Raw genomic sequence first — 54,685 nt, forward strand, 5'->3', positions numbered from 1 at the left:
ACAGCCCGGCAGCAGCAGGGGTTCTGTCCGCGGCCGAAGGGGGACATGTCCGGTGATCACGGTGAAGGGGCCCGTCGACCATGTGGTGGTGGTCGGTGCCGGTCTGGCGGGGCTCGCCGCGACGCTCCACCTCCTCGGCGCGGGCCGCCGGGTCACGGTGGTCGAGCGGGACTCCGGGCCCGGCGGCCGGGCCGGGCTGCTGGAGTCGGGCGGATTCCGCATCGACACCGGCCCCACGGTCCTTACCATGCCGGACCTGGTGGAGGAGGCCTTCGCCGCGGTCGGGGACAAGCTGGCCGAACGGCTGGAGCTGATCCGGCTGGACCCCGCCTACCGGGCCAGGTTCGCCGACGGCTCCCAGCTCGACGTGCACACCGACGGGGCCGCGATGGAGGCCGCGGTCGAGCAGTTCGCGGGGGCCCGGCAGGCGGTCGGCTACCGGCGGCTGCGGAGGTGGCTGGAGCGCCTCTACCGGGTGCAGATGCGCCGTTTCATCGACGCCAACTTCGACTCACCGCTCCAGCTCGCCCACCCCGACCTGGCCCGCCTCGCCGCCCTCGGCGGCTTCGGCCGGCTCGACGCGCGGATCGGACACTTCGTCTCGGACGAACGGCTGCGCAGGGTCTTCTCGTTCCAGGCGCTGTACGCGGGTGTCCCGCCGGCCCGGGCGCTCGCCGCGTACGCCGTCATCGCCTACATGGACACGATCGCCGGGGTGTACTTCCCCAAGGGCGGGATGCACGCGTTGCCCCGGGCGATGGCGGACTCGGCCGCCGAGGCGGGGGCCGCCTTCCGGTACGGGCAGACCGTGACCCGGCTGGAGCGTTCGGGTGAACGGGTCACCGCCGTCGTCACCGACCGGGAGCGCATCCCCTGCGACGCGGTGGTCCTCACCCCCGACCTCCCCGTCACCTACCGGCTGCTCGGCCGCAGCCCCCACCGGCCGCTGCGCCTGCGCCATTCGCCGTCCGCGGTGATCCTGCACGCGGGCACGGACCGCACCTGGCCGGATCTGGCGCACCACACCATCTCGTTCGGCGCGGCCTGGAAGAGCACCTTCCGCGAACTCACCCGCACCGGGGAGCTGATGTCGGACCCCTCCCTCCTCATCACCCGGCCCACCGCCACCGATCCCTCCCTCGCCCCGCCCGGCAAGCACCTCCACTACGTGCTGGCGCCCTGCCCGAACACCGAGGTCGGGCCCGGCGTACGGGAGTGGCGGGAGCTGGGGCCCCGCTACCGGGACGAGCTGCTGGCCGAGCTGGAGCGCCGCGAGATGCCCGGGCTCGGCGCGGCGATCGAGGAGGAGGGGCTGGTCACGCCGGTCGACTGGACCGCTCAGGGGCATGCGGCGGGCACCCCGTTCTCCGTGGCCCACACGTTCCCGCAGACCGGCCCGTTCCGCCCGCGCAACCTGGTGCGGGGCACGGTCAACGCCGTCCTCGCGGGATGCGGCACCACGCCCGGCGTCGGCGTGCCGACCGTCCTGATCTCCGGAAAACTGGCCGCTCAGAGGATCACCGGCCCCCGTAACGACTGGAGAGGCACCGCTGCATGACCGTCCGTGAACTCGACGCCGCCGGCATCCACGAGCCCGCCCTCCGCACGGCGTACACCCACTGCCGGGGGCTCAACGCCCGCCACGGCAAGACGTACTTCCTGGCGACGCGGCTGCTGCCCGTCGACCGGCGCCCGGCCGTCCACGCCCTGTACGGCTTCGCCCGCTGGGCCGACGACATCGTGGACGACCTCGACTCCTCGGCCACCCCCGGGGAGCGCGGCCGCGCCCTGGTCGCCCTGGAGACCCAGTTGGAGGCAGGGCTGGAGGCAGGGCTGCGGCGGGACCGGGCCAGGGCCACCGAACCGGTGATCCGCGCGCTCGCCGACACCGCGCGGCGGTACGGCATCGACCGCGTCCACTTCACCGACTTCCTGGCCTCCATGCGCAGCGATCTGACGGTCGGCGGGTACGCCTCGTACGAGGAGCTCGGCCGGTACATGCACGGCTCCGCCGCCGTGATCGGCCTCCAGATGCTGCCGGTGCTCGGGACGGTGGCGCCGCGCGAGGAGGCCGCTCCCCACGCGGCCGCGCTCGGGGTCGCCTTCCAGCTCACCAACTTCCTGCGGGACGTGGGCGAGGACCTGGACCGGGGCCGGCTCTATCTGCCGGCCGAGCTGCTGGCCGCGCACGGGGTGGACCGGGAGCGTTTCGAGTGGAGCCGGCGGACGGGGGCCCGGGACGCGCGGATCACCGACGTCCTGCGGGCCGCCGCCGCCCACAACCGGGCGGTGTACCGGGACGCCCTGCCGGGGATCGCGATGCTCGCCCCGGTGTCACGGCCCTGCATCCGTACGGCGTTCGTGCTGTACAGCGGCATCCTCGACGCGATCGAGGCCGACGGGTACGCGGTCCTGCACCGCCGGTCGGTCGTCCCGCGCCGCCGACGGGCGGTGGTGGCGTTGGACGGGCTGGTACGGGCGGTCGCCGCCCGCGCGGGGGGCCGCCGTGGCAAGGAAGCAGCGGTCGCGGGCCCCTCCTGCGCCTCCCCGTCGCCCCGGCCGCGCGTGGCCCCCGTACGCGAGGAGGCGCTGTGAGCCCCGCGGCAGGGCGCCCCGGCCGTATTCCGTTGCGGCTGCGGCGCACGCCCGTCCCGTGGGACCGGCAGGCACCCACCTGGCGGGAGGCGAAGCCGGGGCTGATCGCGGACGCCCTGAAGCGGGCGCAGAGCAGGCCGTCCGGCAACTGGTACGTCATCGGCGCCTCTCGCGACCTTCCTCCGGGCCGGACCCTCGGCGTCACGGTCGGCTCCACCGAGGTGGTCGCGTGGCGGGACGCCGAGGGGAAGCTCCGTACCGGACCGGGGGCGTGCCCGCACCTCGGGGCGCCGCTGCGCGACAGCCCGGTCCGCTGCGGCACGCTGGTCTGCCACTGGCACGGACTGGCCCTGGACGGCGGGCCGTTCGCCGGGTGGGAGCCCTTCCCGGCCTTCGACGACGGAGTCCTGCTCTGGGTGCGGCTGGACCGGGTGGGCGGCGAGACGCCTTCGGAGCGGCCGTACGTTCCGGTCCGGCCGAGGGTCCGGGAAGCGGTGGAGGCGGTCTACGCGGGCGTGGGCCGCTGCGAGCCGGAGGACGTGGTCGCCAACCGGCTCGACCCGTGGCACGGGGCGTGGTTCCACCCGTACTCGTTCGTGGATCTGACGGTCACCGGAACGCCCGCCGACTCCCCGGCCGATGCCCCGGCCGGCTCCCCGGATGACGACGAGGGGTTCATGGTCGACGTGTCCTTCAAGGTCGCCGGGCGGCTGGTGGTCCCGGTGCGGGCCCGGTTCACGGCGCCCGAACCCCGTACGGTCGTCATGCACATCGTCGAGGGCGAGGGCGCGGGGTCCGTGGTGGAGACGCACGCCACTCCCCTGGCCCCGGACGAGCGGGGGCAACCCCGTACGGCCGTGACGGAGGCACTGGTCGCGGCCTCGGACCGCCGCGGTTTCGCGGTGGCCCGGGCGGCCGCGCCGCTGCTGCGCCCGCTGATGCGCGCCTCGGCCGGCCGGTTGTGGCGGGACGACCTGGCGTACGCGGAGCGGCGTTGGGAGCTCCGCGACAGCGGGCGGTTCCCGGGCTGAGTCCCCCGACGCCCCGTCCCGCGACGCCCCCGCCCCTCAGTCGGCCCCCAGCGCCGCGAGCCGGCGCAGAGCCGCCGAGCGCCCCGAGCGCGGGACGGTCCAGAGCGCCTGCCCGCGTACGCCCCACCGCTCCAACAGGGCGTTCGCGGCGAGGAATCCGCTGGTGGCCGCGCGTTCCATCAGCGCCACCGGCAGCCCGGTGCGGACCATGTCCCCGGCCACCATGACGGCCGGGTCGGGGCTGCGCACGCCGGGCCGGTCCCGGTAGCCGCCGACGGGGAACATCGGGCAGTCCGCCCGCCATTCGTGCCGTTCGTCGACGATGCGGGCGCTCTGCGTCTCCGGGTAGACGCGGTGGAGTTGCCGCAGCGCCTCCGCCTGCACGGCTCCCCGGTCGGCGTCCGGTGCGACGGCGTACGCGTGCAGCTCGACGACCGACCCCTTGGTGCGCCGGGCCCAGCGCGCGGCCTCACCCTCCCAGCGGTCCAGGACGCTCACGTTGTCCAGGGGCCCGTAGCCGCTGGTGCCGAGGAAGCCCGGCCGGTCGTACGCCACAGGCCGGTCGAGCCAGAGCCGGGAGACCAGGAACGGCGGGGCGGTGCGCAGCCGTTCGATCCGGTCCCGCCACCTGGCGTCACCCAGCTCCGGGGAGGCGCCGACGACACGGCGCAGCCCGCCGCTGTCCAGGGCGAGGACGAGGGCGTCGTACCGCGTGGTGCGCTCGTCCGTGGTGACGTCGAGCCCGCCGTCGGGCAGCGGCCGCACCTGCCGGACCGGTGTCCGGGTCCGTACGTCGACGCCGTGGCCGGTCAGATAGCGGTGGAGGGGGTCCCACAGGGCGGTGGGGAACGGCTCGTCGGGGACGTCGAAGAGCAGGCCCTCGCTGGAGCCGAGGAAGTAGATGTGGAACATCAGCACCAGTTCCGCCGCCGACAGTTCGCGCGGGTCGGCGAAGAAGCTGCGGGAGAACACCTCGAAGGCCAGGTGGTGGGCGGCTTCGGGGAAGCGGATGCGGGAGAGGAAGTCGTGGGCGCTGACCCCGTCGAGCCGGTCGTAGACCTCGGGGACGCGGACGTCCAGCAGCGGCAGGGCGGCGCGCGGGTTCATCCGGGCCAGGTCGCGCACGCCGAAGGTGGGGCTGAGGGCGACGAAGCCCAGGGCGCTGAGGGGAGGCGTGCGCGGCACCCGGGCGAAGCTGTCGTGGAGGCCGGAGCTGTGCCGCAGCGGGTAGTCCGGCAGCCGGGTCAGCGAGTCGAGGCCCGGGTCGACCCGGCGCAGCAGGCCGCGCAGGTTGTAGTACTGCCGGAAGAAGGCGTGGAAGCCCCGGCTCATGGTGACGTCCGTGCCGTCGGCGAGCTCGGTGGGCCAGCCGGACAGCCGCCCGCCGAGGGCCGGTTCGCGCTCGTGGAGGGTGACGCGTACGCCGCGCTCCGCAAGGAGGGTGGCCGCAGCGAGCCCGGCGATGCCGCCGCCGACGACCGCCGCGGTGGGGGCGTCCTGAAGGGTGAAACGGGCCCGGCCGTCGGGGGCGGGCACCACGGCCGCCCGGCGGTCCCGGCCGCGCCGGTGGCCTGTGCCCCTGCCCCTGTCGCTGTGGCTGTGGTTGTCGCGCAGGAACATCACGCCCCCTCTCCCGCGCGGCCGACGAAGGTGTGGGTGATGCCGGTCTGCCAGCCGGGCAGCGGGAGGATGCGTACGCCGGTGAACCCGGCACGGCGCAGCCGCCCGGCGAACGCGGGCGCGGTGTCGAACTCGTCGACACTGCGCCGGAGATGGCGGTAGAGCTCGGCGTCCCCGGCGAGGCGCCCGGCGGGCTGGATGACGGCGGCGCAGACCGTGTTCCACACGACGCGGTGGACCGGCGATCCCCCGAGCGTGTACTCGTGCACGGCGAGGCGGCCGTGCGGGGCGAGCAGAGCGCGTACGAGGTCGAGGGCCTTGTCGGGGTCGGCGAGGTTGCGGAAGAGGTAGCCGGCGAACACCGCGTCGAAGGAGGCGGGCCGCAGCCTGCCCGCCAGCTCCTCGACCGGGGCGTGCACGAAGTCGACACCCTCCGGCCAGCTCTTCGCCGCCGCCCGGTCCAGCATGCCGGCGGAGGCGTCGACGCCGGTGATCCGGGCGTACGGGGCGGCGGCGAGGAGCGCGGCCGTCGAGGCACCCGTACCGCACCCCAGGTCCAGCACGCGCAGCCCGTGTCCGCCGCCGGGCAGCCCCAACCGGCGGGCGGAGCGACGCAGATGGGCGTGGTAGCCGGGGCTGGCCGCGACGAGCCGATCGTAGGCGGCGGAGCCGTGGTCGAAGGCCGCGGACAGTTCGTCGTCGCGCAACAGGGTCATGGGGTGCTCTTCTCGTGGCCGGTCGGTGGAGGCAGGGGGTGGGGTGGTTCGCGTCTGGTCAGGAAGGGGAGTTCGAGGACGGTCCGCAGCATGGGGGCGACCGGGGTCCGCAGGCCGATCAGCAGGTCCTCGTGGAGGTGCGAGCCGCCGTCCAGGAAGCGGAGCAGCCGGGCGGCCGGGACACCGCGGAAGAGGCGGGTGAAGAAGTCGGAGCCGTCCACCCGGCCGCTGTCCAGCGCCCGCAGCATGACCGCGTCCATCGCGCGGGGCCGGGCCCCGTACGGCGCGGGCATCCGCAGCTCCCGGCCGGCGCGGAGGCGGTCGGCGACGGACCGGCTCTGCCGCTGCACGGCCGCGAAGGTGTACCCGGTGGAGGGGCGGGTCGCGCCTCCGGCGGTGCCGATGCGGTGCACGGAGCGCCCGTCGCGGCGCGGGAAGTGACCGTCCGTCATGGGGATGACCCCGCGCTCCTGTGCGGTGACCCGGAACTCCCCCAGTTTCAGGACCTCCTGGGTGTAGTGGCGCAGGGCACGCCGGTACCCCTCGGTGGACAGCGGGGCGGGCGAGAACTCGGTGTACTCGACCAGGGCGGTCTGCGGGTCGAGCGGCAGGACGTAGCCGAAGGAGAGTCCTCGCGCGGGCTGCGGCGTACGGAAGTCCATCAGGTCGGCGGTCGCCGGGTCGAAGGCGGGGCGCTCGGTGCGGACGAACCAGCCCGTGAAGTGCTGGAGCAGGGTGGTGCGGGCGGGCGGCAGGCGGCGGGGCGGGCGGGAGTCGAAGACCCGGCGGCCGCGGACGAGAACCCGTCCGCCGTGGCCCAGGACTTCGCCGCCGCCGTCGGGTGCGTCGCGTACGGCGGTGACCGTGGCCTCGATCCGGCGGAAGGCCGGCGCGTCGGACAGCCGCCGGGCGACCAGGGCCTCGAAGGCGTCGGACCGCAGCATCTTGTAGCGGTAGGGGGACGGGTCGGTGACCGTGTCCGTCCCGTCGGCCGCCCGTACCCGCAGCCGGGGCCAGGAGGTGGCGAGCGCGGAGTCGTAGGCGCCGCCGGGCGGTTCCCAGTAGCACCAGGTGCGCGGCGGCGGCCTCAAGGGGCCGGGCGGGGCGTCGACGAGGACGACCGACAGAGGCACGGCGCCGCCCGGCGCGCACAGGTGGTACGCCAGGCTCAGCCCGGCCGCTCCGGCGCCCACGATGACGACGTCGGGGTCAGGCACGGCTCCGCTCCCCTCTCGGTCGGACGGTCCTCGGTTGTACGGTTACGGATCCCAGCGGCTGGACAGGTACGGAATCCTTCCGCACCGGAGGGCCGGACGGATGCGTGCGACGCGCCGCGAAACGGACTGCCGCGACACGGATTCAGGTGGCGCTGTGGTCCGGGTGCCCCCGCGTGCGGCGGGCTTCCTTCATCTCGGCCTCGTACAGATGGTCGCGGCCCTCGGCGAGTTCGCCCCGGATCTCCTGCTCGACCGTCCGGAACACGTCGTAGTAGGTGGCGTTGTACTCCTCGACGATCTGGAAGGTCCAGTGTCCGGGGATGACGTTGCGGCCGAGGATCTCCCGCTGGACCCGGTCGGCCTGCTCCCCGTGCCCCGCCTCGCGGAGCAGCCGTACCGCTTCGTCCAGGCCGAGGTCGGCGCCGCCGGTGAGCTGGTGGAACGCGTAGAGGGCGCCGCGGGCCCGTTCGGTGGTCTCCAGCGCCTTCGAGAGGGCGCCGAGCGCCTCGACGGTCGTGTCGGTGACTCCGTCGGGGCGCTGGTGCGACGGGTCGAGGGGCCGGGGCTGCGCGTTCATGGATCTCCTCGTCGACGTCGACGCGTCCGAGCGGCGGTTCACACCCTCCACCTTCCTCGTCAGCGGGCCGGCACACCTGCTGTGACCTCCACCCGGAGCAAGGGGTTCTCATTTTTCCCTACCGCTCCCTATCCTCCCTTCAAGAGGGAATTTTTGAGTAATATCCATCCCCATGGAGAGTGGTGAACATGAGCTGTACTCGATCGGCGAGGTGGCCGAGCGGCTGGGTCTGCATGTGCGGACCGTCCGGAACTATGTGCGTGACGGGCGGCTCAAAGCCGTCCGGATCGGCAAGCAGTACCGGATCAGCCGGGCGGACTTCGAGGCGCTGACCGGCAGTCCGAGCGCCGCGCCGGCCGACGCGGGACGGGCGCACCTGGAGGTGTCGAGCATCGTGCAGATCGACGCGATCGGCCCCGAGGCCGCGCACCGGCTGAGCACCTTCGTCACCGCGAGCGCCCGATCCCCCCGGGACGCGCCGGATCCCCTGCGCGTCCAGACCGTCCACGACAGGGAACGAGCCCGGATGAAGATCGTCATTCTCGGCGGAGCCGCGGCCACCGCCGAGCTGCTGCACCTGATCGACGGCGTACTCGGCCCGGAGAACGGGCTGCTCGACGACGGACCGGAGGCCCACCATGTCTGACCTCCTGGTGGACCACCACGGCACACCGGTGCTGGCCTGCGCTGCCGACGGCCCCTCGATCGCCACCGTGCAGGACGCGCTCGACCAACTGATCGGGCCCGCCTTTCAGGGCGCCGAGGTGGTCGCGGTCCCGGCGGAGCGGCTGGACGACCGGTTCTTCGACCTGAGCACCGGGGTGGCCGGCGCGATTCTGCAGAAGTTCGCCAACTACCGGCTCCGGCTGGTCGTCGTCGGGGACATCACCCGTCATCTGGCCGCGAGCGCCGCCCTACCCGACCTGGTGCGCGAGGCAAACCAGGGGCGGGACATCTGGTTCGTGGCCGACCTGGACGCCCTGGCAGCCCGTCTGGCCGGGTAGCGCGCCCTGCCGGTGCGGCGGCCCCGCGCGGACGGAGACCCCGGTGCGGCCGTCGGCGCGGGGCCGCACCCATGAACTACTCCTCCTCGCCGCCCTCCCCCTCGTCGTCGTCCTCGAAGGCGTCGCCGATCTCGTCGATCACCTCGGCGGCGACCATTCCGCCGACGACCCCGACGGCGGCGCCCGCCGCGACTCCGGCCGCCACCGCCCCGGTGCCGGGGCCGGAGCGGTGGTGGTCGTCGTGGTGGTTGTGGCCGCCGCCCTGCGCGTACGGGTACGGCGCCGCGTGGGCGCCGATCACCTGTTGCAGCCAGGCGTCGACCTCGGCGTTGCGGTCGGCCTGCTCCACGGCGTGGTGCGAGGTCGTGAAGCGGTGCACCGTGTCGTGGCCCTCGGAGAAGAGCCCGGCCCGCTTGTCCGCCTCGATCACGACCTCCAGGCCGTCCGGCGCGGCGAGGAACGTCACCTCGATCTCGTTCACCGCGTGGGCCTGGCCTGCGGGCGGCACGATCTCGATCTCCTGGTAGCAGGGCAGCCGCTGCCCGGTCCCCCGGATGTGGCCGAGCTCCAGATCGGCCGACTTGAAGCCGTATCCGAGCTGCCCGAAGGCTTCCAGGATCGCCTCCTGGGCGGGCAGCGGGTCCACCGCGAGCGCGTCGAGGTCGCCTTTGTCCCGCGCTCCGGCGACTTCCAGTTCCGTACGGATCCCGAGGACGGGGCCCAGCGGCTGGCCATGGAGCTGTGTGACCGGGGTCTCCCAGGGCAGGGTGACGGTGAACGGCACGGTGTGTTCGGCGTCCTCCGCGAGCCGGAATCCGCCGCCGACGGTGAACCGTTCGAGGACGACCGTGGAGTCGTGCTCCTCGTCATGGCCCTCGACCTCGACCCGGGCGACCAGGAGGAGGGAAATCTGTTCGACCGTCACATCCGTCCCGCCGCCGCGCAGCCGGACCTCTCCGGAGAGCGGTCCGCCGGGGAGGGCGGGGGCGGGCTGCAGGACGGTGTCGACCGAGGGACCGCCGACCCCGAGGGCTCCGAGCAACTTCTTGAACACCATGTCCGGCGTCCACTCCTTCTTCGTGTGACTTCCTGTGGTGAAAACACCTGCCTACCCATCCGACCACACCTGTGACGCGCGCCACTCCCCTTTGCTTTGCGCCCCCTTTACTATCTACAAGGCGGGTTTCCACCCGCCGCCAGACGTCGAACCCGACGACCGAACAGAGAAGGAGCTGCGGTACCGCAATGGGTGAGCCTCCCAGTACGAACCGTGTCATCCCCACCCCTGCTCACCAGGGGACGGAGGTGACACGGTGAGCGAAGTACTCCTGCTCCTTCTCGCCCTCGGTCTGACTCTGGCGTGCGCGGTGTTCGTCGCGGCCGAGTTCTCGTTGACCACCATCGAGCGCGGTGAGCTCGAACGAGCCGCGCAGGCCGGTGAACGCGGGGCCGAAAGCGCGCTCAAGGCCGCCAAGCGGCTGACGTTCCAGCTGTCCGGCGCCCAGCTCGGCATCACCGTGACCTCGCTGGTCATCGGCATGCTGGCCGAGCCGTCGCTGGCCGTGCTCCTGCGCTCGCCGCTGGAGTCCGTCGGCCTCCCGGCCGGCGCGGTCTCCACGGTCGCGACCCTGCTCGGCGTGGCGCTGTCCACCGTCGTCCTCATGGTCGTCGGTGAGCTCGTCCCGAAGAACTGGGCGATCTCCAGCCCGCTCGCCGTCGCCAAGGTCGTCTCCGGCCCGCAGCGCGCGTTCACGGCCTGCTTCGCCCCGCTGATCCGCCACCTCAACAACACGGCGAACCGCGCCCTGCGCCGGTTCGGCCTGGAGCCGGCCGAGGAGCTGGCCTCGGCCCGTACCCCGCAGGAGCTCATCGCGCTCGCCGAGCACTCGGCCCGCCAGGGCGCCATCGAGCAGGACTCGGCGGAGCTCTTCGTCCGCACCCTGAACCTGGCGGAGCTGTCCGCCGAGAACGTGATGACCCCCCGCGTGGACGTGCGGGCCCTGGAGGCCCACGCCACCGCGGCCGACGCCGCCAACCTCACGCTGGCCACCGGCCTGTCCCGCTTCCCGGTCTACCGCGACAGCCTGGACCACGTCATCGGTACGGTCCACATCCGTGACGTGCTGGCCCTGGAGGAGTCCGAGCGCGCCCGGACCCCGGTCACCGCCCTGGCCACCGAGCCCCTCCTCGTACCGGACTCGCTGCCCGTGGACCGGCTGCTGGCGCAGATGCGCCGCCACCGGACCATGGCCGTGGTCATCGACGAGTACGGCGGTACGGCGGGGGTCGCCACCGTCGAGGACATCGTCGAGGAGGTCGTCGGAGAGGTCCGCGACGAGCACGACCCGCACGAGCGCCCCGACCTGGCACCGGCCGAGCCGCTCGGCGACGGCCGCCAGGTCTGGGAGGCCGAGGGCAGCATCCGGCTGGACCAGCTCGACCGGATCGGCTTCCCCGCGCCGGACGGCCCGTACGAGACGCTCGCCGGGCTGCTGGCCAACCACCTCGCCCGCATCCCCGTCCGCACGGACCGGGTGGAGGTCGAGGGCTGGCAGTTCGACGTCCTCGACATCGAACACCACCGGGCCGACCGGGTGCGGATCACCGCCCCCGCCCCGGCCCTGACCCTCGTGGAGGAGGACGCCCGATGACCACCGTCCAGCTTCTCATCGGCGCGTTCACGCTCCTCACGAACGCGTTCTTCGTCGGCGCGGAGTTCGCCCTGATCTCCGTGCGCCGCAGCCAGATCGAGCCGGAGGCCCTGCGCGGCAGCCGGCGGGCGAAGAGCACCCTGTGGGGCATCGAGCACCTGTCGGCCGCCATGGCCACGGCCCAGCTCGGCATCACGATCTCCTCGCTGGTGCTGGGCGCCGTCGCCGAACCGGCCATCGCCCATCTGCTGGAGCCCCCGTTCGACGCGATCGGCGTCCCGGACGCGCTGGTCCACCCGATCGCCTTCGTCATCGCGCTGACCCTGGCGACCTATCTCCACATGCTCATCGGCGAGATGATCCCGAAGAACATCGCGCTCGCCGCGCCCGTCGCGACGGCCCTGGCGCTGGGCCCGTCCCTGGTGGCACTGACCAGGGCGCTGCGCCCGGTCATCTTCGGTATCAACGCGTTCGCCAACATGCTGCTGCGGCTGCTGAAGGTGGAGCCGAAGGACGAGGTCGCCTCGGTCTTCACCGACGACGAACTGGTCCGCCTGGTGAAGGACTCCAGCGACGCCGGTCTCCTCGCCCAGGCCGACGGCGAGCGGCTGCGGGACGCCTTGGAGCTGGGCACCCGGCCGGTCGGCGAGGTGCTGGTCCCGCTGAACCGGACCGTCACCGTCGACCTCGGCATCACCCCGCAGCAACTGGAGCGGGCCGCGGTCGCCTCGGGCTTCTCCCGGCTGCCGGTGACCGGGCCGGACGACGGGGTGCTGGGCTACCTGCACATCAAGGACGCCCTGGGGGTCGCGGAGCGCACCAAGCCGCTGCCCACGAGCGCGATCCACCCGGTCATCCGGGTCGAGATCGACACCCCGCTCGACGACACCCTGACGGCGATGCGTGCCGCCGGTACGCACCTCGCCGCCGTCGCCGGGGGCAAGGGGACGGTCATCGGCTTCGTGACGATGGAGGACGTCCTGGAGGAGCTGGTCGGCCCCGCCGCGGTCTGACCGTACGAGAGCCCGCCGGGGAGGCGGTCCGGTGTTCCGGGCCGCCTCCTTCGCTGTCCGGACGGGCTGCCCGGCGACCACGTAAGCTCGGCGGATGGCCAAGTACTTCGACGTGCACCCCGAGAATCCCCAGCCGCGCACCATCAGCACGGTGGTCGACAGCATCCGTTCCGGTGCGCTCGTCGCGTATCCGACCGATTCCTGCTACGCGCTGGGCTGTCAGCTGGGCAACCGCGACGGCATCGCCCGGATCAGGTCCATCCGCAACCTCGACGACCGCCACCACTTCACGCTGGTGTGCCACGACTTCGCGCAGCTCGCGCAGTTCGTCCGCGTCGACAACGACGTGTTCCGCGCGGTCAAGGCGGCCACGCCCGGCAGCTACACCTTCATCCTCCCGGCGACGAAGGAGGTGCCGCGCCAGCTCCTGCACCCGAAGAAGAAGACGGTCGGCGTCCGTATCCCCGACCACGTCGTGACCCAGGCGCTGGTCGCCGAGCTGGGCGAGCCGCTGCTGTCCAGCACCCTGCTGTTGCCGGACGAGGAGGAGCCGCTGACGCAGGGCTGGGAGATCAAGGAGCGGCTCGACCACGAAGTGGACGCCGTCATCGACTCGGGCGAGTGCGGCACCGAGCCCACCACGGTGATCGACTTCTCCGGTGATGAGCCGGAGATCGTACGGCGGGGCGCCGGCGACCCGTCGCGCTTCGAGTAGGCGGCCGTGGTGGGCGAGCGGTTGCGGTTCGACGGCTGGATCGCCGGTGTGGGGACGTCCTCGGGCACCCGGCTGGTGGTCGGGCACTGGCCGCGTTCGCCGTTCGGGGCGTTCAGCGACGTCATGATCGAGCATCCCGACGGCGAGCGGGTCCTGCTGGCGCCGTCCCGGCCGGTCGCGGACTTCGTCGCCGCCACGTACCGCTTCGACCGGGTCGAGGTGGTCCCGGTGTCCGTCACCGGCTCCGTCTCCCGCAGCGGGCACGTCTGGGTCGTCGCGGCGGGGCCGCTGCGCCTGCGGCTGTCGGCCGGACGCCGCACCGCCATCGGCAGGCTGCTGTCGGCCGTACCCGACCCGCTCGTCCACAGCCCGCTCTGGGCCGCGCTGTGCGACGTACCGGCCCGGCTGCTGATGCCCGGCGTCCGTACCCTGGGCCGGGCGGGCCCGGGGCGGCGGGAGTGGTACGGGGCGCGGGACCTGCGGCCGGTCCTGGCCGCCGAGGCCGTCCTGGACGGCGTGGGGCTGGGGCCGCTCGCCCCGCTCGATCCGCCCGTCGCCTTCGGGTTCGGCTCCGCCCCTCGCGCCCCCTCCCTGGTGCGCGTCACCACAACGGTGGACATCGAGGCCGCCCCGCTGTGAGGGCCACCCCCGGGCTCTGGCAGGGTCCCGCCCTTCCCGGCGGGTCCACGGCCCGCTCGTGGGGAGCGCGGGCAGCGGATGCGCGGGGGCAGGGCGCGTCGCAGGGTGGACCCATGGCAAATCCCCCGATCGTCATCCACCGGCCGACCCCCTCGGGCGGCCGCCGGGTGACCGTGCACTACGAAGGCCGGGACGAGATACTCGGGCTGGCCCACAGCGACCACGACGTGATCGTGTTCCTGAACGAGGCCGGCCTCGAAGAAGCGGACCGGATCCTCGACAACCCGGTCTGGGTGGAATGGCGGGGCGGACGGGCCCACCACTACGAAGCAGCCTGACCACGACCCGCACCCACCAGGGCCGCCGCGCCCGCGTCACGCCGGAGAGGTCTCGGAGCCGGCGAACAGTTCCCGTACCCCCTCGGCATCGGTCTCCCGCAGCTCGTCGTCCAGCAGGATCCAGCGGGTGATGCCCACGGACTCCAGGAACGGCAGGTCGTGACCGGCGATGACGAGGGCGCCCTCGTAGGACTCCAGGGCGCTCGTCAGTTGCCGCACGCTGGCCAGGTCGAGGTTGTTCGTCGGCTCGTCCAGCAGCAGAAGCTGCGGGGCGGGGGCGGCGAGCATCGTCGCCGCGAGCGCGGCCCGGAAGCGTTCACCGCCCGAGAGGGTGCCCGCCTGCTGCTCGGCGCGGGTGCCCTTGAAGAGGAACCGGGCGAGCTGGGAGCGGATCTGGTTGTCGGTGGTGCCGGGAGCCGTGCGGGCGACGTTCGCGGCGACGCTCACGGCGTCGTCGAGGACGTCCAGCCGCTGCGGGAGGAACTTCAGCGGCACGGAGACGGTGGCCTCGCCCCCGTCCGGCGCGAGTTCCCCGGCGACGGTGCGCAGGAGCGTCGTCTTGCCCGCCCCGTTGCGGCCGACCAGGGCGATGCGCTCGGGTCCCTTCACCTGGAGGCTGCCCTCGCGCAGCCGGCCGTAGGGGAGGCTCAGGTCGCTGAGGGTCAGGACGGTGCGCCCGGCCGGTACGGCGGTGTGGGGCAGGCTCACCTTGATCTCGGCGTCCCGGCGGACGGCCTCGGCGGCCTCCTCCCGGCGTTCGCGGGCCTCGTCGAGGCGGTCCTCGTGCAGCCCGCGCAGCCGGTCCCCGGACTCCTGGGCGGAGCGCTTGCGCTCCCCGGCGACGATGCGCGGGGCCTTGCGCTGACCGTCCAGCTTCTTGTCGTGGCGCCTGCGACGGGCCACCTTGGTCCGGGTCTCCTCCAGCTCGCGCTGCTGGCGCCGCACGTCGGCCTCGGCGGAGCGCAGCATCCGGCCGGCGGCCTCCTGCTGGGTGGCGAGGGCCTCCTGGTAGGCGGACCAGCCGCCCCCGTACCAGCTCACCGCCCCCGATCGCAGCTCGGCGATGCGGTCGACCCGCTCCAGCAGGTCCCGGTCGTGGCTGACGACGATGAGGATGCCGGTGCGCCAGGAGTCGACGGCGTCGTAGAGCCTGCGGCGGGCGAACAGGTCCAGGTTGTTGGTCGGCTCGTCGAGGAGGAGGACGTCGGGGCGTTCCAGCAGGAGAGCGGCCAGGCGCAGCAGGACGGTCTCCCCGCCGGACAGCTGCCCGACGGTACGGTCCAGTCCGACGGCGCCGAGGCCGAGGGAGCCGAGGGTGGCCAGGGCGCGTTCCTCGACGTCCCAGTCGTCGCCGACCGTCGCGAAGTGTTCCTCCGTCACGTCTCCGGACTCGATGGCGCGCAGGGCGGCCCGCCGCTCGGCGATGCCGAGGGCCCCGTCGACTCGCAGCTCCGTGTCCAGGGTGATGTTCTGCGGCAGGTAGGCGAGGTTTCCGCCCACGGTGACGGACCCCTCCGAGGGGCGAAGCCGCCCGGCGAGCAGCCGCAGCAGGGTCGACTTGCCGGTGCCGTTGGTGCCGACCAGGCCGGTGCGGCCACGGGGGACGGTGAGGGAGAGCCCGTCGAAAAGGCTGGTGCCGTCGGGCCACCGGAAGGTGAGGTGGGAGACGGCGACGGAGGCGCTGGGCGCGGTGGGATGGCTCATGGTGGGCAGCTCGCAGTCGGAAGCGTGGGGAACGGGGGGCTTCGTATGCGAACAGCACGCGGCGACCCGGCTCGGTGGCCGGAGAAGGGTGGGGAGTCGGTCCTGCGAAAGTGAGGGACGGCTCGGCACCGAGGTCGCATCCACGCGGAAGTCACGGGCGGCAGACATGCCGACAGCGTCGTGACCGGTGTACGGGCCAGGCCGTACCGCGTGATGATCGCGGACCTCAGATGCGCAACGTCCACCTCTATCGGAGACAACAGGACGTGATCAGCGTACCGGAGGCCCGCGTGGGGCGTCGAGGGATTATCTACGTGGTGGCCTGCGGGGCCTCGGTGCTCAGCGGGGCGTCCAGGTCGCCGCCGCGCGGTCCGGGCACCCGTGCGGTTTCCGGGAGGAAGGGGGCGCGGCGGATGACGAGGGTGGCGACGAGGGCCGCGATGGCGGCGAGGGCGAACCCGTAGGGCGGGGTGGCTCCGGTGGGGTGGGTCTCGTAGACGAGTGCCGCCGACAGCACGATCAGGATCGCGGGGATGCGGCCGTGCTGCTGAGTGGCGGCCACGACCACGAGCCCCCACAGCAGGTACCAGGGCTGCACCATGGGCGAGAGCGCGACCAGTACCAGCAGCCCCAGACCGAGGGCGTGGACGGGTGGCAGGTGGCCCTTCGTCGACCTCCACGCCAGGACGAAGATCAGGATGACGGCCGCCGCCAGGCCGAGGGTCTGCACGGCGGACTTGAACGGTTCGGGGTCGGTGCCCAGCAGCAGGCGGCCCAGCTCGCCCAGGCCCAGGCCGAGGTCGCTGACGACGGAGAGGGCGGTATGGATGTTGCCGGCGACGCCCTGGGTCCTGAGCCAGCCGAAGCCGGTGCCGCTGACCAGGGTCGCCGATCCGGCGACGGCACAGGCGACGAGGCCGGGCGCGAGGAGTCCCTTGGCCCATCGCCGTAGCTGCGGTCCGGTCGCCGACGCGTGCACCATGACGCCGATGAACAGCAGCGATACGGCCGCCGGGGACTTGACCATCATGGCGAGCCCGACCAGCGCGCTGCCGGCCACCCATCGGCCGCGCAGCGCGAGCGCGAGCCCGGCCAGCATGAGGCCGATCATCAGGCCGTCGTTGTGCATGCCCGCGACGACGTGCATCAGCAGGAGCGGGTTGAGCGCCCCCAGCCACAGGGCGCGGCTCTCGTCGGCGCCGTGGACCCGGGCCAGCCGACGCAGGGCCCAGACGATGAGGACCAGTGAGGCGAGCGCGATGAGCCGCATCGCCAGGACGGCGGGCACGATGGTGCCGCCGGTCGTCTTCGCCACGGCGGCGGACAGCAGGAGGAAGAGGGGGCCGTACGGGGCCGGGGTGTCGCGCCAGTGGTTGCCCACGCTCGCCGCCGCGTCGCCGCCGATTCCGGCGGGATCCAGGCTGGAGGGGCCGACGGTGTAGACGTCGTGGCCCTCGATGACCATGGCGCCCTGGGCGATGTAGCTGTAGACGTCGGCGCTGTAGAGCGGGGGCGTGAGCAGGAACGGCGCGGTCCACCAGGCGAGGGTGGTGAGCGTCTCGCGTGCGGAGGAGGCGGTTCTGCCGTACTGCCACCAGGTGACGACGAGCACGGTGAGTCCGGCGTAGGCGAGGACGGCGGCCGCCGTCCGCACGGTGGAGCCGTGGTCGACCCAGAGGCCCCAGGGGTCGTGGGCCGGCAGCTTTCCGGAGATCCAGCCGCCCACGGCGGTCGCCAGGGCGGCCGCCGCACCCAGCCGACGGTATCCGACAGCGCTCAAAGCCCACATGACCGGAGAACCTATCGGACGCCGTGGACCTCCCTCTCCCCTCCCCCGGTCCACCGGTGCGCGGACGCTGCCGGGTTCTCCTAGCGCACGTCGCCCCGCCAGTCCCACTGGTGGCCGTCGATCGAGCGGGGCCCGTACTCGGCGCGGCCGCCCGGTCCGTAGGCGCCTATCTCCGTGACCAGACCGGCCCCCTCGCGCAGGGCCGTCTCGCTCCAGCCGGTGACGTCCAGGAGCAGCCCGTCGAGCGGACCGCCGACCAGCTCCCGGTAGTCGTGGCCCGGCCTGGGGCCGGGGTGCGGATCGTCGTGGTCGGCGCCGTACACCCGTCGCTGCCTCATCAGCTCGTCCATGCAAGGCAGCATCCCACCGGCCACTGACAACGGCCCGGCGTGCGGGGCCATCCGGCCACCGGCGTGCGCCCGTCCTCGGCGTGCGCCGGTCCTCGGCGAAGTCGCCGCCGCGAGGCGGGCACCATATGATTCAGGGACTCACGCACCGCGGAGCAGCCCATGAACCGGCGTCGGACTCCCCGCTCGGTAAGCGCCGAGGATCTGCTGACGACGTTGCAGAGCCTCACTGCCCGCGCCCGGCGGGAGGTGGAATTCCACCAGGCCAGAGTGGAACTCGCGCAGGCCCTCCAGCGCGACATGCTGCCGGCGGCCCTTCCCGAGCTTCCGGGTCTGAGGTCCGCGGCGCGGTACGCGCCCGCTCGTGACGGCCTGGACATCGGCGGTGACTGGTACGACGGGTTCGCGCTGGCGGACGGCGCCCTGGGGTTCGCCATCGGTGACGTGCAGGGTCACGACGTTGAGGCGGCCGCCTTCATGGGGCAGGTCCGCATCGCGATGCGGGCGATCGCGGGGACGGTCTCCGACCCGGGTGAGGTCATGGGCCGGACCAACGACCTCCTGCTGTCGGTCGACTCCGGTCTCTTCGCGACCTGTACGTTCCTGCGGCTGGACCCGCATACCTGGGAGCTGCACAGTGCGCGGGCCGGGCACGTGGCCAGCATCTGGGCGACCGTGGACGGGCGGTCGGGCGTCACGGAGGACCCGGGAGGCCTGCCGCTGGGCATCCAGACGGGTGAGAAGTACCCCGTCACCCGCCGGACCCTGGACGCGGACGGCGCGATCGTGCTGCTCACCGACGGTGTGATCGAGGGCCCGTCCCTGCTGATCGAGGACGGCCTCGACCGGGTACAGCGGCTGGTCGCCGCCCATGCCGGGGAGAGCGCGGACGCGCTGGCCGACGGCGTGCTGGGGGCGGCGGAGCTGACGGGCCACGAGGACGACGCGGCGGTACTCGTCCTGCGGCACGCCCCGGCCCGGGCGCGGTGACGCCGGGGGTGGCAGGGCGCGTGTCACCGGCTGCCTCCTCCGCGCGGCCGGTGTCTGATGAGTGCTGTGATCCGCAGCAAGGAAGCCAGACGTCGGGCCGTGTACGTGGCGCAGGTCCTGGGCGTGACCGGTGCCTACTACCTCTCGGGACGGCTCGGGCTGACGCGCCAGGTGGTGGTGGACGGCGCCGTGGTCACCCCCCTCTGGCCGCCCACCGGGATCTCGCTCGCCGCCCTGCTGTACTTCGGCGCCCGGATCTGGCCGGGCATCGCCTTGGGCGCCTTCTTCACCGTCTCCGCCATCGGTGACGCGTTCACCGTCTCCCGGCTGGGCATCGTGCTCGGCAACACGCTCGCGCCGCTGGCCGCCTACGCACTGCTGCGCAGGGTGGGCTTCCGCAGCGAGCTGGCCCGGCTGCGGGACGGGGTCTGCCTGGTCTTCCTCGGCGCGTTCGCCGGGATGCTGATCAGCGCCACCGTCGGCAGCGTGACGCTGATGCTCGACGACAAGGTTCCGCCGGGGCGGTTCTGGCTGGTCTGGTCGTCGTGGTGGGCCGGGGACGCCATGGGGGTCCTCGTGGTCACCCCCGTACTGCTGGTGCTGAGCCGGGCGCGGTGGCCGCGGCTGTCCGACCGGTGGCCGGAGGCGTGCCTTCTCGCGGTCGTCGTGGTCGTGGCGGGGTTCTTCTCCACCCGGAGCTCGCTCTCGATGATCTACCTGGTGTTCCCGGTGATCATCTGGGCGGCGCTCCGTTTCCAGCTCCCCGGCAGCGCGCCGTGCGCCCTGGTGGTGTCGGTGCTGGCGATCACCGCCGGTACGGACGGGCTGGGGCCGTTCGCGGGCCATACGCTCATGGAGATCATGGCCAACCTGACCGTGCTCAACGGATGCGTGGCGCTCACGGCGCTGCTGCTCGGGGCGATCGTGGCCGAGCACCAGAACATCCGCCGTGAGACGGAGCACGCGGTGGTCGAGCTGGAGGCGCTGGTGGAGCAGCTCGCGCCGCCGCCGGGACCGCTTTCGGCGCGGTACGACGACCCGCCGCACTCCGGTCGGTGACCGGCCGCCCGTGCGCACCCGGCCCCGTACGCGCTCAGTAGGGCAGCGGCCGACCGGAAGGGGTCCGCAGGTCGAGCGGGGGCGGGCCGGACGGGGGCGGGGGTCGACGGACAACGATGCGGATGCGGCCCATGGCCACCACCTCCTCCAGGTGACCGGTATCTGCCCAGTCGGCTCGGCTTCACACTTCCCGTCCACCCTGCGGACTCCTCGGGCGCCCGGATGCGGGCCTGGCCGGGTGCGGCGACCCTTGATGGGTGGGGGCGCAGAAGCGAGGAGGATCAGGCATGTCCGCGATGGACAAGATCAAGAAGATGCTCAAGGGCCACGAGGACCAGGCGGGTAAGGGCGTCGACAAGGCGGGAGACATGGTCGACGACCGCACCAAGGGCAAGTACAGCGGCCAGGTCGACACCGCCCAGGACAAGCTCAGGCAGCAGTTCGGTACGGAGCGCGACCAGCGCGACCAGGACGGACCGCCGCGCTCCTGACCGTCGCCGCCGGTGACCGGCACCGGGTCCGTGCCACAGGACACGCTCTGTGGCACGGACCCGGTGCGTGCGGCCGAAGAAATTCGGGACAGAAATTCGGGGCGATTATCAGATTCTTGTTATTGTCCGGCCCGCACCGCATCTCCCGTGTGTGGGAAGTGACAGCACCGGACCCCGGAAGAGTGAGCACAGCATGGGCAAGGATCACGGGACGGCCTTGATCGCGGCGGCGCGGAACGGCGACCAGGAGGCCAAGGACCGGCTCGTCGCGGCGTATCTGCCGTTGCTGTACAACGTCGTCGGCCGGGCGTTGAACGGGCACGCCGACGTCGACGATGTGGTGCAGGAGACGGTGCTGCGCATGCTGCGCAGCCTGCCGGAGCTGCGTGATCCGGAGAGATTCCGGTCCTGGCTGGTGGCGATAGCCATGAACGAGATACGCCGGCACTGGCGCGAGGGCCAGACGGGGACGGTCTCCGCCGGGCGGCTGGACGACGCGTACGACCTGGCCGATCCGCGCGCCGACTTCGTCGAGCTGACCATTCTGCGGCTCGGGCTGACCGGGCAGCGCCGCCAGGTGGCGGAGGCGACGCGGTGGCTGGACGAGGACGACCGCGCGCTGCTGTCGCTGTGGTGGCTGGAGACGGCCGGCCAGCTCTCGCGGGCCGAGGTCGCGGCGGCCCTGGAGCTCTCCGCCCAGCACACGGCCGTACGCGTCCAGCGGATGAAGGCGCAGCTGGAGGCGGCCCGGGTCGTGGTGGGCGCGCTGGCGGCCGACCCGCCGTGCGTGCTGCTGGAGGACATCCTGGCGGGCTGGGACGGGATCCCGTCCGCCCTGTGGCGCAAGCGGCTGGCCCGCCACGCCCGTGAGTGCACCGTCTGCTCGGGCCACGGATCGGGGCTCGTACCGGCGGAGGGGCTGCTGGTCGGTCTCGCGCTGGTCCCGGTGGCCGGGGCCGCGGGAGGGGCGGTGGCGCCGGAGCTGCTGACGACGGCCGCGCACCTCACCGTGGACTCCGCGGCCGGGGCCGGCCGGGCCGAGCGCAGGCGCGGCCAGGTACGGCGGCGGCGCCGCAACTCGGCCATCGCCGCCGTGGTCGCCGTCGCGGCGCTGGGGACCGGCGGCGCGGCCGTGCACCTTTACACCGACGGTGAGGAGCGGGACGCGACGACCCTGAGCGCCGGGGTTCCCACCGATGGCCCGACCCTCCCCACGACGGCCGCCCCCTCCCCCACGCCGACGGCACCGTCACCGTCGGCCTCGGCGTCGTCCGCCTCGCCCTCGGCGAGTGCCTCGCCGTCGAAGAGCCCTGCGCGCAAGCCGAAGCCCAAGCCCTCACCGACGAAGAGCACCCGGCCCCCCGCCCCGAGCACGGCCGCCCCGGCCCCGAAGCCCCCGCCGCCGCCCGCACCCGCACCGGCGCCCCCGGCGTCGGAGAGCGGCCAGGTCCTCCAGATCGTCAACACCGAGCGGGCGAAGGCGGGCTGCGGTCCGGTGACCTCCAACGACCTGCTGGCGACGGCGGCGCAGCGGCACTCCGCCGACATGGCCTCCAAGGACTACTTCTCGCACACCTCCCCCGACGGCACCGACCCGGGCGACCGGATCACCGCGGCCGGATACCGGTGGAGCACCTACGGCGAGAACATCGCCAAGGGGCAGCGGACCCCGGCCGATGTGATGCAGTCGTGGATGGACAGCCCGGGCCACCGGGCGAACATCCTGAACTGCTCCTTCAAGGAGATGGGCATCGGAAAGGTGGACTCCGGCGGCGGGCCGGTGTGGACGCAGAAGTTCGGCGCACGTTGAGCACAGCGCACTGAGCACCGCGCGGTGATCTTTCATCCGGCGGAAACGCGGGAGAAGCACCGCCTCCACCTCGGTGTTCCAGACTGGTAGCAGCGCCCAGGCCGATGGTGTCCGCCGGCGGATCCCCCTTCCCCTGCGGACCGGAGCCCGGTCGTGTCACCCGCTTTCCCCCTCGCCGCCCGGCCGTTGCCGCTCTGGCTCGGTCATGTCCTGCGGACCCAGCGCGGGCCTGTCCACGGTGGTGCCGTGGTGCGCGGGGTGCTCGCCATGCTCCCGCTGCTTCTGGCGGTGGCCGCCGACCGGCCGACTGCAGGTGTTCCGGCGGCGCTGGGGGCGATGTTCGCCGGGATCAACGACCGCCCGGGCGGTCGCCGCTCGTCCGTGTCGCGGATGGGGGTCCCGGCGCTCGCGGGCGCCGCCGGACCGCTGATCGGCTCGCTGCTGCCCGCGGTCGGTCCGCCCGGGGCCGCGATGTTCGTCCTGCCGGTGCTGCTCGGTGTGCTGGGGCTGCTCGCGGGGGCGCTCAGCTCGACGGGCCCGGTCGCTTCGGCGTGCGGTACGCAGTTGCTCGTCGCGGCCGTGATCGGGGCGGGCATGCCGCTGCCGGAGCCGGGTGGGAAGCGGGCACTGCTGTTCCTGGCGGGGGCGGGGTGGGCGCTGCTCCTGCGGCTGGTGCTGCCCACGCGGCGTCGTACCTCCGGCGGCCCGTACCGGTACGACGGTGAGCGCGAGGCGGTGGCCTCGGTGTACGCGGCGGTGGCCGCGCTGCTGCAAGCGGCGGGCGGTACCCGGGCTCCGGCCCGCCGGGCGGCGCTCACGGCCGCACTCGACCAGGCACAGGACGCCCTGTCCGGGCCCCGGCTGCGGCGGTACGCAAGCTCGGCGGCGGAGCGGCGGCTGCACGCCCAGTACGCGGCGGCGCTGCCGCTGGCCGAGGCGGCGACGGCGCTGGCCTGGGCCGGTGAGCCGCTGCCGAGCCGGGTCGCGGAGGGGCCGCTGCGGCTGGCGCACGCGGTGCGTACGGGGAACGCCTGCGGGCCGCTTCCCGCGCCGGTGCGGTCCGGGGCGGGGCTGCGGGCCCTGGACGAGGCGCTCCTGGCGGCCGCGGAGGTGTTCGACCACCGGCCCGGACAGTCGCTGCGGACCGCGCGCGGGCGCCCGGGGCTCGTCGCGCTGCCGCGCAGGGCATTCGGGACTGCGGGACGTGAGTACGGGTTCCGGGTGGCGCTGTGCTGCGGGGTCAGCGCGGCGGTGGCGCTCGGCCTGGACCATGAGCACTGGTACTGGATGCCCGCCACGGCGGTGTTCCTGGTGAAGCCGGATCTGGGGCCGCTCGTCTCCCGGGTGCTGAGCCGGGCCGCGGGGACGGTGGTGGGCGCCGCCGTCTTCGCCGGGTTCTTCGCGCTGGTGGCCGGTCCGCTGCCCCTGATGGCCGGTCCGCTGCCCATGGTCGCGGCCGTCGCGCTGTGCGGGGCGCTGGTCGCCGTCGCCGCCCGCCACTTCGCGGCCCAGACCGCGGTCGTCACCGTACTCGTCCTCTCCCTCGTCCTGCTGGCGGGTGAGCCGCAGGCCGCGTGGGGCCGGGTCGTGGAGTCGCTGACGGCCTGCGCGATCGTGCTGCTGGTAGGGCATCTGCCGCTGCCCGGGCAGCGGGGCAACCGGGTGCGGGGCGCGGTGGACACGGCGGTGGCCGCGGGTCACCGGTATCTGCGGCACGTCCTGGCCCACCGTCAGGACGGCGCGGGGCGCGGGGTGCTGCGCCGCGACGCCTACCGCTCGCTCGCCGTGGCGCGGTCCGCGCTGGACCTCTCGGCGGCCGAACTCCCGCCGGTCGCCGGGCGCACGGCGGAGTTCGAGGAGGTCGCCGGTGCTCTGGAGCGTCTGGTGGACACGACGACGGCCTGCGCGGTCCACCTCCACGGCCCCGGAGCCGCCCTTCCCCCCTCGCACGCCGAACGGATCGCGGAACACCTGGCCGCTCTCGATGCGGCGCACCGCGCGTCCGAGCGTTCCGGGGTGCTGGTCTGACGGGTTCCGCCGGCCGCTGTCGCGGGCGGGACCCGGTGCGGCCGCGGCCGGGCCGCACCGGGTCCCGGCCGGTTCAGCGGAGCAGCAGGGTTAGCGACGTACCGATGGCGGTGACCGCGCCCACCGCCACGACCGAGAGCGCGACACAGCGGGCCCGGAGCCGCTCGTAGCGGGCGGTGTACTCGCCGCGCAGTTCGGCCGCCCGGTCCCGGACTCGGGTGAGTGACTCGCGGGAGACGGCGACCCGGTCGGCGAGGTAGACGCGTTCGACGTCCTCGCGCTGGGCGGTGGTGAGCCAGGGTAGTTCGCCGGTGAAGCGGCGCGCCTGCGCCCGCGCCCTCTCGACCTCGGCGTTCCACAGCAGGTAGCCCTCCAGTTGGGCCAGGCCGCGGGCGCTGTCCTTGTCGGGGTTCACACGTCCTCCTCTCGTCGGGCTCTCCGGGTCGGGGCGGGCCACGGTCACTCCTGCTTGTCCCCCGGTGCGACGGTGGCGGAGGTGTCGGGCCGGTTGGCGGTCTCGTCGATCGCCCGCAGCGACGGGTGGTGCAGGTCGAACGCCGGGGATTCGGACCGGATCCGCGGCAGGGTGACGAAGTTGTGGCGGGGCGGCGGGCAGGAGGTCGCCCACTCCAGCGAACGGCCGTAGCCCCACGGGTCGTCCTCCACGATCTGCTTGCCGTACTTGGCGGTCTTCCAGACGTTGTAGAAGAACGGCAGGAGGGAGAGGCCGAGCACGAAGGAGGAAATGGTGGAGACCGTGTTCAGCGCGGTGAATCCGTCGGCGGCGAGATAGTCCGCGTAACGGCGGGGCATTCCCTCGGCACCGAGCCAGTGCTGCACCAGGAACGTGCCGTGGAATCCGACGAACAGCGTCCAGAACGTGACCTTTCCGAGCCGCTCGTCCAGCATCTTCCCGGTGAACTTCGGCCACCAGAAGTGGAATCCGGCGAACATCGCGAAGACCACGGTGCCGAAGACGACGTAGTGGAAGTGCGCGACGACGAAGTACGAGTCGGAGACGTGGAAGTCCATCGGCGGCGAGGCGAGGATGATGCCGGTCAGACCGCCGAAGAGGAAGGTGACCAGGAATCCGATCGACCAGAGCATCGGGGTTTCGAGGGAGATCGACCCCTTCCACATGGTGCCGATCCAGTTGAAGAACTTCACCCCGGTCGGCACGGCGATGAGGAATGTCATGAACGAGAAGAACGGCAGCAGGACCGCGCCGGTGACGAACATGTGGTGTGCCCACACCGTCGCGGAGAGTCCCGCGATGGCGATGGTGGCGGCGACCAGACCGATGTAGCCGAAAACCGGCTTACGGCTGAAGACCGGGAAGATCTCGGTGACGATCCCGAAGAACGGCAACGCGATGATGTACACCTCGGGATGGCCGAAGAACCAGAACAGGTGCTGCCACAGCAGCGCTCCCCCGTTGGCCGCGTCGAAGACGTGGGCGCCGAATTTGCGATCCGCCTCCAGGGCCAGCAGGGCGGCGGCCAGGACCGGGAAGGCCAGCAGGACGAGCACACCGGTCAGCAGGACGTTCCACGTGAAGATCGGCATGCGGAACATCGTCATGCCGGGGGCGCGCATGCAGATGATCGTGGTGATGAAGTTGACCGAGCCGAGGATCGTGCCGAAGCCGGAGAAGGCCAGACCCATGATCCACATGTCGGCGCCGATGCCCGGCGAGCGGACCGCGTCGTTCAGCGGCGCGTAGGCGAACCAGCCGAAGTCGGCGGCCCCCTGCGGCGTGAGGAAGCCGGCCACCGCGATGAGCGAGCCGAAGAGGTAGAGCCAGTACGAGAACATGTTCAGCCGCGGGAACGCCACATCGGGCGCGCCGATCTGCAGCGGCATGATCCAGTTGGCGAATCCGACGAACAGGGGTGTCGCGAACATCAGCAGCATGATCGTGCCGTGCATCGTGAACGCCTGATTAAATTGTTCGTTCGAAATCAGCTGGGTTCCGGGGCGCGCCAGTTCGGCGCGCATCACCAGGGCCAGCAGTCCTCCCACGCAGAAGAAGGCGAAGGAGGTGGTGAGATAGAGCGTGCCGATCGTCTTGTGGTCCGTGGTGGTCATCCACTTGATGACGACGTTGCCCGGCTCCTTGAGCCGTACCGGCAGTTCGTCCCCCTCTGCCGCATCGGTCTCCACCGGTTGCGAGATGCCCCTCGTCGTCACTGCGACGCTCCTTCGGTCAACGGCCCGTATGGACTCGGCGACCAGGATGGACCCGCGGTGATCGGTCCGGTGGGACATCCTTCCCCGTCCCGCGCGAGCGCCCGGCAAGGACACTCAAATGGCCCACACGGCCCGGAATAGCTCCTCGGGCAGCGGAGTTGGTGAAGCGGCAGAACCACTTCTTCCCACGCGGCAGGAATCGGAAGGTCGGATCCATGAAGATCGGCATTATCGGAGCGGGCAACATCGGCGGCAATCTCACCAGGCGGCTGACCGCACTCGGACATGAGGTGTCGGTCGCCAACTCCCGCGGCCCGGAGACCCTGAGCGCCCTGGCCGAGGAGACGGGAGCCACTCCGGTGACCGCGGCCGAGGCGGCGCGGGGCGCCCGTATCGTCGTCGTGACCGTCCCGCTGAAGGCGGTCCCCGACCTGCCCGCTGGGTTCCTGGAGGGGGCGGCGGAGGATGTCGCGGTCATCGACACCGGGAACTACTACCCGCAGCAGCGCGACGGCCGGATCGCCGCCATCGAGGACGGACTGCCGGAGAGCCGGTGGACCGAGCAGCGGATCGGGCACCCGGTGATCAAGGCGTTCAACGGGACGTATGCGCAGGACATCCTGGACGCGGGCGCTCCGCAGGGCAGCCCCGGGCGGCAGGCGCTGCCGGTGGCCGGGGACGACCCGGCGGCCAAGCAGGCCGTCCGCGACCTCATCGACGAGCTGGGCTTCGACACGGTCGACGCCGGCGGCCTGGACGAGTCGTGGCGCCAGCAGCCCGGGACGCCGGTGTACGGCAACCAGGGCGACGCGGACGCCATCGTGAAGGCACTGGCGGAGGCGTCACCGGAGCGCACGGCGGAGTGGCGCGCCTGATCGGCGCGGTGGCGGAGGCCGGGCCGGTCGGGAGGTGACCCCGGGCGGCCCGGCCTCGGTATTCCCTTGCCGTAGGTTTCCGGATGCCAGGGTTCTGACTCGCACGCCGTCCGCCCCGGGCGCACGGCCGTCGTCCTCCCTCGCCGCCTCCCCGGGACGTCCGGTCTCCGTCCCCCCTCGTTGTCTTCGCCCTCTCCTTCTCCCCCGCCGGTTTCCGGAGCTCAGACCACCCCCGTCACCGTCACCCGCACCGAGACAGACGGCTCGGCACGGACGGCGGCCAGTGTCGCGGTGTGTACGGCCCGGGTGACGTCGAGGGCGCGGTGGCCGCGGTGCAGGACGAGGCGGATGTCGATGTGCCAGGCACCGGTGGCCTCGTCCTGGGTCACCCGCACCCCCTGCGCCCGCGCCCCGGGCCCCGCCGCGAGACGCGGGGCCCGGTCGGCGACCCGCGTGCGCAGCAGGTCGACGACGCCGGGGCGCAGGAAGGCGACGCCGGGGACGTCCTGAGCGGCGCCGGCCGCCGCTTCGGCGAGCCGGTCCCGGAGCCGGGGGGTGTCGCCGGCCATCACGCTGCTCCTCCTGTGCCGTGGCGCCCGTACTCGGCGCCGTCCTCGTCCTCTTCTTCGTCGTCGTCGTCGTCGAGGATGTCCACGACGAGGACGTCGGCCGCGCCGAGGCGGATGCCGATGTCCTGGTCGGTGACCTCAGCGATCCGTGCGCGCACGGCGTCGGCCAGATCCGGCAGTGACCGGTCCAGGCTCGCCGCGACCTCGACGCGTACGTGGACCGGGCCCGTCGGGTCGGCCGGGTCGAGCGGGGCGATCCGGCAGCTCCCGGCCCGTACCCCGGGCAGCGCGTCGACCGCCGCCCGCAGGAGCCGCGCGGCCGCCGCCTCGACGATCCAGTGGTCCTCCTCCGGTTCCCCCAGGGGTAGCGGGCGCCCGGGGCGCAGTTCGAGGCGGACGAGGTCCATCACACGGGCCGTGACCGCGGCCGCGGCCGCCTCGGGCACTCCGGGCTCCTCGGCGCAGGTACGGCGCACGGCGTCGCCAAGGCCGGTGAGTTCGGCCAGGGCCGCCGAGCAGTGCGGGCAGGTCGAGAGGTGCGGGTCGTCGGCTGTCCGGCCGGCGTCCCACGCGTCCCAGACATCGCTCAGCAGGCGCCCGCAGGCGAGCCGGTCCTCCTCTTCGTACCGGCTCTCTTCCGGCCGGATCTGCTGCGACCGGCTCTCTTCCGGCCGGTCGGGGTTGGCGCTCATCGCCATGCGCTCATCGCCTCCGTCAGGTAGCGGCGGGCCCGGAAGACCCGGCCGCGGACCGCCTGCAGACTGATTCCGACCGTGTCCGCGATGCTCTCGTACGACAGCCCCTGCATCTCGCGGAGCACCCAGCAGACACGTTGTTCGGGCGACAGGCCCGCCATCGCGGCCGCCAGTGCGTCGGCCGCGGCCCGCGACTCGACGGCGCGGGCGGGGGACGCCTGGTGCTCCGGGGCCGCCTGTTCGGGCACCGAGTCGAGGTCCGCCGCCGGTCTGCGGGACCGGAGCCGGTTGAGGCACCGGTTGGTGACGATGCGGTGGAGCCACGTGTGGAAGGAGGCGTCCCGGCGGAACTCGGGAAGCTTGCGCCAGGCGCTGACGAAGGCGTCCTGAACGGCATCCTCCGCGTCCGCCCGGTCCCCCAGGAAGCGCGTCGCGAGTTGCAGCATGGCGGGGCTGTGCCGCCGTACGAGCACCTCGAACGCCTCCTCGTCGCCCTCCCCGGCCCGTACGACCAGCAGCGCCTCGTCGGAACGGACGGCCTCTTCCGGCGCCCGTTCCGTCATCTGATTCCCGTTGCCGGGCACGGACCAGCCCCTCCCTCAGTCGGTTGCACGACACCCTCTCGGTCTGCTCGCTTCTTCCCGTTGGACACCTGGAACCGGAGAACGTCACGCACCGGTCTGCCGCGGACCGCGCTGCGTGATCAGGGATCGGCGGAAAGTTTCCGGGAACTCGCGTGACGATTCGGCGGACGGTGTGTCCAACGAGATGTCAGGCGATACGAGCCGAGCGATACGCGAGGAGTTTCCATGACCACCACCCAGACGACCGCAGCCGTTCCCGCCGTGGGTACGGGAGCGGGTTCGGGCGGACCGAAGCAGAGCGCCGGAGTCGGGGGTACGACGACCGTCGGACGCGGAGCCACCGGCGCGTCCGAGCCCGCGGCGACGCGGGGCCGCACTTCGATCGCGGACACCGTCGTCGTGAAGATCGCGGGGATGGCGGCCCGGGAGATCCCCGGTGTGTACGACATGGGCGGCGGCCTCTCCCGGACCCTGGGCGCGGTACGTGACCGGGTGCCGGGCGGCCGGCCGAACGTCGGACGGGGCGTCAAGGTCGAGGTGGGCGAGCGCCAGACGGCCATCGACCTGGATCTTGTCGTCGAGTACGGCGTCGCGATCACCGATGTGGCACGTGACGTGCGCGAGAACGTCATCGCGGCGGTGGAGCGGACGACGGGCCTGGAGGTCGTCGAGGTCAACGTGACCGTCAACGACGTGCACCTGCCCGAGGACGACGACGAGGCCGCCGTCACCGAGACCCGCGTGGCGTGATCGCGTGACACGGAGGGTGGACGGGCCCGGTCCGGCGGAGGGTGTGCCGGGCCGGGGCGTGATCGGGGCGGCGGCGGGCATGGCGCTGGGGTTCGCGGGCTGGTTCGGCGGGTTCGGGGCGTTCCTCGTGGTGGCCGCGCTCGGCGCGCTGGGATGGCTCGCCGGTCACCTGGTGGACCGGGGCACCGGTCTGCGGGAGTTCCTCGACTCGCTGGCGGGGAGGCGGCCGTGACGGTCCCGGCCGGTGAGCGCGGTACGACGACGGTGGCGCCGCGGGCGGTCCGGCGGATCGCCGAGCGGGCCGCCGCCGAGGCGCTGCCCGACGGCGGGTCGGTGCTCCGGGGTTCGGCAGGCGTGCGCGGGACCTCCGCGCGGATCTCGGTCGGCGTACGGCTGCCCTATCCCGTGCGGGCCGACGAGGCCGCGCGGCGGATCCGGGAGCGGGCGGCGGCACGGACGGCGGCCCTGACGGGGCTGTCCGTGCCCCGCGCCCAGGTGCGCGTCGACGCACTGTCGGCGGGCCCCGCGCCGGTGGTTCCGGAGGCCGTGGAGGTCGTGGCCCCGGGGCTTTACGGCGGCCGTCCTGGCCACCGGATCAGGGCGGAGCGGCGTGTTCCGGCGGCGGTCCTGGCGGCCGTGGGAGCCGTTGCGTGCGGGCTGGTGCTGGCCGATGTGGTCGCGGTCCGGTTCGGCGGCGCCCCCGCCGGCTGGCGTACGGCGGCGCTCGACTGGGCGGCGACCCATGGTCCGGAGGACTCTGCGGTGCGGATCGGTGGGGCGGTCGCGGCGGTCGCGGGCGCCTGGCTGCTGGGGTGCGCGCTCCTGCCGGGGCTGCGGCGACGGCAGCGGATGACGGCGCCCGGCCCGGAGGTACGGGCGGCGCTGGACCGTGAGGCGGCGGCCCGGATCCTGCGGGAGCGGGCCCTCGGCGTCCCCGGGGTCGTCCGGGCGCGGGTGACCGTGCGCCGGCGGCGGGCGGTGGTGCGGGCCGGCGTGGGGTACGGCGACCCGGCGGAGGTACGCGCCGAGGCGGTCCGGGTGCTGGGCGCGGCCCTGCCGGAGCTGGGCCTGGCCCGTCCGCCGGTGCTGCGGGTCCGGGTACGGCGCGAGGCGGGCCTGCCGCCGGTGGAGCCGGTCGCGGTGGAGCCGGTCGCGGTGACGGGGCCGGACGTGGCGGGGCGGTCGGACGCAGCCGTGGACGGCGCTCCGGGTACTGCGGCCGGTCCTCGGGACGGCGGAGAGACATGGGTGACGTGAGGGACGGCGGCGAGAGGATGTGGCGAGCGTGTCGGTGAACGGGCGTGGCGCGGTGAACCGGGTGCTGCTCGGGACGGTCGGCCTCGCCCTGCTGGGCGGCGGGGCTCTGCTGGCCGTCGGGGACGGTTCGGGGCTGGGCCGGGTGGGGCGCGAGGTGCCGGCCTGGTGGTCCGGGCGGGCGGCCAAAGGGGTGCTGCTGGACCGCGACGGACTGGCCCGGGTACGCGAGACCGGCTGGTGGACCCCTGCCGTGATCGCGGGGCTCGTCCTCGTACTGGCGCTGTTCCTCCGGTGGTTCGCCCGGCAGGTGTCGGCGTCCCGGCCCCGGCGGGTGGGCCTGATGGGCGCCGGGCTGACGCTGCGGCGACGGGCGTGGGAGCGGGCGATGACCGCGCAGGCGGCGGCGGTCGACGGGGTGGCGCACGCCCGGGTACGCGTGGCGGGCCGCCCGCTGCGGGCGGCGGTGACGCTGGTCGTCGAGCCGGAGGCCCGGCCTGCGGAGGTGGTGCGCCGGGTCACCGCCGGGGTGGTGGCGGACGCGCGTCGTTGCGCGGGCGTACGCGGCCTGCCGACCGACGTACGGGTCAGGGTGGCGAACCGGCGGGAGCGGCGCACGCGCTGAACCGCGTCCCTGTTCCCGACCGCTCCCGCCACTCACCACACTGCCTACTCGCGAGTAAGGTGTGGGCCCCGGGACGCGGCGCCACGGTCCGTCCGGTCCCGGGACCCGGCCCGACGACGACCGTGGACAAGGAGTTGCGTCATGCCCCGCACCATGTCCGTGGCGGACAGCATCGTCATCGACGCCCCGCCGGCATACGTATACGAACAGCTCAGCGACCCGACCACGATGGGCCGTTGGAGCCCCGAGAACCGCGGGGCGACCGTGCGGGGAGAGCGACGCGGCGCGTACGTCGGCATGGTCTTCGAGGGCCGGAACAAGCGCGGGGCCGTGAGCTGGACGACCCGGTGCACCGTGACGGCGGCCGATCCGGGCGAGCGCTTCGCCTTCCGGGTCCACGCCATCGGCGTCCGGCGGCCGCGCCTTCCGGGACCCATCGCGACCTGGGAGTACCGCTTCGAAGCGGTGGACGGCGGGACCCGGGTGACCGAGACCTGGACCGACGACCGGCGCTCCTGGCCGGACTTCCTGGCCAACGGTTTCGACCGCGTCGCGACCCGGGGGAAGACCTTCGGGCAGTTCCAGCGCGGCAACATCCGGACCACCCTGGAGCGCCTCAAGGCCGCCGTGGAGGAGGACCTCCGAAAGGCTGCCTGAGCCTGCCGAGCCGCTCGACACCGTCCGGTCCGGGCGACGGGCGTTGTCAGTGCCGCGGTGCACACTGGATCACGTACGCGCCAGGTCCGGGCTCAGGGCACGTAGGGGGACGTATGGGCAGCGAGGAGGGGGCCGGCTTCGAGCCCGCGACCGGGGACGGGCCGCCGCCCATCGAGGCCGCCGAGGTGCGTGCCGCCTCGGTGCGGACCGCCTTCGAGGGGCTGCTGCAGATCCGCCGGCTGACCGGTGACGGACGGGCCGGCCCTCCCGAGGCCGCGCCGGCGCCGTGGGAGCTGCACCGGCCGGTACGGGCCGTCGCGTTGGCCCTGGAGAGTTCCGGAGCCACTCCGTCCGCCGTCGACGCGTCGGGGCGCCCGGTGTCGGCCGGGTACCGGGTGCGTACGGGCGAGCAGGCCGGGTCGGTACGGGTCGACTGGGTCGGGCCGCCCGGCAGCGGCGCCGCGCACCACGAGGAGGAGGCGCTGGCCGAGTGCGCCGAGGTGCTGCGGAGAGTCGGCTGGACCGTGCTGCTCTACCGGGGTTCTCGCAGGCGGCGGTATCTGGAGGTTGAGCCACCGGCGGGAGTTGGCGGGGTGCGGTAGCGGCTCGGAGGGGCGTTGTCAGACCCGTGCGAGATGCTTGACGGTCCGACACCTTCGACCAGGAGACGCTGAGATGGACAAAGACGAGCTCGCCGCGGCGCAGGCGTATGTCCGCCTGCTGGAGGCCACCCGGGCCGCGCTCTCGGACCCGGAAGACGCGCCCCTGTACCTGCCGTTGCTCACCTCACCGATGCGGGAGGCCGACCGGGCCCTGCGCGGCGCGGGGCTGACGGGGAACGAGGACCGGCTGTTCGCTCTGGTAAGGGAGTTGCAGCCGAGCCTGTCCGGCAGCGACAGGTAGCGGGGAGGCAGCAGGGGGAACACCGGCCGGGGGCCCGGTCTCAGCTCATACCGTCGGCGGTGGCGCCGGGAGCGGGGGCGAGGCCGAGCTCCTGGTCATCCGGGCCGAGGGGGGCGAAGAAGCGGGCGACCGTGCTGTCGTCCACCTCGGCGAGGGCGGCCGGTTTCCACTGCGGGCTGCCGTCCTTGTCGATGATCCGGGCGCGCACCCCCTCCACGAAGTCCGGTTCCTCACGGATCCGGCCGGAGACGCGGAACTCCTGGTCGAGGACGGCTTCCAGGCTGCCGAGCCGGGCAGCCCTCCGTACGGCGGCGAGCGTGACCTTGAGCGCCAGGGGCGACCTTCCCGCGAGTTCCGCCGCCGCGTCGGCCGCCTCAGGTGCGGAACACGCCCGGAGCCGTCGGACGATCTCCTCGACCGTGTCCGCGGCGTAGCAGGCGTCGATCCAGTCGCGCTGCGCGGCGAGCTCACCGGCGGGTGGCTCCTCGGCGAACCCCTGCACGGTCCGCGCCACCTCGTCGGCGCTCGCAGCCCGGGCCAGGACTCCGGTGAGCTCCGGCAGGAGGCGTGAGGGTACGTGGTGGTCGGCGAGGCCGCAGAGCAGGGCGTCGGCCGCCCCGACGGAACGGCCGGTGAGTGCCAGGTGGGTGCCCAGCTCACCCGGGGCGACAGCCAGCAGATGGGTGCCGCCGACATCGGGCACGAACCCGATTCCGGTCTCGGGCATCGCCGCACGGGTGCGCTCCGTGACGATCCGGAGCGAGCCGTGGGCCGAGACCCCGATTCCCCCGCCCATCACGATGCCGTCCATCAGAGCGACGTACGGCTTGGGAAACCGGGCGATACGGGCGTTGAGGCGGTACTCGTCGCGCCAGAAGTCCAGCGAGGCACGGCCTCCGGCCCGGGTGTCGTCGTGGAGCGCCCGGATGTCACCGCCCGCGCACAGGCCGCGGTCGCCCGCTCCCGCCAGGACGACCGAGGTGACCGTCTCGTCCTGCTCGGCGCCGGCGAGCGCCTCGTCGAGAAGCCGCACCATGGTGTGGGTGAGGGCGTTGATGGCGCGGGGCCGGTTGAGGGTGATGTGGAGGGAGCGCCCTCGGGTCTCCAGCAGGACGGGCCGGTCTTGATTCATGTACGCACTCCGCTCACTGGACACGGTGGAGACCTGGTGGGGCCGTCCGTCGCCGCCGGACGGTCCCCTCCCGCCCATTCTGCGACCCGCGTGGGCCGCCTTCCGGACCGGGGGTCGGGCCAGGGGTCCGGGCGTGGGATGCGGGCGTGGGATGCGGGCCTGGATCACGGCCTGGTTGCGGGAGAAACTTCGGTGGTGCTCCGCTGTGGCACTCCGGTGCGAGCAGCTCGACAATTGAGGCCTACGGGGCGCGTCGCCGCGCGCCCCGCCGGACGACCTCCGGAGCATGCATTGACCGACCACGAACGGCGGCAGGACACCGAAGCCGCTCCGCTCCGCCGGATCGACCGGAGGACCAACGGTGAGATCGGGCCGACGGAACGCCTCGCCATGAACCGGACCGGCAGCTTCGACTGGGATCTCGACGCGCGGACCCTGGACATCGACGACGCGGGGCTCGCGGTCTTCGGCGTGGACCCGGCGACGTTCGACTCACGGCCCGGTGCGCTGGTGGAGCGGCTGGAGCCGGCGGAGCGGGCTCGGCTGGACGTCACGATCGACGAGGCCATCACGGGCGGCAGCAACTCCTACAACGTGCACTTCCGGGTCCCGCTGGACGACGGGACGACCCAGTGGACCCATGTCCAGGCCCGCATCCTGCGGTCGAAGGACGGCAAGGCCCACCGGATCGTGGGGGTCGTCCGGGACGCGACGGCGGAAGTCACCCATTCGGCCTTCGTCCTCGATCTGGAAAAGCGCAGGCAGCGTCAGACCAACATCGTCGAGCGCACGACCAGCGCGATGTCACGCGCGGTGACCGTCGATGATGTGACGGCCGCGCTCACCGGGCCCGGCGGACTGGCGAGGCTGGGGGCGGACGGGCTGGCGCTCGGGCTGGTGGAGAACTCCGCGCTGAACATCGTGGCGCTGAGCGGCGAGTCGCTGGAGGCGCTCGACGGGCTCGGCTCAGGAGACCTGGAGCGCAACCTTCCGCTGGCCGACGCCATCCGCAGCGGGCGGCCCCGGTTCATCACGTCCCTGGCGGCGCTGGCCCGGCGCTATCCGGTGCTGGAGCCGCATCTGGGCAGGCTCAGATTCCGGGCCGCCGCCTATCTGCCCCTGGTCGCCCAGGCCAGGTCGCTCGGCGGGCTCGCCCTGTTCTACCGGGAGCGCACGATCTTCAACGCCGATGAGCGCATCCTGTGCCTGGGCCTCGCGGCCATCGTGGCGCAGTCGCTCCAGCGGGCGATGCTCTTCGACGAGGAGCGGGAGTTCGCCACCCAGCTCCAGTCCGCGATGCTCCCGCCGCGCATACAGGACATCGAGGGCGGCGAGATCGCGGTGCGCTACCACGCCGCGTGGAGCGGGCGGCAGGTCGGCGGCGACTGGTACGACGTGATCGCCCTGCCCAAGAACCGCTACGGGCTCGTCGTCGGGGATGTGCAGGGGCACGACACCCATGCCGCCGCGATCATGGGCCAGTTGCGCATCGCCCTGCGCGCGTACGCCGCCGAGGGGCATCCGCCGGCGACCGTGCTGGCCCGGGCCTCGCGCTTCCTCTCCGAACTGGACACCGACCGCTTCGCGACCTGCACCTACGCGCAGGTCGACCTGGCGACGGGGGCGGCACGGGTGGTCCGTGCCGGACACCTCGGTCCGCTCATCCGGCACGCGGACGGTCGGGTGGGCACCCCGCAGGTGCGCGGTGGTCTGCCGCTAGGCATCTCCACGGAGTTCCAGGACGAGGAGTACCCGGAGACCCGGCTCGATCTGGTGCCCGGGGAGACGTTCGTGCTGTACACGGACGGTCTGGTGGAGGAGCCGGGCGCCGATCTGGACGCGGGGGTGGACGCGCTGCGGAACGAGGTGAGCGCGGGGCCCGCCGGAGCCGAGGCGCTGGCCGACCATCTCTCGGACCGGCTCTGGGAACGGTGGGGGTCGGGGGACGACGTGGCGCTCCTGGTCCTGCGGCGCAGCCCCGATGTGGGGTCCTCGCACGCGCCCCGGCTGCACCAGTACATCCATCAGGCGGACCCGGAGGGGCTGTCGGACGCGCGGGCGATCGTGCGCCAGGCGCTCGGCGACTGGGACATGGCCGAGTTCGCCGACGACGCCGAACTGGTCACGGGTGAGCTGCTGGTGAACGTTCTGCTGCACACGGAGGGCGGGGCGGTCCTGACCCTGGAGGTGCTGCCCGAGCCGGTGCGGCGGATCCGGCTCTCGGTGCAGGACCGGTCGAGCGCCTGGCCCCGGCGGCGTACCCCGGGAGAGACCTCGACGTCGGGCCGGGGGCTGCTTCTGCTCGACGCGGTCGCCACCCGCTGGGGGATCGAGCCCCGTGGCGAGGGCAAGGCCGTCTGGTGCGAGATCGGTCCTGCTCCCCCTCCGGCCACCGCTTCTCCCTCGGGCGCGGTGGAGCAGGTCCCGCCCACCGGGCGGCGTTGACCCGGCAACGATGAGGGGCGTGCCGCATCACCTTCCGTGATGCGGCACGCCTCTCGAACCGGCGGCTCCGGCGCCTCGCGCGACCCGGGCGCCGCTCACCGCCTCATGCGGGAGCGGCGCCCGGGCGTCAGGCCTGGGTGGTACGCCGCTTACGGACGGCCCACAGGATCCCGCCACCGGCGAGCAGCACCGCGAGAGCGGCGCCATCGATGACCGGCGTGGCGGACGACGAACCGGTCTCGGCCAGCGGCGGCGCGCTCTCGCTCGGGGCGGGCACGGCCGGCGCGGACTCCGAGGGCTCAGCGCTGGAGGTGTCGCTCGGCTCGGGAGTCTGGGTGCCCGGGTTCTCCGAAGGCTCCGGCTCGGCCGGGGTCGGCTCCGCGGGGGTGGGCTCCGCGGGAGTCGGCTCGGACGGCGTGGGCTCGGACGGCGGCGGCGTGGGGGGCTCCCCCTCGCACACGTCGGCCCTCTTCTCGCCTTCGTACGAGTACTTGCCGTCCTTGCCACCGTCCTTGACGACCAGTCGCACGGTCAGCTTCTCGGAGTGCTCGGGAAGCGTGAGCTTCTTGCTGAACTCCTTGCCGAACGTCTCGGTGGGCAGGAGGTCCTTGCCGTCCACCGTGACGGTCACCGTGTTCGGGACGTCCGGCGTGTACTACTTGAGGTCGACAGTCACCTCGGAGCAGGTCACATCCCAGGTGGGGGTGTGAGCCGCGGCCGGACCGGCGACAAGGATGCTTCCGGTCAGACCGACGACCGTGGCGGCCACGAGAGTTCCTGCGGCGCGCCACGATCTCCTGGGTATGGTCATGGGTACTTCCTCCAGCTGAATCTCATCGCCCCGATGGCGATGGGGCGCACAGTACTGTCATCGCCCCGGAGGAGTGCACCCGCCCCACAGATCTCCTCCCGAACCAACTACGGTGATATCTCCGCCTCATGACACAAGGTGGACATCGGCTTCAGGCCACCGTCCGCCGACGACGGACCGGCCGGTGGCCGAAGCCGCGGCCCGGCGGTGGTCAGAGGGGCTTGTGCATGATGTGCAGGCCCACGTAGCCCTCGGCCGGGTGGTCGAACCCCTCGGGAAGGGTGCCGATCACCTCGAAACCGAGGGACTCGTACAGCTTGACCGCGCGGGTGTTCGTCTCGACCACCGCGTTGAACTGCATCGACCGGAAACCCGACGTGCGGGCCCATTCGACCGAGTACGCGCACAGGGCACGCCCCACGCCCTTGCCGGAGTGGGCGGGGTCGACCATGTACGTGGCACTGGCCACGTGGGAGCCGTTACCCATGTGGTTCCGGTTCATCTTCGCGGTGCCGAGGACCGCTCCCGCCTCGTCGACGGCGACGACCACACGGTTCGGAGCGGCGACGTACCACCACCCCTGTGCGTCCTCCTTTCCGAGGTCCAGCGGGTAGGTGAGGGTCTCGCCCGCGGCGATGATTTCGTGGAAGAACGGCCAGATGGCGGGCCAGTCCTCGGTGGTTGCTTCCCTGATCAACATGCGGACATGATGCAGGACTCGAACGCCCGTCCGCGAATGGCTATCCGTCGCTCCGCCGGCGCCATCCCAGCCGGGCCAGCAGCCGTTTTCCGCCAGGCTCCCGCACACCGGAGGACGTTTCCTCTGCGGAGGACGCCAGGGGCGGCGCCGTCTCCACGACGGGCAGGGCCTGTGGTGGAGCCACCCGGGAGGTGGAGTCCGGGGCCGGCGCCATCCGCGCCCCGGGGTCGTCGCCTGGATGTGGGGCCGGCCGTTCCTCACGGGCCAGGTCCAGACCGAGCGTCAGGTTGATCCGCCGCCAGAGGATCTCGTCGGGATCGTCCGCCAGCATCAGCTCCCCCATGGTCTCCTTGGCTGCCACGGAACCCGGCCGTCCGAAGACGGGCTCCGGCCTGACCCGGGCGAGATAGGCGCGCTCATACGGGTCCTCCACCACCTCCGCCAGATGCGCGGAGTCCAGTGCGGACGCCTCGACCGCCGCTCGCGCCCAGGGGTCGGTGGTGCGCTTCAGCAGTCGGTCGATGCGCTGACTCCGCCAGTTCCGCGCTCGCCGGTCGCCGCCCGCCTCCAGCAACGTGCGCATCCAGAGAGGCGTGCGGCCGGCGAGCAGCTCGGGTTCCCGCACGGCGAACGAGGCGAGCTCGTCCGCGAGATAGAGCCACACCACCACGCGGTAGCGGTTCAAGTAGAACGTGACCGGTGAGACGCAGCCCGCTCGGGCCAGCCGGGTGAACCGCGCGGGGACGATGCCGAGCAGAGCGGCACCCTCCGCGGTGCCGACGGTGCGGACGCGCTCGCCCAGCCCGTCGGGAAATCCCGGATCTTCGCGCAGCCGCGCGACCTCCCGCTCGTGCACCCGCGGGCGCCCGCCACCGGGACCGGCGGTGACGGCGATCAGCCCCAGGTGCACGGCCAGCTCGAATTCGCTGCGCCTGAGCCCCAGTTCCTGCGCCGCACGGCCGACGGCCACCGTGGCCGGCGTGTCCACCGTGCCCGCCTTGGCCGGCGTGTCCGGTGTGTCCGCTGATGTGCCGGGCGAGGTGTACTCGCCCTCGTCCCGGCTTCCGTCGCCGCCCCGGACTTCGTACGCGCTCCCGGTCCGCGCGCGGACCGCTTCCTTGACCGTCATGGCCGTCCTCCCCGTGAGCCTCGAATACTCTCCGTGATCACGGTAGCCCGGCGGGGTCACTTCCGGTCCGGCCTGTGGATAACTCTCCTTGACGGGAGGAAAGTCCAGTTCAGAAGGGTCTGGAAGGAGTCAGAGGGGTTTCGTGTCATCCGGGTCGCTCTGGCGGACGGATACGCCGAGGTGCTCGCCGACCCGGTTCACGAGCAGGGTCATCTCGTAGGCCACCTGCCCCACATCGGCTTCTGCGGCGGTCAGTACACACAGGCAACTGCCGTCGCCCGCGGCGGTCACGAAGAGTAGCGCCTCGTCGAACTCGACCATGGTCTGGCGGGCCCGCCCCGCCCGGAAGTGCCGCCCCGAACCACGCGCCAGGCTGTGCAGACCTGAGGAGACCGCAGCCAGGTGTTCGGCGTCCTCGCGGGCCAGTCCGGTGCTGGCCCCGGTGACCAGGCCGTCGTTCGACAGCACCAAGGCGTGCCGTATGTACTGCACCCTGCTGGTGAGATCGTCCAGGAGCCAGTCAAGTCCCCGGTCAAGCGCCATCTGCTCGTCCTCCCCGTGCCTTCGTTCCCCGTACCCCGCTACGCGCGTAAGCCTTGCGCACCGCCTCCGTACGGGCAAGCGCCCCCTGCCTCCCGGGGCGTCGCTTCGCGCCACGCGAGCAGCGGGCCCAGGATGGGTCCATGGCACATCACATGACCGATGAAGAGTGGCGGGCCTTCCTTGCCGAGGGCACCCGCACCGCGAAGGTTTCGACCGTGCGGGCCGACGGCAGTCCGCACGTCGCGCCCGTCTGGTTTCTGCTCGACGGCGATTCGCTGGTCTTCAACACCGGCAGAAGCAGTGTGAAAGGCCGCAACCTGGAGCGCGACGGACGGGTCTCCCTGTGTGTCGACGACGACCGGCCACCGTACTCGTTCGCCGTGGTACAGGGGCATGCGGAGCTGAGCGAGGACCCCGAGGAGCTGCTGCGGTGGGCGACGCGGATCGCCGGGCGCTACGTCGGACCGGAAGCCGCCGAGGAGTTCGGCCGGCGCAACGGTGTGGCCGGTGAACTGGTGGTGCGTGTGCGGATCGACAAGGTGATCGCCCTGGCCGGCCTGGCCGACTGAACAGCCGCTCGCCGTCGGCGGGCGGTCAGCCGACGGCGTCGAGGAGCCGGGCGGTGTGCACCCGCCCGGCGTACTCGACCGTACGGATCAGGACGTCTTTCCCGGAGTCCCGGTCGCGCGCGTCGCACAGCACGACGGGAGTGCCCCGGTCCAGGTCGAGGGCGTGCGACACATCGTGGGCCGCGTAGGCGCGCGCCCCGGGGAAGCAGTTGACGGCGATGACGAACGGTATGCGCCGGCGCTCGAAGTAGTCGACGGCGGCGAAACAGTCCTCCAGCCGCCGGGTGTCGGCGAGGACGACCGCCGCCAGCGCGCCTTCGGACAGCTCGTCCCAGAGGAACCGGAAGCGGTCCTGCCCCGGGGTGCCGAACAGGTACAGGGACAGACCGGCGTGGATGGTAATACGGCCGAAATCCATCGCTACGGTCGAGGCGGTCTTCCGCGCCACCCCTTCCGTGTCGTCCACTCCGCGCCCGGCCGCGCTGAGGGGTTCCTCGGTCCGCAGCGGCCGGATGTCGCTGACCGCGCCGACCAGGGTCGTCTTCCCGGCTCCGAATCCGCCCGCCACCAGGATCTTCAGGGCCATCGTGTCGTCCCCTTGGGCGTCGTGCGTGCTGTGCGCGTTTCCGACGTGCTCAAAGGACATCGATCACTTCTCCTGCGAGAGATTCTCCTGCGAATGAGCCGCACACCTCCGGCGAAGCCCGGTCCGGCCGTTCGGACATCGCCTCCGACGTCGCTCCGATCGATCGGGCATCGCCGTCGGGACAGCATGGCAACCGTCTGTACGGCCCGAGAGGGTTGATCGTTCTTGATCGATGCGGACCTCGCCTGCGCACTCCTGCCGTATCTCGCCGCTGTATGACGCGGCCTCTACACTGGTTTCTTTCGGTCGCGGCAGGGAGAGAGCAAGCGTGTCGACAGGTACCGGCGGCGGTTTCCAGGATCCGCCCGCCGAGGTGCTCGCCGAGGCCGCCGCCGCGTTCGGGCTCCTGGCGACACCGGCGAGGCTGCACATCGTGTGGGCGCTGGCCCAGGGCGAGAGCGATGTGACGGGCCTCGCCGAGCGGGTGGGCGGCACCCTCCCCTCAATCAGCCAGCACCTGACCAAGCTCAAGTTGGCCGGGCTCGTGCGTTCGCGGCGTGAGGGCCGCCGGCAGGTCTATCTGGTCGACGACCCCGACGTGGTGACGGTCGTCCGGCTCATGATCGGCCAGCTCGCCGAGCGCGCGGGCCACCCGGCCCAGGTCCCCGTCCGCCTGCGTGAACTCGGTGCCTGAGAGCAGCGCAGCGGCGGGATCCGGCCGGACCACCCCCGCCGCACCCACCCCGGTGCCCCCGCTCCCGGCCGTCGGTGCGTCCGTGCCGGAGTCCGTGAGGACCTCCCTCCAGATACTGCGCTCGCTGGAGAGCGGACCGCGCGGCCTGGTGGAGGCGCATGCCGAGGAGCGGCTCGCCCGGTTCGGCGAGAACGTGCTGCCCGCCTGGCGGCCGGTTCCCTGGCCCCGGCGTTTCGTCCGCAGTCTCCGGGACCCCTTCACCTCCGTACTCCTCTGTCTGGGGCTCGTCTCCGCCGTCGTCTCCGCCTGGGGCACGGCCTGCGTGATCCTGGCCCTGGTCGCGGTCAGCTGCCTGCTGCGCTCGACCGAGGAGCACCGTGCCGACCGTTCGACGGCGGCGCTCAGGGAGCTGGTGGCGACCACGGCGACCGTCGTGCGCCGGACCTCGGCGGATGCGCTTCCGCGGGAGCGAGAGATTCCGGTGGCCGACCTCGTACCCGGCGATGTGATCCGGCTGGGGCCGGGCGACCTCGTACCGGCGGATGTGCAGGTGCTGCGGGCCAGTGGGCTCACGGTGCACCAGTCGGCCCTGACCGGGGAGTCGGCGCCGGTGGCGAAACATCCCCTCGACGCACCGGACCCCGCGATCGCCGGGGCCGGGCCCTTCGCGCAGCCGCAACTGTGCTTTCAAGGCAGCAGCGTGACGTCCGGCAGCGGTACGGCGGTGATCACGGCCACCGGCGGGGCGACCCGGTTCGCCGCCGCGTACGACGGCCGGGCCCGGCAGCGGGGTGCCAGCGCCTTCGACCGGTCGGTGCAGGGCATCTCCTGGACGCTGATCCGGTTCATGCTGCTGACCCCGCCGCTGGTACTGATGGCCAACGCGGCGCTGCGGGGCCGGGGCCTGGAGACGCTGCCGTTCGCCGTCGCCGTCGCCGTGGGGCTCACGCCCGAGATGCTGCCCGTCATCGTCACGACGGCGCTCGCACGGGGTGCGGCCCGACTCGCCCGCACCAGCGGAGTCATCGTCAAACGGCTGCCCGCCCTGCACGATCTGGGCGCCGTCGACGTGCTGTGCCTGGACAAGACGGGAACGCTGACCGAGGACCGGCCCGTCGTCGAGACGGCGGTCGACGGTTCGGACCTGCCCGATCCCGGCGTTCTGCGATGGGCGGCGCTCAGCGCGCTGTGGACGCTCCACCTGGCGGAGCTGCCGGCGCCGGACGCCCTGGACGAGGCGGTGCTGGACGCCGCGGAGGCGGAGCTTCTGGAGGCTTCGACGTACGAGGGGGTGACCGCGCTGCCCTTCGATCCGGTGCGGCGGGTGGCGACCGCGGTGCTCCGGCGGCCGGGCCGGCTCGGCGTCCACACACTGGTGACCAAGGGGGCCGTCGAGGCGGTTCTCGAACGGTGCGCGCTGGACGGGGACGAGCGGGAGCGGCTGCTCGCCCTCGCCGCCCGCAAGGCGGAGTCGGGGCTGCGCCTGCTGGCCGTGGCCCGGGCCGACCGACCGGCCCGGCATGGCGCCTACAGTCCGGCGGACGAGCGCGGTCTGACCTTCGTGGGCCTGGTCGCGCTGCGGGACGTGCCCGCGCCGAGCGCCGCCGACGCCCTCGACGTACTGGCCCGGCGGGGCGTGACCGTCAAGGTGCTGACCGGCGACCACCCGGGTACGGCGGCCCGCGCCTGCGAGGACCTGGGCCTGCGCACGGACGCGGCGGGCGGGTTCGGCGACGTGGTGACGGTCGAGCTGGTGGACACCCTGTCGGACGCCGAGCTGGCGCGGGTCGCGGACCGGGCGACCGTGTTCGCACGCTGCACCCCTGAGCACAAGGCCCGGATCGTCTCGGCGCTGCGGGCCGCCGGGCACACCACCGGGTTCCTCGGTGACGGCGTCAACGATCTGCCCGCCCTGCACGCGGCCGATGTCGGTATCTGTCCGCGCAACGCGGTCGATGTGGCGCGCGAGGCGGCCGACGTCGTGCTGGCGGAGAAGGACCTCACCGCGATCGACCGGGCGGTGCTGGCGGGGCGGCACAGCAGCGGCAACATCGCCACCTATCTGCGCATCACCCTCTCCTCCAACCTGGGCAATGTCATCGCCATGCTGACGGCCGGGCTGATGCTGCCCTTCCTCCCCATGCTCCCGGCACAGGTACTGGTGCAGAACCTCTGCTTCGACGCAGCGCAGCTCGCCTTCGCGTTCGACCGCCCGGGCGCGTCCGCCCTGCGGCGGCCCGCGGTTCTGTGCTCACGTGACTTCCTCCGCTTCATCACCGGTTTCGGACTGCTCAACGCCGCCGCCGACCTCGCCACCTTCGGGGTCCTGGCCCTCGCCCTCCACAGCGCGGCCGGGACCGACGGCGAGGCCGCCTTCCACGCCGGCTGGTTCACCGAGAACCTGCTGACCCAGGCCCTCGTCATGGTCCTGCTCCGGACCGGTCGCAGCGCCGCCGAACGGCGGGCGGGAGGACCTCTGCGGGTGGTTGCGGCCGGACTCGCGGTGGTCGGCGTCCTGCTCCCCCTGACCCCGCTGGGCCCCTTGCTGGGGATAAGTGCCCTGCCGCCGCTCTACTACCTGCTGCTCGGTTCGGTGCTGAGCCTGTACGCGGTGGGGCTCACTGCGGCACGGAGGCGTTACGAGCAGCGCCACTGAGGGGGTGGCCGTCCGGCCCTCGGGCGACACTTGTACAGTTGCGCAATGCGGCAACTGTTGTCGCGTGGACGGAGAGAGGGGCGGGACCAGAATGTTGCGCAACGGCCTGGAGCCCTGGCACCTGTTGATCCTGGCCGTCGTGGTGATCGTGCTCTTCGGCTCGAAGAAGCTGCCCGACACCGCCCGCGCCCTGGGGAAGTCGGTGCGCATCCTCAAGAGTGAGGCGAAGGCCATGAAGGACGACGAAGCGCGCTGACCCCGCCTCGGGGCGGGAGGTCCGGCGGCCCGGACCGGGCGCTCGGCGACGGATCGTTTCACGGCCGCCGCTCATTTCAGGGCTTGCGCAATCCGGGAACCCTGAAGGCCGCGTGGGGCGTTCGTACCAGTAGCGTCCATATGTAGTGACAACGAAGCAGCACGGATCGCAGGATCAAGGGATCGACCGATCAGACGTGCGGACCGACGGAACACTGGAGGACATTCATGGGTGTGAGCCTGGCGAAGGGCGGCAACGTCTCCCTGTCGAAGGAGGCCCCCGGCCTGACGGCCGTGACGGTCGGCCTCGGCTGGGACGTACGGACCACCACCGGGGCCGATCACGACCTGGATGCCAGTGCGCTGCTGTGCTCCGCCGCGGGCAAGGTCCTCTCCGACGCCCACTTCGTCTTCTACAACAACCTCAACAGCCCCGACGGCTCCGTCCGCCACACCGGTGACAACCTGACGGGCGAGGGCGAGGGCGACGACGAGTCGGTCGAGGTCGACCTGGCCTCGGTCCCCACGGAGATCGCGAAGATCGTGTTCCCGGTCTCCATCCATGACGCCCAGAGCCGGGGCCAGAGTTTCGGCCAGGTGCGGAACGCGTTCATCCGCGTGGTGAACCGGGCCAACGGTGTCGAGCTGGCCCGCTACGACCTGAGCGAGGACGCCTCGACCGAGACCGCGATGGTCTTCGGTGAGCTGTACCGGCACGGCGCGGAGTGGAAGTTCCGCGCCGTCGGCCAGGGGTACGCCTCGGGGCTCGCCGGTATCGCGTCCGACTACGGCGTCAACGTCTGAGCAGGGCGTTCCGTCCGGGCGCCGACTGCGCGATCATGTCCGCATGGCCGATGACCACACTCATGTCCTGGACTTCTTCACCCCGCGCGCGGCCGGCTGGGACAGCCGGTTTCCCGACGACGGCCCGGCCTATGCCGCCGCGGCCGGTCTGCTCGGGCTGCGGCCGGGGGATGCCGTGCTCGACGCGGGTTGCGGTACGGGCCGGGCGCTCCCGGCCCTGCGGGCCGTGGTCGGTCCGCGCGGCACCGTGCTGGGCGCCGACCTGACGCCCGCCATGCTGGAGGCGGCCGTGCGGGCGGGGCGAGCGGAGAGCGGCACGCTGATCCGGGCCGATGTCGCGCGGCTGCCGCTGCGTGACGGGGCGTTGGACGCGGTGTTCGGGGCCGGGCTGATCTCGCATCTGGCCCGCCCCGAGGCCGATACGGCGGAGCTCGCCCGGGTGGTGCGGCCCGGCGGGGTGCTGGCCCTGTTCCACCCGATCGGCCGCGCCGCCCTGGCCGCACGGCACGGGCGCACCGTCACCGATGACGACCTGCGGGCCGAGCCCAGGCTGCGGGCCCTGCTGGCCGGTTCGGGTTGGCGGCTGGACTCCTACACCGACGAGGACGACCGGTTCCTCGCCCTCGCCGTACGTCAATCCTGACGGACCACGGTCCCGGGCCCGTTACCGTACGCACGCTCTGTCAGCGGTACGGGGCCCGGCGCCCCACAGCCTCACACGGTGCCGCCCGCGACGGCGGCCACCAGCACATCAGGGCGGTCGAACATGACGTTGTGCCCGGCACCGGTCGCCTGGATGACGCGCACCCCGGAGGCCACCAGCTCGGCGGCGCCGGGCAGTTCGCCGCTCAGCGTCCCCTGGAGGAAGCTCCGCTCCGCCGGTGACTCCATCAGCATCCGCCGGACGCTCGGGGCGGTACCCCGCACCAGTCCGGTGGCCGAGCGGTGCAGGGCCAGGGGGTCCGCCAGGCGCATGGTCGCCGCCCAGATGGCACCGAACCGCCCCAGGACCTCGGCGAAGCCGCCGCCCCGGACGAACTCCTCCTCCGAATAAGCGGCGATGGAGCTGCTGGCGGCGGTCCGCGACGGAGCCGGGTCGAGGTTCGCCTCCGTGAGGACCAGACCCGAGACGAGGTCGGGGCGCCGGTGGGCGAGGACGACGGACACCGCGCCGCCCATGCTGTGCCCGACGATACGGGCACCGTGGACACCCGCCGCGTCGAGGGCCGTGGCGAGCGCGTCGGCGTGGTCCTCCAGCGTGTAACCGAAGTCGGCGGGACAATCGCTGATGCCGTGTCCAGGGAGGTCGACGAAGAGCGACCGGCGGCCGGACAGTGCAGGGTGGGCCGCCACATGGGCGTGGTAGACCGCCGACATCGCGCCGAGCCCGTGCACATAGACGGTGGCCGCCCCCTCGCCGCCGCCTCTCCCGCTCCCGGCCGCCTCGGTCCATCTGATCCGGCTGCCCTGCCCGTCGAACTCAGCCTCGTACACCGCGATCTTCCTTCCTCTCCCGCCACCGGTCGCCCCGTGCGGCATCGGTCCGGCTCCGCCGTCGAGCCGCGAACATACATCGACATCGAGGTACTACGCCACCGGGGTATAGGCGATAGGATGCGGGCATGCTGGAACTCGCCATCCTCGGATTCCTCTGCGACACCCCACTGCACGGCTATGAGCTGCGCAAACGCCTCACGGCGCTGATCGGGCACGTACGCCCGGTCCCGGAGAGCACGCTCTACCCGGCGATCAGGCGGCTGGAGAAGGCGGGGCTGCTGGCCCGGGAGACGCAACCGGGCGCCACAGCGGCACCGCGGCAGGTACTGACGCTCACCGGGGCGGGCCGGGCGGAGCTGCGCGACCGGCTGGCCTCCCCGGAGCGCGCGGACATCACCGACGAGAACCGGTGGTTCGTCCTGCTGGCCTTCCTCCGGCACCTTCCGGAGCCCTCGGCGCAGGCGGAGGTGCTGCGGCGGCGGCTGGTGTTCCTGGAGGAACCGGCGAGCTTCTTCTACGACGGCGACCGGCCGCTGCGCGCCGAGGAGTTGGAGGACCCCTTCCGCAGAGGCGTCCTCACCATCGCGCGAGCGACCGGGGAAGCGGAACTCCGATGGCTGCGGACCACCCTCACGTCACTCGACGGGCGCCTCTGACGGCGGCCGGTGACCGGGAGCCGGGCAGCCACGGACGCCCGGTGTGGGGAACGTGCCGAGCGCGGCGACCTCGTAGCCGTCCGGGTAGCCCTTGATCTCGGGGTTCTGGCGCGCGTAGTGCGGCGTGCGCCGGGGCGGCAGGAGCCGGACAGCGCGGGCCCGCAGCCGCAGGGCGCCCCGGGTCAGCCCACGGGCCACGGCTCCCGGGCGCTCGTAGCGGAACGCCCGCAGCAAGGAGTCGTCGAGGAGCGCGAGGCTGGCGCCCCGGACCAGCGGGGCGAGCGGTGCCGGGTACCAGGAGGCCATGAGCGCCAGCGTGGCGTCGGAGACCCGACGGGCTCCCGCGTCCCAGCCGAAGTGCTCGCGCTCGTAGGTGTCGAGGGTGCGCTCGAAGTCCTCGTAGCTCTGCGGGACGTCTTTGATCCCCATGCGGGCGCCCAGCGTGCGGTAGTAGGCGGCGAAGGCCCGCAGCTCGTGGTCGGAGAGCCGGCGCCAGCCGTAGTCGTCCAGCCAGCGCTTCGGCGTGACGACGAAGGTGCACAGGACGTACCGCATGTCGTCGTCGCTGATGTCGTAGCCGCGGTGCATCTGGTTGATCCGGCGGACGGCCGTGCGGCCCTCCTCGGTGTCGAATCCGTGCTCCACCACGGTGTCCAGGAGCAGGGCGGTGTCGTCGTACCGCTTCTGCGAACGCTCCGTCAGCTCCGCCGTCTCGTCCAGGAGCCGGCCGATGCTGGGCACGGCATAGGTGCGGTAGAGGGCCAGTTCGAGGGCGCGGGTGATGTCCCAGGGGAACTCGTAGGTGACGGTGAGGCGGTAGATCTCCAGGAAGTCCCGCTCCGGGTCGAGTCGCTGAATCTCCTTCAGCCGGTCGTACCTCTGCACCATGCTCGTCCCCTCGTCCGTCTCGTTCGTCCGGAGTTCCGATGCTACGGGGACCTCCTCCTACGCCCCGGTGCTTCACGGCCACGACGACCCGGTCGAGGGACCGGCGGACCGGGTTCGGCGGTGCCTGCCAGGGCCTCGACGGCGGGGTTACCGAGTAGTTAAGGTGCGCCGACGGACGACGCGAAGCGGCCCGGGGCGACGGGTGGCCGAGCAGGGGCCAGGGACGAGGAGGACACTGTGTCCGGTGCGGACGACGACGACGCGCTGCTGGTGCTGACCGCGATGCTGCTCACTCCTGCCCGGTTCCCGAGCGTGCTGGGCGATGACTACGTGGCGGCGTGCGGCGCGCTCTCCCTCGAACCGTACGAGGAGGGCTACGGTCTCGTCCTCGGGCAGGACGGCGACGGGGCCCGCTGGACGGTGGTCGTCGAAGATGTCTCGGTGGTGGCCGTGGCCATCGCCGCGTGGGACTGCGGCATGGAGCACGACCTCTCCCCCGACGACCGCTCCGTGGTGTGCGCACTGCCCGGCTGGCCGCTGGCCCTGACCGTCGCCGCGCCCGGTGTGCCCGCCCCGCACGACCCGGAGACGGGTGGGGTGGGCCCTGCTCCGTTGACTCCCCCGGACACGGGGTCATGGGGTCCCGCGCAGCGGCGGCTCGGGGCCGACGAGGTCGCGGAGCAGTGGGCACGGTGGCGGGAGCAGATTGACGACGCGCAGTTCGTCCGGCCGGGCGGCGAGCCGCCCGGAAAAGCAGAGAACGGTGAGCCGGGAGACGGGGGCACCGCCGTCGAGGGGGACGCGGAGCCCGGTGCCGCTGCGACCGGTCAGCACCCCGGCGTACGACGGGCCCTGGCAGAGGCCCTCGCCTACACGAGGACTCCGCCACCGCCCGGCCGGATCCGCTCCGGCTTCGCCACGGCCGACGCACGCACCCTGCGGGTCGACGGCCCGGGTTGGTCGATGGTCGCCAGGACCGACGACATAGCGCTGTTCCTCCTGGACGAGGAGCCTGGCGAGGTGCTGCCCGTCGGCCGTGGGCCCGCACTGCCCGGTCTGCTGAAGGCTCTGGACGCACTGGCTCCGCATTCGGCGTGACCGCGATGCGGAGCCGGGCTCAGCGGCCGATCTGCTTGCGGTTGATCCTGCGGAGCCTGCTTCGCTGGGACGGGTCCAGCAGCAGATAGCCCGCGACGGGGACACCGATCACCACCAGCAGGGCCCACCAGAATCCGAGCAGGGCCCACAGGGCGACCCCGGCCACCACCCCCGCGACAGCGACCTTCGCACCGTTCGACATGGTTCACGCCTCCTTCGCGGCCGGCGCCGCTTCTGTCCTGTCAACGCGTCCATACGTCCTTACGTTCCCCCGCGCACCTCCCCCTGTCATCCCGTGACCGCACGCCCTGCCCCTCTCCGTGGAGCCCGTCATCGCAGCGGCTCACCGACCTCGCGCATATGGGCCAGCGCCTGCCGGTAGGACTCGACGAGTCCGGTTTCCGCGTACGGCATACCGATGCTCCTGCAGTACTCCTTGACCAAGGGCTGGGCCAGCCGCAGGTGGGGCCGGGGCATGCTCGGGAACAGATGGTGCTCGATCTGGTAGTTCAGCCCGCCGAGGAACCAGTCGGTGAGGAGCGCGCCACGCACATTGCGTGAGGTCAGGACCTGACGCTCCAGGTGGCCCCAGCGGTCCCCGTCCGGGTCGGGCATCTCCATGCCCTTGTGGTTCGGGGCGAAGGCCATTCCCAGGTGAAGTCCGAACAGCGCGTGCAGCAGCAGGGCGAAGACGAGGGCCTTGGCCGGTGACAGGACGGTCAGCAGCAGGGTCGTGTACAGCGCGAGGTGCGCGGTCATCAGCAGGGCCGACACCGCACGCTCCCGGGGCGGCTGGTGGCGCAGGAACCGGAACCCGTAGATCTTCAGGGCTATGCCCTCCAGCAGGAGCATCGGGAAGAACAGCCGGGCCTGGTTGCGGGTCAGCCGGCGGGCGAATCCTTCGCGCCGCGCCGCCTGCTTCTGGGTCCAGACCAGGGCGCCGACGCCGACATCGGGGTCCTTGTCGACATGGTTGGGGTTGGCATGGTGGCGTACATGCTTGTCGTTCCACCATGCCTCGTTCATCCCGAGGAGCAGGTTGGCGTGGACCAGGCCGATCAGCCTGCTCGCCCTGCGGTCACCGGATATCTGGGAATGGCCCGCGTCATGGGCGATGAAGGCCGTCCGGGTCCACACGACCGCAAGCGGAAGGGCGAGGAACAGGCTCCACCAGGTGTCGCCCAGCAGAACGAAGGCGTCGATCACCCCGCCCAGGGCCGTCAGGTTGGCGGTGATACTGATCGCGTACCGCCCGGTGCGTCGTTCGAGGAGGCCCTGCCCCTTCACCGCACGCAGCAGAGGGGCGAAATCACTGCCGACGGCCGGGAGGCCGGTCCGTTCCGAACTGCTGCCACCGGCGGGATCCGCAGCGGTGGCTGTTGCCTGGGACATGAGGTCTCCGGTCTCTCCGACATAGGCGCTGACCTCGTTGAACGTACGGATCGGAGGCTCTCGGCAGCCATGGCGCCACCACCCCGATCGTCCTGGGGCAGACCCCCGTGTCCCGTGGTGGTGCCAGCCGCACCTCTCGCACGGAAGAGCATGACGAGGTGAGACAGATCACAGACAGGAGCCGCACATCGCGGCTCCGCGTGGAGTACCCTCGGCGACCCCGCCCACTAGTCAAATTTGAGGAATCTGACATCGCTGTGCACCGGCCCCCCGCGGCAACGCCCTCCGAGATCTCAGAGCTGTCCCGCTGCTCCGCGGTGTTCATCCCCGCAGATCCGTCCCGTACCGGCCTGATCGCCTTCTGGAACCCGGACGGTAGCACCCCTCCCGACGCGCCCGGGATCCTGTCGGAGCTCACCGTGGCCGAGGCCGGCCTCCGGCGCCGTACCGTGCCCGGCCTGCACCTTCCCGTACGGGAGGCCCTGCCGGTACTGACCCGGGCGCGGGCCGGCGGCCGGGCCTCCCCCGCGACCGCCTTCTGGGGCGCCGCCGCGCTGCTCGGCCTGCAGTTCGTCGCCCGCGGCCTCCTGCTGCCCGGCCTGAGCCCCGCCGACCAGGACACCTGGCGGGTCGGGCCGTTGGGCGCCGGGGACCTGGAGCGGATCCGGGAGCTCGCGGCGTCGATGCCGCCCACCGCCCACGCGACCCCGCTGGAGACCGGTGCGCCGGTGGACGGGCCGCTGCTGCTGCCCGACCCGGAGCGGCTGCTGCGGGCGTTCCTGGACGCGGTGGCGGACGGGCTGCCCCGGACGCCCGCCGCCGGATTCGCGGCCGCGAGCCCCGCATTCGCCGCCCGGGAACCGCAGCACCTGCCCCAAGGGCGCTCCTGGGCCGCTGACGTGGCGGCCGGTCACGACGCGGGAGTACGGCTCTCGTTGCGTATCGAGATCACGGAAGCGGCCTCTCCGGCCACCAAAGCCACCGAGGCCACCGCAGACCCTCTTGTTGACGACGCGGCGCCTTCCTTCCGTGCCGTCCTGCAGATCCACAGCGTCAGCGACCCCTCCCTGGTCGCCGATGCGGCCGAGGTCTGGGCGGGCGGCACCCGGAGCGCGGCGGCGTTCGGGCCACGGGCCCGGATGGACGCCCTCCTCGCCCTGCGCCGTGCCGCTCGCGCCTGGCCGCCCCTGGCGCCGCTGCTGTCCGCCGCCGTACCGGACGCGGTGGAGCCGGCCGACGAGGAGATCGCCGAACTGCTGGGGCCCGCCTCGCGCGCCCTGGCCGCCACGGGCGTGCAGGTGCACTGGCCCAAGGAGCTGGCGCGGAAGCTGACCGCCCGCGCGGTGATCGGCCCGGCCGACGGACAGCAGGACGACAGCGGCGAGGAGGGTGGCGGCCGGCGGGGGCGGACCGTCGCGGACACCCCGTCGTTCCTCTCCGCCGACGCCCTGCTCGCGTTCGACTGGCGGTTCGCGCTGGGCGACCGGCAACTGAGCCGCGCGGAGCTGGAGCAGCTCGCGGAGTCCAGCAGACCGATCGTGCGGCTGCGCGACCAGTGGGTCCTCATCGACCCGGAGGAGGCGCGCCGGGCCCGGGAGGCCCATGACCGCAAGGTCACCCCCATCGACGCCCTGGGCGCGGCGCTGACCGGCTCCACCGAGGTGGACGGCCGCCGCGTGGAGGTGGCGGCGACGGGCTGGCTGGAGGGGTTGCGCAAGCGGCTGGCCGATCCGGAGTCCGCGGCTCAGCAGACGATCGGGCAGCCCGAGGCGCTGACCGCGACCCTGCGCGACTACCAGCTGCGCGGTCTGAACTGGCTGAACACCATGACCTCGCTCGGCCTCGGCGCCTGCCTCGCCGACGACATGGGCCTGGGCAAGACGATCACGCTCATCGCCCTGCATCTGCACCGCCAGAGCGACCGCGACGCGTCCGGACCGACGCTGGTGGTCTGTCCGACGTCGCTGATGGGCAACTGGCAGCGGGAGATCGAGAAGTTCGCCCCGGGCACCCCCGTACGCCGTTTCCACGGCGCGTCGCGTTCCCTGGAGGGGCTGGCGGACGGCGAGTTCGTCCTGACGACGTACGGCACGATGCGGCTGGACGCGCCCCGGCTGGCGGCCGCCTCCTGGGGCATGGTCGTCACCGACGAGGCGCAGCACGTGAAGAACCCGCACTCGGCGACGGCCAAGCAGTTGCGCACCATCGGCGCCCGGGCCCGCGTCGCCCTCACCGGCACTCCGGTGGAGAACAACCTCTCCGAGCTGTGGGCGATCCTGGACTGGACGACACCCGGGCTGCTGGGTCGGCTCGGCACCTTCCGTACCCGGTACGCCGCCGCCGTCGAGGGCGGCACGGACCCGGCGGCCGGCGAGCGGCTCGCGGCCCTGGTCCGCCCGTTCCTGCTGCGCCGCCGCAAGTCCGACCCGGGGATCGCCCCGGAGCTGCCGCCGAAGACGGAGACCGACCGGGCGGTCTCGCTGACGGCCGAACAGGCCGGGCTGTACGAGGCGGTGGTCCGCGAGACCCTCGCCGAGATCGCCGGCGCCGACGGGTTCGAGCGGCGGGGGCTCGTGATGAAGCTGCTGACGGCGCTGAAGCAGATCTGCAATCACCCGGCGCAGTACCTGAAGGAGGACCGGCCGCGGATCGCGGACCGGTCGGGGAAGGTCGAGCTGCTGGACGAACTCCTGGACACGATCCTGGCCGAGCAGGGTTCCGTACTGGTGTTCACGCAGTACGTACAGATGGCGCGGCTGCTTGAGGAGCACCTGGCCGAGCGGGGGGTGCGTACGCAGTTCCTGCACGGCGGTACGCCGGTGGCGCGGCGCGAGGAGATGGTGAGCCGGTTCCAGGCGGGCGAGGCTCCGGTGTTCCTGCTGTCCCTCAAGGCGGCGGGGACCGGGCTCAACCTCACCCGGGCCGGTCATGTCGTGCACTTCGACCGGTGGTGGAATCCGGCGGTCGAGGCGCAGGCGACGGACCGGGCGTACCGGATCGGGCAGACGCAGCCCGTCCAGGTGCACCGGCTGATCGCCGAGGGCACCATCGAGGACCGGATCGCGGAGATGCTCGCCCGCAAGCAGGGGCTCGCGGACGCGGTGCTCGGCTCCGGGGAGGCGGCACTGACCGAACTGACCGATGCGGAACTGGCCGATCTGGTCGAGCTGCGAGGGGGCGCGCGATGAGCGACGAAGACGAGTACGGGACGGACGCGGTGGATTCCGGCGGTGGAGCGGAGCGTACGTTCGCGCCGCTGCCTCCTCCGCCGGGCAGGGGTTTCGCCACGTCCTGGTGGGGCCGCGCGTGGCTCCAGGCGCTGGAGGACACCGCGCTGGACGGCCAGCAGCTCAAGAAGGGGCGCCGGCTGGCCCGGGAGGGCGGCGTGGGGGCG

General features: G+C 72.8%; 57 protein-coding genes and 1 pseudogene (2 of these 58 only partly in view). 35 read left to right on the forward strand and 23 right to left on the reverse strand.

What is annotated here, in order from left to right; genetic code table 11:
- The 4 genes in view from ACFWRT_RS03475 to ACFWRT_RS03490 are tightly spaced (each overlapping or abutting the next) and all read left to right on the forward strand, a layout consistent with a single transcriptional unit that may run on beyond the window.
- A protein-coding gene (locus ACFWRT_RS03475; protein WP_380952789.1) for a polyprenyl synthetase family protein crosses the window boundary here: on the forward strand, window positions 1-56 show its end. It extends 1,204 nt beyond the left edge of the window; 56 of the gene's 1,260 nt are visible here — the last part of the coding sequence; its start codon lies beyond the left edge, outside the window; the stop codon is at window positions 54-56.
- Window positions 53-1,558 carry a phytoene desaturase gene (locus ACFWRT_RS03480; protein ID WP_380952790.1) on the forward strand — a complete coding sequence of 502 codons (1,506 nt, stop codon included), beginning with the start codon at window positions 53-55 and terminating at the stop codon, window positions 1,556-1,558. The genes ACFWRT_RS03475 and ACFWRT_RS03480 overlap by 4 nt, the downstream gene beginning before the upstream one ends.
- Window positions 1,555-2,595, forward strand: coding sequence for a phytoene/squalene synthase family protein (locus ACFWRT_RS03485; RefSeq protein ID WP_380952791.1), 1,041 nt, complete (start codon window positions 1,555-1,557; stop codon window positions 2,593-2,595). The genes ACFWRT_RS03480 and ACFWRT_RS03485 overlap by 4 nt, the downstream gene beginning before the upstream one ends.
- On the forward strand, window positions 2,592-3,626 hold the full coding sequence (locus ACFWRT_RS03490) for a DUF5914 domain-containing protein (RefSeq protein ID WP_380952792.1): 1,035 nt from the start codon (window positions 2,592-2,594) through the stop codon (window positions 3,624-3,626). Before ACFWRT_RS03485 ends, ACFWRT_RS03490 begins: the two co-directional genes overlap by 4 nt.
- Before the next feature lie 36 nt (window positions 3,627-3,662).
- On the opposite strand, the gene ACFWRT_RS03495 is transcribed toward ACFWRT_RS03490, so the two are convergent.
- From ACFWRT_RS03495 to ACFWRT_RS03510, 4 genes are all read right to left on the reverse strand, one after another.
- Window positions 3,663-5,246 carry an FAD-dependent oxidoreductase gene (locus ACFWRT_RS03495; RefSeq protein ID WP_380952793.1) on the reverse strand — a complete coding sequence of 528 codons (1,584 nt, stop codon included), beginning with the start codon at window positions 5,244-5,246 and terminating at the stop codon, window positions 3,663-3,665.
- On the reverse strand, window positions 5,246-5,962 hold the full coding sequence (locus ACFWRT_RS03500; RefSeq protein ID WP_380952794.1) for a class I SAM-dependent methyltransferase: 717 nt from the start codon (window positions 5,960-5,962) through the stop codon (window positions 5,246-5,248). The genes ACFWRT_RS03495 and ACFWRT_RS03500 overlap by 1 nt, the downstream gene beginning before the upstream one ends.
- Window positions 5,959-7,179 carry a lycopene cyclase family protein gene (locus tag ACFWRT_RS03505; RefSeq protein ID WP_380952795.1) on the reverse strand — a complete coding sequence of 407 codons (1,221 nt, stop codon included), beginning with the start codon at window positions 7,177-7,179 and terminating at the stop codon, window positions 5,959-5,961. Before ACFWRT_RS03505 ends, ACFWRT_RS03500 begins: the two co-directional genes overlap by 4 nt.
- A gap of 142 nt (window positions 7,180-7,321) precedes the next feature.
- The gene (locus ACFWRT_RS03510) at window positions 7,322-7,756 is read right to left on the reverse strand and encodes a hypothetical protein (RefSeq protein WP_380952796.1); all 435 of its coding nucleotides are present in this window, start codon (window positions 7,754-7,756) and stop codon (window positions 7,322-7,324) included.
- Between the two features lie 172 nt (window positions 7,757-7,928).
- Here ACFWRT_RS03510 and ACFWRT_RS03515 point away from each other — a divergent pair, with 172 nt between their 5' ends.
- Together ACFWRT_RS03515 and ACFWRT_RS03520 are read left to right on the forward strand one after the other, a co-directional pair.
- A complete protein-coding gene (locus ACFWRT_RS03515; RefSeq protein ID WP_380952797.1) occupies window positions 7,929-8,402 on the forward strand; it encodes a helix-turn-helix domain-containing protein in 474 nt (157 codons plus the stop codon).
- Window positions 8,395-8,760, forward strand: coding sequence for a DUF4180 domain-containing protein (locus tag ACFWRT_RS03520; protein WP_380952799.1), 366 nt, complete (start codon window positions 8,395-8,397; stop codon window positions 8,758-8,760). Before ACFWRT_RS03515 ends, ACFWRT_RS03520 begins: the two co-directional genes overlap by 8 nt.
- A 76-nt stretch (window positions 8,761-8,836) precedes the next feature.
- Here ACFWRT_RS03520 and ACFWRT_RS03525 read toward each other — a convergent pair whose 3' ends face one another.
- On the reverse strand, window positions 8,837-9,817 hold the full coding sequence (locus tag ACFWRT_RS03525; protein ID WP_380952800.1) for a sporulation protein: 981 nt from the start codon (window positions 9,815-9,817) through the stop codon (window positions 8,837-8,839).
- A 256-nt stretch (window positions 9,818-10,073) separates the two neighbouring features.
- Between ACFWRT_RS03525 and ACFWRT_RS03530 the strand changes: the two genes are divergently transcribed.
- From ACFWRT_RS03530 to ACFWRT_RS03550, 5 genes are all read left to right on the forward strand, one after another.
- Window positions 10,074-11,411 (forward strand): hemolysin family protein, encoded by a 1,338-nt coding sequence (locus tag ACFWRT_RS03530; RefSeq protein ID WP_380952802.1) that lies wholly within the window; start codon window positions 10,074-10,076, stop codon window positions 11,409-11,411.
- Entirely contained in the window at window positions 11,408-12,424 is a 1,017-nt protein-coding gene (locus ACFWRT_RS03535; protein WP_380952803.1) for a hemolysin family protein, read from the forward strand. The genes ACFWRT_RS03530 and ACFWRT_RS03535 overlap by 4 nt, the downstream gene beginning before the upstream one ends.
- 94 nt (window positions 12,425-12,518) lie before the next feature.
- A complete protein-coding gene (locus ACFWRT_RS03540; RefSeq protein WP_355866376.1) occupies window positions 12,519-13,139 on the forward strand; it encodes an L-threonylcarbamoyladenylate synthase in 621 nt (206 codons plus the stop codon).
- A gap of 6 nt (window positions 13,140-13,145) precedes the next feature.
- Entirely contained in the window at window positions 13,146-13,778 is a 633-nt protein-coding gene (locus tag ACFWRT_RS03545; protein ID WP_380952805.1) for a hypothetical protein, read from the forward strand.
- 113 nt (window positions 13,779-13,891) lie between these two features.
- Complete coding sequence (locus tag ACFWRT_RS03550; RefSeq protein WP_003964170.1) at window positions 13,892-14,116, forward strand: hypothetical protein; 225 nt, start codon at window positions 13,892-13,894, stop codon at window positions 14,114-14,116.
- A gap of 36 nt (window positions 14,117-14,152) precedes the next feature.
- Here the strand turns inward: ACFWRT_RS03550 and ACFWRT_RS03555 are convergent, their stop codons facing one another.
- The 3 genes from ACFWRT_RS03555 to ACFWRT_RS03565 form a co-directional block, all read right to left on the reverse strand.
- Window positions 14,153-15,820, reverse strand: coding sequence for an ABC-F family ATP-binding cassette domain-containing protein (locus ACFWRT_RS03555; RefSeq protein WP_380952806.1), 1,668 nt, complete (start codon window positions 15,818-15,820; stop codon window positions 14,153-14,155).
- A 310-nt stretch (window positions 15,821-16,130) separates the two neighbouring features.
- Window positions 16,131-17,609, reverse strand: coding sequence for a polyprenol phosphomannose-dependent alpha 1,6 mannosyltransferase MptB (gene mptB, locus ACFWRT_RS03560; protein ID WP_380952807.1), 1,479 nt, complete (start codon window positions 17,607-17,609; stop codon window positions 16,131-16,133).
- An 80-nt stretch (window positions 17,610-17,689) separates the two neighbouring features.
- Window positions 17,690-17,959 carry an MDR/zinc-dependent alcohol dehydrogenase-like family protein gene (locus tag ACFWRT_RS03565; RefSeq protein WP_018512801.1) on the reverse strand — a complete coding sequence of 90 codons (270 nt, stop codon included), beginning with the start codon at window positions 17,957-17,959 and terminating at the stop codon, window positions 17,690-17,692.
- A 159-nt stretch (window positions 17,960-18,118) separates the two neighbouring features.
- On the opposite strand from ACFWRT_RS03565, the gene ACFWRT_RS03570 reads away from it, so the two are divergent.
- The 5 genes from ACFWRT_RS03570 to ACFWRT_RS03590 all read left to right on the forward strand — a co-directional run bounded on the left by ACFWRT_RS03570 (window position 18,119) and on the right by ACFWRT_RS03590 (window position 24,334).
- The gene (locus tag ACFWRT_RS03570) at window positions 18,119-18,946 is read left to right on the forward strand and encodes a PP2C family protein-serine/threonine phosphatase (RefSeq protein WP_380952808.1); all 828 of its coding nucleotides are present in this window, start codon (window positions 18,119-18,121) and stop codon (window positions 18,944-18,946) included.
- A gap of 66 nt (window positions 18,947-19,012) precedes the next feature.
- Window positions 19,013-20,005 (forward strand): MASE1 domain-containing protein, encoded by a 993-nt coding sequence (locus ACFWRT_RS03575; protein WP_380952831.1) that lies wholly within the window; start codon window positions 19,013-19,015, stop codon window positions 20,003-20,005.
- A gap of 287 nt (window positions 20,006-20,292) precedes the next feature.
- Window positions 20,293-20,496 carry an antitoxin gene (locus tag ACFWRT_RS03580; protein WP_380952809.1) on the forward strand — a complete coding sequence of 68 codons (204 nt, stop codon included), beginning with the start codon at window positions 20,293-20,295 and terminating at the stop codon, window positions 20,494-20,496.
- 193 nt (window positions 20,497-20,689) lie between these two features.
- Window positions 20,690-22,306 carry a sigma-70 family RNA polymerase sigma factor gene (locus tag ACFWRT_RS03585; RefSeq protein WP_380952810.1) on the forward strand — a complete coding sequence of 539 codons (1,617 nt, stop codon included), beginning with the start codon at window positions 20,690-20,692 and terminating at the stop codon, window positions 22,304-22,306.
- A gap of 267 nt (window positions 22,307-22,573) precedes the next feature.
- Entirely contained in the window at window positions 22,574-24,334 is a 1,761-nt protein-coding gene (locus ACFWRT_RS03590; RefSeq protein ID WP_380952833.1) for an FUSC family protein, read from the forward strand.
- 73 nt (window positions 24,335-24,407) lie between these two features.
- Here ACFWRT_RS03590 and ACFWRT_RS03595 read toward each other — a convergent pair whose 3' ends face one another.
- Together ACFWRT_RS03595 and ctaD are read right to left on the reverse strand one after the other, a co-directional pair.
- Window positions 24,408-24,749: a hypothetical protein gene (locus tag ACFWRT_RS03595; RefSeq protein WP_380952812.1), complete on the reverse strand. Its 342-nt coding sequence runs from the start codon at window positions 24,747-24,749 to the stop codon at window positions 24,408-24,410.
- Window positions 24,750-24,793: 44 nt separating this feature from the next.
- A complete protein-coding gene (gene ctaD, locus ACFWRT_RS03600) occupies window positions 24,794-26,524 on the reverse strand; it encodes an aa3-type cytochrome oxidase subunit I (protein ID WP_380952813.1) in 1,731 nt (576 codons plus the stop codon).
- Between the two features lie 161 nt (window positions 26,525-26,685).
- Here ctaD and ACFWRT_RS03605 point away from each other — a divergent pair, with 161 nt between their 5' ends.
- The gene (locus tag ACFWRT_RS03605) at window positions 26,686-27,399 is read left to right on the forward strand and encodes an NADPH-dependent F420 reductase (protein WP_380952814.1); all 714 of its coding nucleotides are present in this window, start codon (window positions 26,686-26,688) and stop codon (window positions 27,397-27,399) included.
- Window positions 27,400-27,620: 221 nt separating this feature from the next.
- Here ACFWRT_RS03605 and ACFWRT_RS03610 read toward each other — a convergent pair whose 3' ends face one another.
- From ACFWRT_RS03610 to ACFWRT_RS03620, 3 genes are read right to left on the reverse strand one after another with little or no spacing between them, the layout of a single operon-like run.
- On the reverse strand, window positions 27,621-27,968 hold the full coding sequence (locus tag ACFWRT_RS03610) for an Asp23/Gls24 family envelope stress response protein (protein ID WP_380952815.1): 348 nt from the start codon (window positions 27,966-27,968) through the stop codon (window positions 27,621-27,623).
- Window positions 27,968-28,666 (reverse strand): hypothetical protein, encoded by a 699-nt coding sequence (locus tag ACFWRT_RS03615; RefSeq protein ID WP_380952816.1) that lies wholly within the window; start codon window positions 28,664-28,666, stop codon window positions 27,968-27,970. Before ACFWRT_RS03615 ends, ACFWRT_RS03610 begins: the two co-directional genes overlap by 1 nt.
- Window positions 28,657-29,247, reverse strand: a complete 591-nt coding sequence (locus ACFWRT_RS03620; RefSeq protein WP_380952818.1) for an RNA polymerase sigma factor — start codon at window positions 29,245-29,247, stop codon at window positions 28,657-28,659. Before ACFWRT_RS03620 ends, ACFWRT_RS03615 begins: the two co-directional genes overlap by 10 nt.
- A 225-nt stretch (window positions 29,248-29,472) precedes the next feature.
- On the opposite strand from ACFWRT_RS03620, the gene ACFWRT_RS03625 reads away from it, so the two are divergent.
- From ACFWRT_RS03625 to ACFWRT_RS03655, 7 genes are all read left to right on the forward strand, one after another.
- Complete coding sequence (locus ACFWRT_RS03625; protein ID WP_380952819.1) at window positions 29,473-29,997, forward strand: Asp23/Gls24 family envelope stress response protein; 525 nt, start codon at window positions 29,473-29,475, stop codon at window positions 29,995-29,997.
- Window positions 29,998-30,001: 4 nt separating this feature from the next.
- Entirely contained in the window at window positions 30,002-30,229 is a 228-nt protein-coding gene (locus tag ACFWRT_RS03630; protein WP_030565369.1) for a hypothetical protein, read from the forward strand.
- Window positions 30,226-31,254 (forward strand): DUF6286 domain-containing protein, encoded by a 1,029-nt coding sequence (locus tag ACFWRT_RS03635; protein WP_380952820.1) that lies wholly within the window; start codon window positions 30,226-30,228, stop codon window positions 31,252-31,254. Before ACFWRT_RS03630 ends, ACFWRT_RS03635 begins: the two co-directional genes overlap by 4 nt.
- Before the next feature lie 28 nt (window positions 31,255-31,282).
- Complete coding sequence (locus ACFWRT_RS03640; protein WP_380952822.1) at window positions 31,283-31,876, forward strand: Asp23/Gls24 family envelope stress response protein; 594 nt, start codon at window positions 31,283-31,285, stop codon at window positions 31,874-31,876.
- Between the two features lie 141 nt (window positions 31,877-32,017).
- On the forward strand, window positions 32,018-32,533 hold the full coding sequence (locus tag ACFWRT_RS03645; RefSeq protein WP_380952824.1) for an SRPBCC family protein: 516 nt from the start codon (window positions 32,018-32,020) through the stop codon (window positions 32,531-32,533).
- Between the two features lie 113 nt (window positions 32,534-32,646).
- Window positions 32,647-33,135: a hypothetical protein gene (locus ACFWRT_RS03650; RefSeq protein ID WP_380952825.1), complete on the forward strand. Its 489-nt coding sequence runs from the start codon at window positions 32,647-32,649 to the stop codon at window positions 33,133-33,135.
- Between the two features lie 73 nt (window positions 33,136-33,208).
- Window positions 33,209-33,436 carry a hypothetical protein gene (locus ACFWRT_RS03655; RefSeq protein ID WP_015606445.1) on the forward strand — a complete coding sequence of 76 codons (228 nt, stop codon included), beginning with the start codon at window positions 33,209-33,211 and terminating at the stop codon, window positions 33,434-33,436.
- 40 nt (window positions 33,437-33,476) lie between these two features.
- Here ACFWRT_RS03655 and ACFWRT_RS03660 read toward each other — a convergent pair whose 3' ends face one another.
- On the reverse strand, window positions 33,477-34,568 hold the full coding sequence (locus tag ACFWRT_RS03660; protein ID WP_380952827.1) for an enoyl-CoA hydratase/isomerase family protein: 1,092 nt from the start codon (window positions 34,566-34,568) through the stop codon (window positions 33,477-33,479).
- Between the two features lie 291 nt (window positions 34,569-34,859).
- On the opposite strand from ACFWRT_RS03660, the gene ACFWRT_RS03665 reads away from it, so the two are divergent.
- Window positions 34,860-37,013, forward strand: a complete 2,154-nt coding sequence (locus tag ACFWRT_RS03665) for a SpoIIE family protein phosphatase (RefSeq protein WP_380952828.1) — start codon at window positions 34,860-34,862, stop codon at window positions 37,011-37,013.
- 127 nt (window positions 37,014-37,140) lie between these two features.
- Here ACFWRT_RS03665 and ACFWRT_RS03670 read toward each other — a convergent pair.
- The 4 genes and pseudogenes from ACFWRT_RS03670 to ACFWRT_RS03685 form a co-directional block, all read right to left on the reverse strand.
- Window positions 37,141-37,824: pseudogene (locus tag ACFWRT_RS03670) on the reverse strand (LAETG motif-containing sortase-dependent surface protein).
- A 211-nt stretch (window positions 37,825-38,035) separates the two neighbouring features.
- Window positions 38,036-38,524: a GNAT family N-acetyltransferase gene (locus ACFWRT_RS03675; protein ID WP_380951089.1), complete on the reverse strand. Its 489-nt coding sequence runs from the start codon at window positions 38,522-38,524 to the stop codon at window positions 38,036-38,038.
- A 40-nt stretch (window positions 38,525-38,564) separates the two neighbouring features.
- The gene (locus tag ACFWRT_RS03680; RefSeq protein WP_380951088.1) at window positions 38,565-39,653 is read right to left on the reverse strand and encodes a DUF6397 family protein; all 1,089 of its coding nucleotides are present in this window, start codon (window positions 39,651-39,653) and stop codon (window positions 38,565-38,567) included.
- Window positions 39,654-39,782: 129 nt separating this feature from the next.
- The gene (locus ACFWRT_RS03685) at window positions 39,783-40,196 is read right to left on the reverse strand and encodes a roadblock/LC7 domain-containing protein (protein WP_380951087.1); all 414 of its coding nucleotides are present in this window, start codon (window positions 40,194-40,196) and stop codon (window positions 39,783-39,785) included.
- Between the two features lie 140 nt (window positions 40,197-40,336).
- Between ACFWRT_RS03685 and ACFWRT_RS03690 the strand changes: the two genes are divergently transcribed.
- Complete coding sequence (locus ACFWRT_RS03690; protein WP_380951086.1) at window positions 40,337-40,765, forward strand: PPOX class F420-dependent oxidoreductase; 429 nt, start codon at window positions 40,337-40,339, stop codon at window positions 40,763-40,765.
- A gap of 25 nt (window positions 40,766-40,790) precedes the next feature.
- Here ACFWRT_RS03690 and ACFWRT_RS03695 read toward each other — a convergent pair whose 3' ends face one another.
- Window positions 40,791-41,411 carry a GTP-binding protein gene (locus ACFWRT_RS03695; RefSeq protein WP_380951085.1) on the reverse strand — a complete coding sequence of 207 codons (621 nt, stop codon included), beginning with the start codon at window positions 41,409-41,411 and terminating at the stop codon, window positions 40,791-40,793.
- A gap of 268 nt (window positions 41,412-41,679) precedes the next feature.
- On the opposite strand from ACFWRT_RS03695, the gene ACFWRT_RS03700 reads away from it, so the two are divergent.
- From ACFWRT_RS03700 to ACFWRT_RS03720, 5 genes are all read left to right on the forward strand, one after another.
- The gene (locus ACFWRT_RS03700) at window positions 41,680-42,045 is read left to right on the forward strand and encodes an ArsR/SmtB family transcription factor (protein ID WP_380951084.1); all 366 of its coding nucleotides are present in this window, start codon (window positions 41,680-41,682) and stop codon (window positions 42,043-42,045) included.
- A complete protein-coding gene (gene mgtA, locus ACFWRT_RS03705; protein WP_380951083.1) occupies window positions 42,029-44,701 on the forward strand; it encodes a magnesium-translocating P-type ATPase in 2,673 nt (890 codons plus the stop codon). Before ACFWRT_RS03700 ends, mgtA begins: the two co-directional genes overlap by 17 nt.
- 91 nt (window positions 44,702-44,792) lie before the next feature.
- Window positions 44,793-44,957 (forward strand): Sec-independent protein translocase subunit TatA, encoded by a 165-nt coding sequence (gene tatA / locus ACFWRT_RS03710; protein WP_018512828.1) that lies wholly within the window; start codon window positions 44,793-44,795, stop codon window positions 44,955-44,957.
- 227 nt (window positions 44,958-45,184) lie between these two features.
- Entirely contained in the window at window positions 45,185-45,760 is a 576-nt protein-coding gene (locus tag ACFWRT_RS03715) for a TerD family protein (RefSeq protein WP_380951081.1), read from the forward strand.
- A 43-nt stretch (window positions 45,761-45,803) separates the two neighbouring features.
- Entirely contained in the window at window positions 45,804-46,403 is a 600-nt protein-coding gene (locus ACFWRT_RS03720) for a class I SAM-dependent methyltransferase (RefSeq protein WP_380951080.1), read from the forward strand.
- 71 nt (window positions 46,404-46,474) lie between these two features.
- Here ACFWRT_RS03720 and ACFWRT_RS03725 read toward each other — a convergent pair whose 3' ends face one another.
- Window positions 46,475-47,254, reverse strand: coding sequence for an alpha/beta fold hydrolase (locus tag ACFWRT_RS03725; RefSeq protein WP_380951079.1), 780 nt, complete (start codon window positions 47,252-47,254; stop codon window positions 46,475-46,477).
- Window positions 47,255-47,382: 128 nt separating this feature from the next.
- Between ACFWRT_RS03725 and ACFWRT_RS03730 the strand changes: the two genes are divergently transcribed.
- Window positions 47,383-47,913 carry a PadR family transcriptional regulator gene (locus ACFWRT_RS03730; RefSeq protein ID WP_380951077.1) on the forward strand — a complete coding sequence of 177 codons (531 nt, stop codon included), beginning with the start codon at window positions 47,383-47,385 and terminating at the stop codon, window positions 47,911-47,913.
- On the opposite strand, the gene ACFWRT_RS03735 is transcribed toward ACFWRT_RS03730, so the two are convergent.
- Complete coding sequence (locus ACFWRT_RS03735) at window positions 47,893-48,801, reverse strand: oxygenase MpaB family protein (RefSeq protein WP_380951076.1); 909 nt, start codon at window positions 48,799-48,801, stop codon at window positions 47,893-47,895. The two genes, ACFWRT_RS03730 and ACFWRT_RS03735, sit on opposite strands and share 21 nt — an antisense overlap.
- A gap of 237 nt (window positions 48,802-49,038) precedes the next feature.
- On the opposite strand from ACFWRT_RS03735, the gene ACFWRT_RS03740 reads away from it, so the two are divergent.
- Window positions 49,039-49,899, forward strand: a complete 861-nt coding sequence (locus ACFWRT_RS03740) for a hypothetical protein (protein ID WP_380951075.1) — start codon at window positions 49,039-49,041, stop codon at window positions 49,897-49,899.
- A gap of 19 nt (window positions 49,900-49,918) precedes the next feature.
- Here ACFWRT_RS03740 and ACFWRT_RS03745 read toward each other — a convergent pair whose 3' ends face one another.
- Both ACFWRT_RS03745 and ACFWRT_RS03750 read right to left on the reverse strand, forming a co-directional pair.
- Entirely contained in the window at window positions 49,919-50,101 is a 183-nt protein-coding gene (locus tag ACFWRT_RS03745) for a hypothetical protein (RefSeq protein ID WP_018512835.1), read from the reverse strand.
- 128 nt (window positions 50,102-50,229) lie between these two features.
- Entirely contained in the window at window positions 50,230-51,291 is a 1,062-nt protein-coding gene (locus tag ACFWRT_RS03750; protein WP_380951074.1) for an acyl-CoA desaturase, read from the reverse strand.
- Between the two features lie 257 nt (window positions 51,292-51,548).
- Here ACFWRT_RS03750 and ACFWRT_RS03755 point away from each other — a divergent pair, with 257 nt between their 5' ends.
- Window positions 51,549-54,479 carry a DEAD/DEAH box helicase gene (locus tag ACFWRT_RS03755; RefSeq protein ID WP_380951073.1) on the forward strand — a complete coding sequence of 977 codons (2,931 nt, stop codon included), beginning with the start codon at window positions 51,549-51,551 and terminating at the stop codon, window positions 54,477-54,479.
- Window positions 54,476-54,685 carry the start of an SWIM zinc finger family protein gene (locus ACFWRT_RS03760; protein WP_380951071.1) on the forward strand. The gene runs 1,107 nt beyond the window's last position, so the window shows 210 of its 1,317 coding nt (coding positions 1-210); it begins with the start codon at window positions 54,476-54,478; its stop codon lies beyond the right edge, outside the window. The genes ACFWRT_RS03755 and ACFWRT_RS03760 overlap by 4 nt, the downstream gene beginning before the upstream one ends.

Origin of the sequence: Streptomyces cyaneofuscatus (assembly GCF_042718795.1) — a bacterium.
GTDB classification, from domain to species: domain Bacteria; phylum Actinomycetota; class Actinomycetes; order Streptomycetales; family Streptomycetaceae; genus Streptomyces; species Streptomyces cyaneofuscatus_A.

Bases quoted from the DNA above. Each gene is read 5' to 3' on its own strand.
- ACFWRT_RS03485 (WP_380952791.1), top strand. From the start codon at position 1,555: ATGACCGTCCGTGAACTCGACGCCGCCGGCATCCACGAGCCCGCCCTC.
- ACFWRT_RS03495 (WP_380952793.1), bottom strand. From the start codon at position 5,246: ATGTTCCTGCGCGACAACCACAGCCACAGCGACAGGGGCAGGGGCACA.
- ACFWRT_RS03500 (WP_380952794.1), bottom strand. From the start codon at position 5,962: ATGACCCTGTTGCGCGACGACGAACTGTCCGCGGCCTTCGACCACGGC.
- ACFWRT_RS03510 (WP_380952796.1), bottom strand. From the start codon at position 7,756: ATGAACGCGCAGCCCCGGCCCCTCGACCCGTCGCACCAGCGCCCCGAC.
- ACFWRT_RS03515 (WP_380952797.1), top strand. From the start codon at position 7,929: ATGGAGAGTGGTGAACATGAGCTGTACTCGATCGGCGAGGTGGCCGAG.
- ACFWRT_RS03520 (WP_380952799.1), top strand. From the start codon at position 8,395: ATGTCTGACCTCCTGGTGGACCACCACGGCACACCGGTGCTGGCCTGC.
- ACFWRT_RS03525 (WP_380952800.1), bottom strand. From the start codon at position 9,817: ATGGTGTTCAAGAAGTTGCTCGGAGCCCTCGGGGTCGGCGGTCCCTCG.
- ACFWRT_RS03535 (WP_380952803.1), top strand. From the start codon at position 11,408: ATGACCACCGTCCAGCTTCTCATCGGCGCGTTCACGCTCCTCACGAAC.
- ACFWRT_RS03540 (WP_355866376.1), top strand. From the start codon at position 12,519: ATGGCCAAGTACTTCGACGTGCACCCCGAGAATCCCCAGCCGCGCACC.
- ACFWRT_RS03550 (WP_003964170.1), top strand. From the start codon at position 13,892: ATGGCAAATCCCCCGATCGTCATCCACCGGCCGACCCCCTCGGGCGGC.
- ACFWRT_RS03555 (WP_380952806.1), bottom strand. From the start codon at position 15,820: ATGAGCCATCCCACCGCGCCCAGCGCCTCCGTCGCCGTCTCCCACCTC.
- mptB (WP_380952807.1), bottom strand. From the start codon at position 17,609: ATGTGGGCTTTGAGCGCTGTCGGATACCGTCGGCTGGGTGCGGCGGCC.
- ACFWRT_RS03565 (WP_018512801.1), bottom strand. From the start codon at position 17,959: ATGGACGAGCTGATGAGGCAGCGACGGGTGTACGGCGCCGACCACGAC.
- ACFWRT_RS03570 (WP_380952808.1), top strand. From the start codon at position 18,119: ATGAACCGGCGTCGGACTCCCCGCTCGGTAAGCGCCGAGGATCTGCTG.
- ACFWRT_RS03580 (WP_380952809.1), top strand. From the start codon at position 20,293: ATGTCCGCGATGGACAAGATCAAGAAGATGCTCAAGGGCCACGAGGAC.
- ACFWRT_RS03585 (WP_380952810.1), top strand. From the start codon at position 20,690: ATGGGCAAGGATCACGGGACGGCCTTGATCGCGGCGGCGCGGAACGGC.
- ACFWRT_RS03590 (WP_380952833.1), top strand. From the start codon at position 22,574: ATGCTCCCGCTGCTTCTGGCGGTGGCCGCCGACCGGCCGACTGCAGGT.
- ACFWRT_RS03610 (WP_380952815.1), bottom strand. From the start codon at position 27,968: ATGGCCGGCGACACCCCCCGGCTCCGGGACCGGCTCGCCGAAGCGGCG.
- ACFWRT_RS03615 (WP_380952816.1), bottom strand. From the start codon at position 28,666: ATGGCGATGAGCGCCAACCCCGACCGGCCGGAAGAGAGCCGGTCGCAG.
- ACFWRT_RS03625 (WP_380952819.1), top strand. From the start codon at position 29,473: ATGACCACCACCCAGACGACCGCAGCCGTTCCCGCCGTGGGTACGGGA.
- ACFWRT_RS03645 (WP_380952824.1), top strand. From the start codon at position 32,018: ATGCCCCGCACCATGTCCGTGGCGGACAGCATCGTCATCGACGCCCCG.
- ACFWRT_RS03650 (WP_380952825.1), top strand. From the start codon at position 32,647: ATGGGCAGCGAGGAGGGGGCCGGCTTCGAGCCCGCGACCGGGGACGGG.
- ACFWRT_RS03655 (WP_015606445.1), top strand. From the start codon at position 33,209: ATGGACAAAGACGAGCTCGCCGCGGCGCAGGCGTATGTCCGCCTGCTG.
- ACFWRT_RS03660 (WP_380952827.1), bottom strand. From the start codon at position 34,568: ATGAATCAAGACCGGCCCGTCCTGCTGGAGACCCGAGGGCGCTCCCTC.
- ACFWRT_RS03675 (WP_380951089.1), bottom strand. From the start codon at position 38,524: ATGTTGATCAGGGAAGCAACCACCGAGGACTGGCCCGCCATCTGGCCG.
- ACFWRT_RS03680 (WP_380951088.1), bottom strand. From the start codon at position 39,653: ATGACGGTCAAGGAAGCGGTCCGCGCGCGGACCGGGAGCGCGTACGAA.
- ACFWRT_RS03685 (WP_380951087.1), bottom strand. From the start codon at position 40,196: ATGGCGCTTGACCGGGGACTTGACTGGCTCCTGGACGATCTCACCAGC.
- ACFWRT_RS03690 (WP_380951086.1), top strand. From the start codon at position 40,337: ATGGCACATCACATGACCGATGAAGAGTGGCGGGCCTTCCTTGCCGAG.
- ACFWRT_RS03695 (WP_380951085.1), bottom strand. From the start codon at position 41,411: ATGTCCTTTGAGCACGTCGGAAACGCGCACAGCACGCACGACGCCCAA.
- tatA (WP_018512828.1), top strand. From the start codon at position 44,793: ATGTTGCGCAACGGCCTGGAGCCCTGGCACCTGTTGATCCTGGCCGTC.
- ACFWRT_RS03715 (WP_380951081.1), top strand. From the start codon at position 45,185: ATGGGTGTGAGCCTGGCGAAGGGCGGCAACGTCTCCCTGTCGAAGGAG.
- ACFWRT_RS03720 (WP_380951080.1), top strand. From the start codon at position 45,804: ATGGCCGATGACCACACTCATGTCCTGGACTTCTTCACCCCGCGCGCG.
- ACFWRT_RS03730 (WP_380951077.1), top strand. From the start codon at position 47,383: ATGCTGGAACTCGCCATCCTCGGATTCCTCTGCGACACCCCACTGCAC.
- ACFWRT_RS03735 (WP_380951076.1), bottom strand. From the start codon at position 48,801: ATGGTGCAGAGGTACGACCGGCTGAAGGAGATTCAGCGACTCGACCCG.
- ACFWRT_RS03745 (WP_018512835.1), bottom strand. From the start codon at position 50,101: ATGTCGAACGGTGCGAAGGTCGCTGTCGCGGGGGTGGTGGCCGGGGTC.
- ACFWRT_RS03750 (WP_380951074.1), bottom strand. From the start codon at position 51,291: ATGTCCCAGGCAACAGCCACCGCTGCGGATCCCGCCGGTGGCAGCAGT.